The organism is Flavobacterium sp., assembly GCF_050696275.1.
Taxonomy (GTDB): Bacteria; Bacteroidota; Bacteroidia; order Flavobacteriales; family Flavobacteriaceae; genus Flavobacterium.
In genome coordinates, this window is record NZ_JBOGUT010000012.1 from 1 (window position 1) to 57,671 (window position 57,671).

Sequence of the window (57,671 nt, forward strand, 5' to 3'; positions counted from 1 at the left end):
ATGCAGGCCTGCAAGATTTGAACACTTGTAGGTCTGGACCAAAAACGATTTTTTCTAAATTAATATATAAACCATATAAAAAAAATAAACGCCATGGAGGAAAATTTAATAAGCAGAGGAACTGCAAATAATATAACTTTTATTACCAATACTCTTTTTGATATTTTAGGTATTGCCTTAATCATATTAATGATCATTATCTTAATTAAACTGTATAGTAAAATTGTTAAACTGATTAAGGAAAACAGTATAATCTAATTTATAAAGAATTATTCAGAAAATCTGGTAAATACAATCATCAGACAGATAATCGCTAGAAAAACAGCAATATTCTCAAGATGCATATTCTTTCGATAATACATTATGTAACAAATACTATATGACTTCAAATTTAACGATGAAAAGACAGTAGATAATTAAGACGAAAACACAAAGGAAGTCATTTGTGTATAATGTAATTAACGCCTGAAAGAAATATGTGAAACCTGATGTGCGTAAGGAAGTAGTTGTTGAGACAAAAGTTTCTGATTTTTTTAATCCGTCTTTTGTCTTGATCGCTTCCGAATTAAAATAATTAAAATATGAAAAAAATAATTTTTGCAGTAATAGCTGTTGTGATGTTTGGCTTTAAAGGATATCCACAGGATAATAATACGGCACTAGCTTTAAGAAGATCCGTTATGATAGCAGGTGTGGAGCTTTTCCAAAGAACCACGCCAACAAAGATCAGCAAAGAAGATCTCAATAATCTGATTGTTGAAATGAGAGCCAGCAAAGAAGGAATGATTTTTTTGAATAAAGCATTTGAGTTTTATAGGAAAGAAGTTTCTACTGAAGATATTCTAAATTCTTATGAAGGAAAGGAGGTCAATGAGCTGGTGAAGTTTCTCAAAAATGGAGGTAATGAAGCGTTCGGGAATTTAAGTGAAGTGGCTACGCCAAATGAAAAGGAATACCCCAAATGGCTAAAAGACATTTTAAAAGTTTTATTAGAAGTAACAACCATTGTTATAAATACGTGCAATGCCTTACCTTGGCCTTGTTAATAATTGAGAAAGAGAAGGAGGTGTGCAAAAAGATAGCGCTAAAAAGGTTTTAATTCTTTATTGTCGAATGTTAGCAGATGGTATCTGGACTACCTATTGCATTTTTTTAAAGTTTTTATCCAAAAATTCGAAAACCAAATCAAAATGTTTTAAAGGAGCTGTATGAGTACCTTCAATTTGGACATGTTTGTATTCAAATTTGAATTTTTTACTTTTTAATCTGGAAATTATCTTTTCAGACATCAAAGCAGAAGGGCATATTTCATCTTTTGTAGCCGAAATTAAAAGAATCGGGCCATTGCTGTTTTCAACTTTAATTACTGCTTTTTCTTCGGCAATGGTGTCTTTAAGCATAATTTCGAATGTATTCCGCAAATCACCTTTTATCAATACGGGAACAGCTTCGTCAGATAGTGGGACAAATGGGAGTTCCTTATTTTGATAAGTCCAGCAAGAGGTTGAAAAATGATTTGTATGCCCGGGAAATGAAACGTGGCTGGGTACAATAGCTACCACGCATTTTATGTCAGGATAATAACTTGCCAGAAGCAACGCCAAGTCACCACCACGAGAACCGCCGACAATCGCAATTTTCTTTTTATCGATTTTATTGTTTTTCGTCGCTTCAACTATGGCATTATGGACATTTTCAATCGAAATTTTATTTAAAGTATCTGGCGTGCCTTTGGCTCCAAAATAACCAATTGCCAAAAAAGCATATCCCTTCTCAATAAATGAATCTCTTGTCTTTTTCCAGTAATCTGATGACCAGGCGTTGCCTCCTTCCGAACCGCCAAGACCAACAATAAGCGGTTGGTTTTTTCCATTGCCAAGGTACAGCCGGCTTTCAATGTTTGGAGTGTTTAAAGTTATCTGGGAAAAAGAATGGGACGATATAAATATAAAAAATCCCAGAAATACCGTTTTTAAAAATTGAATAGTGTTCATCACGTTTTATTTAGTTGATGACAAAATTCAATAATTCAATTCTTAAAGTTTTTGACCTATATCAAAAACTATTTTTCGGCGCGGATTCTGCTTAATGTTTCCTGCGTAATGCCTAAATAAGAGGCGATCATGCCTAGAGGTATTCGATGGTAAATATCATGGTAAGCGTGGCAAAAATGCTCGTATTTTTCTTTTGCCGATGTAAAACGCATCGAAGTAATTCGCTCTAAATAATGACCAAACACTGTATTCATTGATAGTCTTGCGTAGCGTTCCATTTCCGGAAAATTATCGAAAAGAAAAACGAGGTCATGTACTTTTAATGTAAAAACTTCTGTGTTTTCAAGCGCTTCAATGTAATAAATGTCAAGTGTTCTTTGGCTAAAACTTCGGGGTGAATTGACCCATTCACCCTCGCTGCTAAAATATTCGGTTATCTCTTTACCGTCTTTAAGAAAGTATAATCTGGTCAGGCCCTGAAAAATAAAATGACTTTCCGTGCAGATTTTATCCGCATTATGAATTTCCTGGCCTTTTTTAAAAGTAGTAAAATTAATCCTGTCAGCCAATTCGCTTTTCAGGGAATCACTTAGTTTGATATAACGTTCAAAATGGCGGAATAATTTTTCTTTTGTTTCGATGGTTGAGAGAATAAAATTTTATTTGGCCATAAACTCTTCTGCTTTTTCAACCATGTTAAGGCTTCCGCAGAAAAAAGGAACACGCTGATGCAGTTCTGTCGGCTGAATTTCCATAATACGGCTGTATCCGTCCGACGCTTTTCCGCCAGCTTGTTCCGCAATAAATGCCATAGGGTTGCATTCGTAAAGCAAACGCAGTTTCCCTTTTGGTGCTTTTGAACTGGTTGGGTAGATGTAAACGCCGCCCTTAATCATATTTCTATGGAAATCAGAAACCAAACTTCCAATGTATCTTGAAGTATATGGTCGGTCTCCTTCTTCAGACTGACAGTACTTGATATAATCTTTTACTCCCTGTGGGAAATGAATATAATTTCCTTCGTTTACAGAATAGATATTTCCGTCTTTTGCATATTGCATGTTAGGATGAGAAAGGTAGAATGTTCCAATGGCAGGATTCAATGTAAATCCGTTTACGCCATGACCTGTTGTGTACACCAGCATGGTTGAAGTTCCGTAAATCACATAACCGGCAGCAACTTGATTAACGCCAGGCTGTAAAAAATCTTCTAATGTAACCGGAGTTCCCATAGGAGTTACTCTTCTGAAAACCGAAAAAATGGTTCCAACAGAAACATTGACATCAATATTTGATGAGCCGTCAAGCGGATCCATTAAAACTACGTATTTGTTATTGTGACTGTTGTCTGAACCGGCAACAGTAATAAAATCATCATTTTCTTCTGAGGCAATTCCGCAGACAATTTCACGGTTTATCAAAGTCTGAATAAAAACTTCATTGGCATACACATCCAGTTTCTGCTGATCTTCACCTTGAATGTTCTGATCGCCTGCTGCTCCAACAATATCTACTAAACCAGCTTTGTTTACTTTGTAATTTACAACTTTTGCTGCGAGCCTGATGGAGTTGATAATTCTTGATAATTCACCTGAAGAGTATTGAAAATCAGCTTGTTTCTCGATAATAAATTCCCCTAAGGTTTTGTTGCGCTCTTCCATTTTGTAGTCGTTGTAGTTATTTCTGCAAATATCATCATTTTATTTTGAATAATGAACACCCAGCACGGTGGTTATTTTATAAGGCGGGCAATGATTCAAATGCTTTTATTTAACAAAAAAATCTAAAATATTGATATTTTTTGCGGTGATGCATCAAGTAAATCAGATGAACTTATTTTATCTTTGTTCTTCACAAAAAAGTAAAAGTTATGAAAAGAAAATCTTTGTTGTTAGCTGTTTCGTTTGTTTCATTCGGTTTTTTAACAACCAATGCTCAAATTAATCTGGGAGAAAAGGCGATTGGCGCCTTGCAAAAGGGAGTAACAGGATTTACATTTAGTGATGAAGATGCAGCTGCTTTATCCAAAGAAGCTGTTGTTAAAATGGATGCTGAAAATAAAGTCGCTGGATCAAAAGACGCTTATACCATCAGACTGAACAAGATTTTTGGCAAGCACAGCAATGAGAATGGATTAAAATTAAATTATAAAGTATATCTCACAAAAGATGTAAATGCTTTTGCAACAGCAGATGGAAGCGTTCGTGTGTTCTCAGGATTGATGGATATTATGGATGATAATGAATTGTTAGCCGTTATCGGTCATGAAATTGGGCACGTTGCCAACCATGATTCAAGAGATGCTATTAAAGCTGCATATAAAAAAGAAGCAGTGCTAGATGCTGTTGCTTCACAATCGGATAAAGTGGCTAAATTATCTCAAAGTCAATTAGGGCAAATAGGTAATGCAATGATTGATAGTCGTCATAGTCGTCAGCAGGAAACGGAAGCAGACACTTATTCATATGATTTTATGAAAAGACACGGTTATAACGTAAACGCTGTGGAATCGGCATTTACAATTTTGGCAAAGATGAATGAAGGTGCTGAATCTTCTTTTTTTACCAGAATGCTAAGTTCTCACCCGGACCCGAAACAAAGAGCTGAAGATGCAAAAAATAAAGCAATAGCAGATAAGCTGTATAAACCGTATGTGAAGAAAGTTGCTGCTAAAACTACTAAAAAGAAGAAAAAATAACATGAATATACGAGTTGGAACAAAAGAAGATATGCCTTCCGTATTGGAACTAATTAAAGAATTGGCAATTTTCGAGAAAGAACCGGAAGCAGTAGTAGTAAAAGTTGACGATTTAATTCGTGACGGGTTTGGTGAAAAGCCGTTATTTCAAACTTTTATCGCTGAAGTGAATAATAAAATTGTAGGAATGGCATTGTATTACTATCGCTATTCTACCTGGAAAGGGAAAACCATTCATCTGGAAGATTTGATTGTAAAGGAAGAAATGCGCGGGACAGGAATTGGTTTTGATCTGTATTCTGAAATAATCAGACAGGGGAAAAAAGACAATGTCCGCCGTATCGAATGGAATGTGTTGGATTGGAATAAACCTGCAGTTGATTTTTATATCAAATCCGGAGCTAAAATACTGGAAGATTGGCAAGTGGTCCAAATGGACGAAAAAGGAATAAATAATTTTTTAGAGCAGTTATAGTAAAATGAGGATTTTCAAATTTGGTGGAGCATCTGTAAAAGACGCCGAGAGTGTAAAAAATGTATTTGACGTTTTGCAAAAAGTAGGTTATGAAGAAGTTTTGCTTGTAGTTTCGGCCATGGGTAAAACAACCAACGCTTTGGAAGTTGTGATTAAGGATTATTTTGAAAAATCGGCCAATCTGAATGCTTCTGTTCAGGAAGTAAAAAAATACCACAATCAGATTTTATTGGATTTGTTTGATGATGAGAAGCACGAAGTCTTCTGGACAGTAAATGAACATTTTGCTGATTTGGAGTATTTCCTCCGAAGCAATAAATCGCCAAATTACAATTTTGTGTACGATCAAATCGTGAGTTACGGAGAGATTATTTCGACCACTATCCTTTGTCACTACATGAATTATAGCGGAATCAATGCACAATGGTTAGATGTCCGAAACTATATAAAAACAGACAACACGTATCGTGATGCTGAAGTAAATTGGGACATAACTCAAAAAAATATTTCAAAAATAGCAAGGAAGAAAACATTATTCATCACTCAGGGTTTTGTTGGTTCCGACGAAAACGGATTTACAACAACGTTAGGGCGTGAAGGTTCCGATTATACAGCTGCTATTTTTGCTTATTGCTTAAATGCCGAAAGCGTTACCATCTGGAAAGATGTTCCTGGAGTAATGAATGCTGATCCGAGGTATTTTGAAAATGCAACATTATTAAACCAGATTTCGTACCGCGAAGCTATCGAGTTGGCTTTTTACGGAGCAAGTGTAATTCATCCGAAAACTTTACAGCCACTACAAAAAAAGGAAATTCCTTTGTATGTTAAATCCTTTGTAAATCCTTTGCTGCCGGGAACCAGTGTTTCAAAAGGACAAGATCTAGAACCAAAACAGCCTTGCTTTATCTTGAAAAAAAATCAATTATTGCTTTCCCTTTCTTCTATTGATTTCTCTTTCATTATGGAAGAAAATATCAGTGAGATTTTTAGTTTACTGCACCAGTTTAAAATAAGAGTCAGTCTGATTCAGAATTCAGCGATTAGTTTTTCGGTTTGTATTGAAGATAAATTCGGTAATTTCAATGATTTGAAAAAAGCGTTATCTAAAAAATTCAAAGTCTCTTATAACGAAAACGTCTCGCTTTACACCATTCGTCATTTTGATGCCAAAGCTTCGGAAATGGTCGAAAAAAATAAGGTTGTTTTACTTAAACAATTGAGCCGTGAAACAATGCAGATTGTGACCAAAGAATAGATTTATCGATAAAACACCTAAATCATCGGTAAAGAGCGCAAGTCATTCTGAAGTAAGTACATTATTAGTTGTAATTTTATGAAGTAAAATATTTAAAACCAAATAATTATGAAAAAAATACTTACATCAAAATGGCTTGTTGTTTTCTTCTTTCTTGTTCAGGTTGCAATATGTGCTCAAAACAACAAAATAAAAATTTACGAAAGTAATTCCGGTGACGGAGCTTGCGTTATTGTTTTTCCAAGCAGTCCCGAACCGTTAATGGTTTTGACTGGAAATGGTGCCTGTACGGTCATAAAAACAATGGCTATGGACGATTGGCATGAAATGTCCAGTACAACAGTAGTCACCACAAGTGTCGTTGAGCCATCAGCGCATACCATTACTTCACCCAGAGATGCCGCATCAGGGCAGGCCACTGGGAAAAGACAGCATAAGCCATATCTTTTGAGTGATCTTAGTCTCGATGTGTTAGGAAATGAAGCCACTCAGTCTTACTCCTTTTCTTGGAATATAAAATCGAATACAGGAGCCAGAACAGCATCTCCAAAAGGAGCTTCGCGCACGGTTTCTAATAGTTGTTGCTCCGATGGTGTTTGCACCGTTTTAGTCTCTGTAAGCGGAAAACATACAAAAACCGGCCACGTAACCTTGATGAAATGATTTAAGTTTTTAGAGATCAGTTTTTAACTCCAAAACATAAAATAGCTTTTTTTTATTTATTACAATATCTTTGGTGTTTTGGAGTTTTTTCTTTATGCTTAAAAAACAGCGTTTTTTACTATTATTTCTATTCTTTTCGCTAAGTATTTTAGCACAGGAAACCGATTCTCCATACCAATCAAAAAAAATCACCGTTTCCCGAGATTCTATTCAAATTGACAGTGTCAGCATCAACAACAGTTTTTTTAAGTTGCTGGACGCCAAAGGAGAGGTTGTAGATACAACTTTTTACAAAGTCAACTTTCAAAAAGGCATATTGGTTTTTAAAAAGGAGTTTCAATCGTCCGACACATTAACCGTCCGATATCTGAAGTTTCCGGATTACCTGACTAAAGAATATACGATCTACGATAAAAGCAGGATTGTAAGTAATAATAATGCTTTAGGGGACTTATACAAAATATCCCGAGACGGGACTAAAAAAATAATGCCTTTTGACGGCTTGACAACTTCGGGGAGTATTTCCAGAGGAATTTCAATTGGGAATAACCAGAATACTTCAGTAAACTCTAATTTAGACCTTCAGATAACAGGAAAATTATCTGACAAAGTCAGTTTGCGAGCCTCTCTTCAAGATAGTAATATTCCTTTGCAGGAAGGTGGTTATTCACAGAAATTAGATGAGTTTGATCAAATCTTCATCGAATTATTCAGTGATAAATGGAGTGTGAGAGCAGGTGATTTGTTTTTGGAAAACCGAAAATCCAAATTTCTGAATTTCAATAAAAAAGTACAGGGATTATCTACTCAATTTACATTTGGTACTCCTGAAAAGAAAACAGAAGTGTATGCTTCGGCAGCTTTAGTAAGAGGTCAATATGCAAAAAGCACTTTTGTAGGTCAGGAAGGCAACCAAGGGCCTTATAAATTACGGGGTCCAAAAGGAGAGTTATTTATCTTAGTCATTTCTGGCTCCGAACGGGTTTTTGTAAATGGAATTTTACTGAGCCGTGGTGAAAACAATCAATATGTTATTGACTACAATGCCGGGGAGGTTACTTTTACATCATTGTATCCTATTACTTCGGAAATGCGGATTACCATAGAATACCAATATTCAGATAGGAATTACACTCGTTTTGTTACATATGGAGGTGTTAATCATGAACAGGAAAAATGGAGTCTTGGAGGATATTTCTATTCTGAAAATGACGTAAAAAATCAACCTTTACAGCAAAATCTTTCTCAGGAACAAGTTCAGACATTAGTAGCTGCAGGTGATAATCCGGATTTAATGAATGCTCAATCAGCTGTGCCGGACACTTACTCGGACAACAAAATCTTATACAAGAAAATTATCGTAAGCGGAGTAGAAGCATTTGAATATTCAACCAGTCCTGCGGATGTCCTGTATAGCGTTAAATTTACTTTTATAGGCAATAATCTAGGTAATTATATTGTTTCAAACACAATTACTAATGGTCGTGTTTTTCAATATGTTGCGCCTGTAGCTGGGATTCCGCAAGGGAATTATGAGCCTATAATTAAATTAGTTGCGCCAACGAAAATCCAAATTGCTACAGTTCTTGGGAAGTACAATCCGAGCGAGAAAACCTTAGTTGATTTTGAGGTGGGAATCAGTAATAACGATAAGAATTTGTTTTCCGGCATTGACGACAACAACAATCAGGGCTTGGCTGGGAAATTGAATTTTAAGCAACGGTTATTTTCAAAAAAATGGAATGTTGCCGTTTTTGGAAACTATCAATTGGTGCAGAAAAACTTCAAAACGATAGAAAGATTATTCACTATTGAATTTGACAGGGATTGGAATTTAGTAAACCCGCTAGGAAATCAAAGTTTTATAACGAATGGTTTAGTATTTGATTTGCCGGGTAAATCAACATGGAAGTACCAGTTCGAAAAATTGGATTTTTCAGAAAGTTTCTCGGGAAATCGTCAAGTAATTTCTGGGTATTCTAAATTTAAGAATTGGACTTTTTCCAATGAAGGAAGTTTTTTAAGCAGCAACAGCAACCTGTCGACTTCGAAGTTTTTGAGAAACCAGTCTCAGACAAAATATCATTTTAAGAGGAATTGGATTGGAGGGAGTTTTCGTCATGAAAACAATCAGGAAAAAGACAAAATAACGAATCAGTTATCGTCGTTAAGTCAGCGTTTTTCGGAATTCGGAGCTTTTATAGGCCGCGGTGATTCTACCAAGGTTTTTGTTGAATTAGGGTATTTGAACCGAATAAATGATAGTTTGCAGTCAGGAGAACTTGAGCGGGTCAATACTTCACAATCGTATTATCTGAAATCAAAATTGATACAGACTGAAAAAAGCGACTTATCAGTTTTTATTAATTACAGGAGTTTGAAATTTAAGGATGCAACTCGTGGCAACGAGCCTTCCTTAAACTCCAGATTACTGTATAATGACCGGTTTTTTAACCAGTTGATTCAATCCACAACAGTTTATGAAACCACTTCCGGGACCATACCACAGCAGGAATTCAGTTTCCTTGAAGTAGAAGCCGGACAAGGTATCTATGCCTGGAATGATTATAATGGAAACGGAATTCAGGAATTGCAAGAGTTCGAAATTGCTCCTTTTCCTGATCAGGCCAAATATGTGAAAATATTTCTTCCGAACCAGATTTTTATTAAAACACATCAGAATAAATTCTCCCAGTCTTTGACATTAAGTCCTGCGCAATGGCAAAACGAAGCAGGTTTCAAAAAAATCCTGTCGCACTTTTACAATCAATCTTCGTATTTGATTGAACGAAAAATAAAAAGGGAGCAGGACAATTTCGATTTGAATCCGTTCTCAGTAAACGACAAAGATTTACTAGGATTGAATTCGAGTGTTAGGAATAGCTTGTTTTTTAACCGAGGTAAGCAAAATCATTCGGTTACTTATACTTTTATCACAAACAGACTGAAAAACTTGCAGTCTTCCGGATCACAGGAAATCAAAAACGGATCGCACCAACTGCAATATACGCATTTGTATAAGCAGTTTTGGTTGTTTTCATTGTCTGGAAAAGCATTTAATTCGAGTAGTAATTCTGAAAATTATGCCAGCAGGAATTTTGAGATTAACGGGCAGCAATTTCAACCTAAAATATCTTATCTGTTTACTAAAAATGCGAGTTTGGATGTTTTCTATGAAATGCAGAACAAAGAAAATAAGTTGGGAAATCTGGAATCATTGAAGCAAAACAGATTTGGAACTTCATTCACTTTTGCAAGTGAGAAAAAATTAACGCTAAACGGCGAATTTTCTTTTTATGACAATAAATTTAAAGGGAATGAATTTTCACCGGTAGCTTTCCAAATGCTTGAAGGCTTGCAGGCTGGGAAGAATATGACATGGCGATTATTGGTTCAAAAGAATTTAACGCAATATCTCGATATCAATATCAATTATCAGGGAAGAAAAAGTGAAACCAGTCAAACAGTTCATACCGGGAATGTACAGTTGAGGGCATATTTTTAATTGAAAATCAGTTTTTTATAAAAAAATGACTAAATTTAACATATATCAAAATCATTAAATTTATAAACTATGAAAAAATTGCTATTGTTATGTTTAGTGTTTGTTTTTTCAAATAGCTTTTATGCACAAGAAACAGAAACTAAAAAGCCTCGAGTAACCAAAGCAGCTACTGAAAAAGCGGCTGAAAAGAAAGCCAAGGAAAAAGAAGCTAAAGCTAAGCTTAAAGAAAAAGAGGCCAAGGTTAAGACAGATGCCAAAGAGAAAAAAGAAAAGACCGAAGCTAAAGCTAAAAAAGGAACAAAAACAACTGCCGAAAAAGCAAAAGCAGGAACAACTAAGGCTGAAGCCAAAGTAAAAGAAGAAACTGCAGCTGCTAAAGCAAAAACAAAAGCAGCTTCTAAAAACGAAAAAGTAAAAGCGGAAGAAACTGCGGCTAAAGCTAAAAAAGAAACCAAAGCAAAGGCAGCTGAAACTAAAGTAAAAGCAACAAAAACAGTTGCTAAAAAAGAAAGGGTTTCTAACGAAAAAGCAAATCTGAATACTACGGACAAAGTAACCGGAGAATACAAAGGAAGAAAAGTATATACAGGACCTCGCGGCGGTAAATACTACATCAATAAAAATGGGAATAAAACCTATATCGATGAAGATCAGGTAGAGTAATCCTATTGCTTATCACTATAAAAGGCTTTGCATTCGCAAGGCCTTTTTGCTATTTACAATGAGCGAATTTTAATAAATAGGTTTATTTATTTAATCGTATTTTTGAAAAAAAAATAAAACGATACTTTGTTTCAACAATAAGCATGAAAAAAACAGTTCTATCAGCATTACTATTGATTGCCCTTTTTGGCTGTAAAAAAGAAAACACCGTCAGTCAGCAGGATCAGATTAAAAATGACATTAATCCAATTACTTCTGAACTGGACGAAAGCGGAGTAATTTACGAAGCCAATATCCGCCAATATTCACCTGAAGGAACTTTCAATGCTTTTACAGCAGATATCCCAAAGCTAAAGAAACTGGGAGTAAAGATACTCTGGCTGATGCCTATTCATGAAATTGGTGTTAAAAACCGCAGGGTAAATGGGAATGCGTCTGTTGAACAAATTACTGATAGTACAGAAAATACAAAATGCTTAGGGAATCCGTACTCTGTTAAAGATTATAAAAGTCTGAATCCGGATTTCGGAACCAAAGAAGATTTTAAAAAATTAATTAAAACCGCACACGAAAACGGAATATATGTCATTCTGGATTGGGTTGCAAACCATACCGCTTGGGATCATGCCTGGATTACACAACACCCGGATTATTATACGCATGATAAGGAAGGCAAAATGATTTCTCCTTTTGATTGGACAGATGTTGCTGAATTGAATTATAACAACCAAAATCTTCGAAATGCGATGTTGCAGGAAATGAAATATTGGTTAAGGGAATTTAATGTTGATGGTTTCAGATGTGATGTTGCTGCTGAGGTACCAACTGATTTTTGGAATACTGCTACATCGGAATTAAACAAAATCAAGCCAGTATTTATGCTGGCCGAATCAGAGAAACAGGAATTATCCCAAAAAGCTTTCGACGCTCAATACGGTTGGGAAGCGCATTACATTTTTAATGGTATTGCGCAAGGTAAAAAAACAGTAAAAGACTGGGATAAATACGCACAGAAAAGAGATAGTTTGAATTGGGAAAACAGTATTCGGATGAATTTCACTTCCAATCACGCTGAGAATTTTTGGAATGGAACCGAATACGAACGTATGGGTGATGCTGTTGAGGTTTTTGCTGTAATGACTTATATGATTCCAGGAATGCCGCTAATTTATTCCGGACAGGAGTATGATTCAGACAAAAGACTGAATCTTTTTGAAAAAGACACTATTGTGCATTCGCTTGCAAAAATGAGTGGTGTTTATGAAAAACTGGGAAAGCTTAAAACTGAAAAGGGAGCTTTAAACGGAGGGAAGAATTCCGGATCTTATAATCGCTTGACAACTTCATCCGATGATAAGATTTTAGCTTTCGAAAGGGAAAAGAATGGGCAGAAAATTATTTTTGTCGGTAATCTTACCAAAGCAAACAGGTCATTCACAACTTCAATTGAAGGAACTTTTACAGATTATATGACAGGGCAACAAATCCTGTTAAGTAAAGATCAAAAATTAAATTTTAAACCTTGGGAATATAAAATACTGATAGCTGAATAACTTTCTGATGATACAAAAAATAGGACATCGCGGAGCAAAAGGTCATATGGCCGAAAATACGCTGGAATCTTTTCAAAGCGCATTGTATTTAGGTGTAGATGCTGTCGAACTTGATGTACACGTTTGTGCTTCGGGAGAATTGGTGGTTTTTCATGATTTTACCGTCGACAGAATAACGGGAGGTTCGGGAGAAGTACATAAATTAACCTTAACCGAATTAAAAGCATTAAAAATATCCAATCAATTTGATATTCCGACTTTAGCCGAAGTTTTTGATCTTATAGACAGGAAATGCTGGATAAATGTCGAATTAAAGGGACATGGAACTGCACAGCCGGCTGTCAAAATAATAGAGGAATATATTGATGAAAAAGGATGGGAGTATGACGATTTTATCGTGTCAAGCTTCCAGAAAGAAGAATTGGAAAAGGTAAGTGTTTTAAACCCAAAAATCAATATAGGAATTCTTACTCAAGCCAGTGTTGAACAAGCAATAGAATGGGGCCAGGAATTATCTGCAAAAGCCATTCACCCACATTTTTCGCTATTAACAGAAGAAAATTGCAAGGAAGCAAGTGCAAAAGGATTTAAAATTTTCACTTGGACAGTTAATCATGAAGAAGACATTCATAGGTTACAGCATTACACTATAAACGGAATTATTTCCGATTTTCCGGATAGATTATGAATTCAAAATATGATATAATCATTGTTGGCGGAGGAGCCGCAGGATTTTTTTCGGCAATAAATATTGTGGAGAATAATCCAAAACTCAAAGTCGCTATTTTAGAAAGAGGGAAAGAAGTACTAACTAAAGTACGTATTTCAGGCGGAGGCCGATGCAATGTCACGCATGCTTGCTTTGTACCCAATGATTTGGTTAAATTTTATCCTCGCGGAGAAAAGGAATTACGCGGTCCGTTTCATCAGTTTTGCTCTGGAGATACTATAGAATGGTTCGAAAAACATGGTGTAGAACTCAAAATTGAAGACGATGGAAGAATGTTTCCGGTTTCAAATTCGTCACAGACAATTATTGATTGCTTTTTATCTTCAGTAAAAAAACTTGGAATTGACGTACTGACGGGTCAAAGCGTGCAAAGCCTGTTTAAAAGCACGGAATACTGGAAAGTAGAAACCAATCACGAAGTATTTGCCTGCAAAAAGCTGATAATGACTACTGGAAGCAACCCGAAAGTTTGGGAAATGCTTCACGATTTAGGGCATTCCATCGTTGATCCGGTCCCATCATTATTTACTTTCAATATAAAAGACGTACGAATTAAAGACTTAATGGGTGTTTCTGCTCTGGCTTCTGTTAAAGTGAAAAACTCGAAATTAGAAGCGTCAGGGCCTTTGTTAATTACCCATTGGGGAATGAGTGGTCCTGGAATTTTGAGGCTTTCAGCTTGGGGCGCCAGAGAATTATTTAACAAAAATTATCAGTTTGCTATTCAGGTCAATTGGCTGCATGATCAGACTTTTGAGGAAACATATAACTTATTGAAAGAGTTAAAGTTAGAGCATTCAAAAAAGACTGTTTCTAAAAAATCCCCGTTTGAATTTCCTAACCGATTATGGGAAAGCATTGTTCTGGCTTCAGCCATTACTGCCGAAACAAAATGGGCGGATTTAACCAAAAATCAACTGGATAGTTTGACAAACCAACTTACGAATGCTGAATTTCAGGTGAATGGGAAAAGTACTTTTAAAGAAGAATTTGTAACTGCAGGAGGAATCGACTTAAAGGAAGTCAATTTTAAAACAATGGAGAGTAAAATTTTACCCACACTTTATTTAGCGGGTGAAATCGTAAATATAGATGCAATTACAGGCGGGTTTAATTTTCAAAACGCTTGGACAAGTGGGTTTATTGTAGCAAATTCTGTTTCAGGAATTAGTGATTAGCAGTTTAGCCACCAAATGCTGCCGTTTAAAAGTGTTGCGCAGCTAATCCAAACCAAATAGGGTAAAAGAAGTCTGCTTGCAAAAGCATCGATTCTGTTAAAAGCTTTGATGGTTTCAAAAATAAACAGCCATAACAATAAGATTTCAATTAGCGCTAAAAAAGGATTGCATAAACCAAAGAAAAGATACGTCCAGAATAAATTCAAACCTAATTGTACCCCGAAAAGTATCATCGCGTTTTTAATTACTTTTTTTCCTCTTACACTTCTGCTTTCCCTATTCCAGACAATGTAAAATGAATAACCCATTATGATGTATAAAAGAGTCCAGACAGTAATACATGCCCAACTTGGAGGGTTAAAGAACGGTTTTTCGATTTTTAAATACCAAGTACTTAAAGTAGAATGAGTAATACTACAGGATAAAATTCCGATAAGAACACAAGCGGCAATAGATAATGTTAATTTTAAATAGTTAGTTTTCTTCAAGATGTTGAATTTTAAGATTATACCTACAGCAAATAAATAATAAAGTAATTTAAAAAGCAATGAATTAGCAAAAAAAGTATCTTTGCTCAAATTTTTTAAGAATGATTTGTTTCACCAATTTGAATGCTCGTGTCTGAAAAGGAATTTATTGCTTCAAATTATACTGTTTCGGTAGAAAACGGAATTTTTGAATGGTCAGCACCAAGTAATATTGCTTTGGTGAAATACTGGGGAAAGAAAGAAAATCAAATTCCTGCTAATCCATCGATTAGTTTTACGCTTAATAATTGTAAAACGATTACTAAATTGGCTTTCGCCAAAAAAGAAAATGATGGCAGTTTTTCATTCGATTTATTGTTTGAAGGCAAGCCAAAAGAAGATTTTAAACCAAAAATCCAAAAATTTTTCGAACGTATTTTTGAATATTGTCCCTTTCTGAAAGATTTTCACTTCACGATTGATACCCAGAATACATTTCCTCACAGCTCCGGGATAGCTTCTTCAGCTTCAGGAATGGCTGCTTTGGCAATGAATGTGATGAGTTTGGAAAAAACTTTGAATCCTTTAATTTCAGAGGAATATTTTTATCAAAAGGCTTCGTTTTTAGCCCGATTGGGTTCCGGAAGTGCTTGTAGAAGCGTAAAAGGAAGGGTAGTAGTCTGGGGAGACAACGAAGCTATTTCGGGCAGTTCTGATTTATTTGGGGTAGAATTTTCATCTGTTCATGCCAATTTTAAAAAATACCAGGATACCATTTTACTGGTTGACAAAGGAGAAAAACAGGTTTCAAGTACGGTTGGGCATGATTTAATGTTTGGACACCCATTTGCAGAACAGCGTTTTTCACAGGCGCATCATAATTTATCTGCAATGAAGCGTATTTTAGAAAGTGGTGCTGTCGAAGATTTTATCAAAATCGTTGAAAGCGAAGCATTGACTTTGCACGCCATGATGATGACATCTATGCCCTACTTTATTTTGATGAAACCCAATACATTGGAAATTATCAATAAAATCTGGAAATTTAGAAATGAAACGGGAATTCCGGTTTGTTTTACCCTTGATGCAGGCGCTAACGTTCATGTTTTATACCCCGAAAATGTAAAGGAAAATGTTTTGCAATTTATTCAAAACGAATTAGTTGGCTATTGTCAAAATGGTCAGTACATTTGCGATGAAATTGGTATTGGTTCCCAATCAATATAATTTGTATATTTATCGTCTCAAATCTATAATAAACATGAAAGGACCTCTTTTTTACTCAAAAATATTACTCTTCGGAGAATACGGGATTATTCGTGATTCCAAAGGGCTGTCTATTCCTTATAATTTTTATAATGGTGCTTTGAAGGTAGATGAAAATCCATCTGAAGAAGCCATTAAATCCAATGCAAGTTTAAGGAGATTTGTGTCTTATCTGGAAGAACTGCAACAGCAGCAACCGGAGTTGGTCACTTTTAACAGTGAGGTTCTGAAGGCTGATGTGGAACGCGGCATGTATTTTGATTCGAGTATTCCTCAGGGATATGGAGTTGGAAGCAGCGGCGCTTTGGTTGCAGCAATCTATGATAAATATGCCAATAATAAAATTACGGTTTTAGAGAATTTAACACGTGAAAAATTATTACAGCTTAAAACTATTTTTTCTAACATGGAATCTTTTTTTCATGGTAAAAGTTCTGGTTTAGATCCGTTAAACAGTTATTTGAGCATTCCAATTTTGATTAATTCAAAAGATAATATTGAAGCCACTGGCATTCCAACACAAAGTGCAAATGGTAAAGGTGCCGTTTTCTTGCTGGATTCCGGAATTGTTGGTGAAACTGCTCCAATGGTGAGTATTTTCATGGAAAATCTAAAGGAAGAAGGATTTCGTAAAATGCTGAAATCTCAATTCATAAAATATACAGATGCCTGTGTCGAAAACTTCCTTCACGGTGATGTAAAATCTCTTTTTGCAAATACTAAGAAACTTTCCAAAGTTGTTTTAAATAACTTCAAACCGATGATTCCTGAAAAATTTCATCAGGTTTGGCAACGCGGAATCGATACAAATGATTATTACTTAAAACTTTGCGGATCTGGCGGCGGCGGTTATATTTTAGGCTTTACACAAGATTTGGAAAAAGCCAGAATCTCACTGAAAGAGTACAAGCTGGAAGTAGTTTATCAGTTTTAACACAATTTTATCGCATGATGATTTCGAGTTTATCTAAGAGTTACATACTTTTAAACATTATAACTTTTAGATATTCGGCTAAAAAATGCTAACACGCAAATCCAAATTATTTCTGATGAAGATCCTCAGTTTGTTTTCTGTGGTTCGAGGTTATAATATTCCTATTATTGTTTTAGCACAGTATTTATCTTCCATTTTTATATTGGCTCCTGAAAGAAGAGCTTTGGATGTAATTCTTGATTGGAGGCTATTTATTATCGTTTTTGTTTCCACATTGACCATCGCTTCGGGTTATATCATTAACAATTTTTACGATTCGGAAAAAGATTTAATTAACCGTCCGAACAAATCAATGCTCGATCGTCTGGTAAGTCAGAAAACCAAATTGCAGGTGTATTTCGGACTGAATTTTATGGCAACGGTCTTAGCTTATATTATTTCTTTTCGCGCAGCTTTGTTTTTCGCGGTTTATATTTTCCTGATTTGGTTTTATTCGCACAAACTCAAAAAATATCCAATCGTTGGGAATTTGACAGCTTCTTTGTTAGCTGTTTTGCCTTTTTTTGGGATTTTGCTGTATTTCAAAAATTTCTATAATGTGATTTTTGCTCACGCCTCTTTTCTTCTCTTATTAATCTTAATTCGTGAAATGATCAAGGATTTGGAAAATATTAAAGGTGACATAGCGAATAATTACCAGACAATTCCTGTTCGTTTTGGTGAAAAAACCTCAAAACAAATAATCACCTTTTTAACTGTTTCTACTGTAATTCCAATTTATATTTTAATTGAAAAGTATGATGTGGGTTATATGGACATCTATTTTTATGTCAGTCTGATTGTGCTGATTTTGTTTTTGATGAAACTCTGGAAATCAGAAACGCATGTAGAATATGTACAACTTCATAATATTCTTAAATCACTTATTGTAGCCGGTGTTTTCTGCATCGTGCTGATTGATCCTAATGTTTTGGTTCACGGAAGAGCCTTGCTAAAGATTTAAATTTTCATTTTTTTTTAAATTTAATGTAGAATTAAACAGAAATTTAAATTTTCCAAACTAAAATTTGAAATCACTATCTTTGCACACTTGAAGCCATGTAGGCGGAACAGACAAAGTAAATTACAGAAGTTATGAATAATTCAGGAGGCAATAAACGTGGTGGTTCAAGACCTAATAGCTCAAGACCAAGCTCTAATAAGCCTAAACCTGCTATGGCAAAGCGTGCGCAAGGGCCAAAAAAAGCAAAACCAACTACTAAAGTTGAAGAAAAGACAGTTGATAAAGTGGCTAAAAAGCCTAATCCAACAGCAAAAAGACCTAAAAATGACGGGGAAATCCGTTTAAATAAATATATCTCTAATTCAGGTGCCTGCTCTCGTCGTGACGCAGATATCTATATTCAGTCGGGTAATGTTAAGGTAAACGGGGTTCCGGTTACTGAAATGGGTTACATGGTTAAACCGGGAGACGTGGTTAATTTTGACGGAATGACACTAATTCCGGAACGTAAAGAATACCTGTTGCTGAATAAACCGAAAAACTTTACCACTTCGTTTGATGAAAACGATATGAACAGAAATGTTGCCGAACTGGTTAGAGGTGCTACCAATGCAAAAATCCAAGCTGTAGGCAGAATGGATAAAAATACTACCGGATTGTTGTTGTTTACCAATGATACGGACATGATTAGAAAATTCAGTTTGCCAAACCAAAAGTCATCTAAAATCTATCAGGTTTCTTTAGATAAGAATTTAAAATTTGAAGATTTAGAAAAAATAGCTAGCGGAGTAACCTTGGACGGGCATAGATTATTTGTTGAAGAAATCAGCTATATAGAAAATGAACCTAAAACGGAAATCGGCTTAAAATTACGTACTTCCAATGTAAAAGTGGTTCGTGCTATTTTTGAAAATTTCAAATACGATGTAATAAAAATTGACAGAGTTGCGTTTGCAGGTTTAACAAAGAAAAATTTACCTCGCGGAAATTGGCGTTTTCTTACAGAACAGGAAATAATTAATTTGAAAAACATCTAAGTTTTATAACATAAACCTTATTACTATTCAAATTCCTGCTGATTTAAGTGGGAATTTCTTTTTAGATACAATATGACACCAGAACAATTACAATCGATAGCTTTCCGTTGGTTTGAAGCTTTCAACAACAAAGAATTGGAAAAATTACTGTCGCTTTATGATGATGAAGCGCAACATTTTAGTCCGAAATTAAAAGTCAGACAACCGGAAACCAATGGTCTTGTGGTTGGAAAACAAGCAATGCGTACTTGGTGGCAGGATGCTTTCGACAGACTGCCAACTTTATATTACAAGGTAACATCGCTCACGGCTAATTCGGATCGTGTTTTTATGGAATACATTCGGCAGGTAAATGACGAAGAAGATATGCTTGTGGCTGAAGTCCTGGAAGTGAGAAATGGCAAGATTACTTTTTCACGGGTCTATCACGGATAATTTCCTGATCGGACTTTGTGTTCCAATAAAACCATTAAGCTTGACAAAAATGTTAAGTTTAATGGTTTTTTTATTTACAAATCATTCAATTTTATTAGATTTACTGTTCAAATTAGTCGAAACCATTTAAATTATGAAGAAAATAGTTGTTCTTTCACTGGCATTGTCATCATTGCTTTTTGTCAATTGTAAAAAGGAAAGTAGTATGCAGGATTTTAAATCATTAACCGAAAATTATTTCAAAGAGAAAAATGCGCTAAATCCGCTTGATGCCACTTTGAATGGTTTTAATGAGTATAACGATCAACTACAGTTGGAAATGACTGATGGTTACAGAAAAAAGCAAGGTGAGTTTTTTGATAAATACGAAAAACAACTTTCAGATATTGATGCGGAAAGCTTGTCTGCTGAAGAAAAAATCAGCTATGAAATCATAAAATGGGAAACGGCTATTGGAAAGGATCTGTTAAAAGAGGAAACGAATCTAATGCCTATTCAACAGTTTTGGGGGACACACCTTACGATGTCTCAATTCGCAAGTGGAACTGCTGCTCAGCCGTTTAAAACAGAAAAAGATTACCGTAATTTTCTAAAAAGATTAGATGCTTATGCTGTCTGGGTAGACTCGGCAGAGGTGTACATGAGAAAAGGAATCAAAAAAGGGATAGTCTTGCCAAGAGCCTTGACTGAAAAAGTAATTCCGCAATTCCAGGATCAAATCACACCAAAAGTAGAAGACAATCTGTTTTATTCTGCTATAAAAACGATGCCGGCTGATTTTTCAGCTGATGTTAAAAGTGCTTTGGCGAAAGAATATGCAACCGCCATCAATGAAAGACTAATGCCTCGTTACAAAAAAATGGCAGAATTCTTAAAGAACGAATATTTACCGGCTTCAAGAGCTACAAGTGGAATAGGTGGTTTGACTAATGGAGCGTCTTTGTATGCTGCCTATGTAAAACAATGGACTACAACCGAGATGAAACCGGAAGAGATTCACGAATTGGGATTGAAAGAAGTGGCCAGACTGAAAGCCGAAATGGAAAAGGTAAAAGAACAGGTTGGTTTTAAAGGAACAATTGTGGCCTTTTTTGACCATGTCCGTAATCGTAAAGAACTGATGCCGTTCAAAAAACCGGAAGAAGTAATCGCTAATTTTGAAGCCATTCATAAAAAAATTGAGCCGAGTGTAAATAAATTGTTTTCATTACAGCCTAAAACTCCTTTTGAAATCAGAAGAACAGAAGCATTTAGAGAAAATACAGCCAGTGCCGAATATGTTCAGGGAACAGCAGACGGAACTCGCCCTGGTATTTTCTACGTGCCAATTCCGGATGTGACTAAATACAACTATTATGGTGATGAAGATTTGTTTTTGCATGAAGCGATTCCTGGTCATCATTTCCAAATTTCTTTGCAGCAGGAAAATAAGGAATTGCCTGATTTCAGAAGATTCAACTGGTTTGGAGCTTACGGTGAAGGTTGGGCTTTATACACAGAAAGCTTAGGTAAGGAATTAGGATTGTATACGGATCCGTACCAGTATTTCGGAATGTTAGGAAATGAAATGCACAGAGCTGTTCGTTTGGTAGTTGATACAGGTTTGCACAGCAAAGGCTGGACACGTGAGCAGGCTATCAAATACTCGTTGGAAAACGAAGCGGAAAGCGAAGCCAGTATCACTTCTGAAATAGAAAGATACATGGCTATTCCGGGGCAGGCATTGTCTTATAAAATAGGACAAATGAAAATTCTGGAATTGCGTCAAAAAGCAAAAGATAAAATGCAGGATAAATTCGATATCAAAGTTTTTCATCAAAAAGTATTGGAATCAGGAGTGATGCCATTAGCATTATTGGAAAAGAAAATCAACGCCTGGATTGAAACCGGCAAATAATAATTTAAAAACGGGAAAGTAACTTCCCGTTTTTTTATGCTTTTTAATTTTAATTTTTTTAAGCCTGTCTTCCATCTTTGTGGGGCAAAATTTGTTAAAATTCATAAATGTGTTCTATTTTTGTACTATGAAAAGTCGTTTTAAAAATATAGCAATCAAGGTTTTAAAAGTTTTAGGGATCTCAATAGGGGCCATTTTATTGATTTTATTTCTCGTACCGATAATTTTTCCGGGACAAATTGCAGAGAAAGTAAAAGACTTTGCCAATAAAAAGCTGGATGGGGAGCTTAACTTTAAGGAAGCAAATCTGTCTTTCTTTAATCACTTTCCGTCGCTGACACTTACATTAAATGACTTTTCACTAAAAGGTTCAGCGCCTTATAAGGACAAAATGTTGATCAAATCGGATGAAGTCGCTTTTGGAATAAATGTGATAAGTCTGATCTTCGACAATGCCATAAAAATCGATAAAATCTTTGTTTCTAATGCCGAAATGAATGTTTTGGTCAACGAAAAAGGAGAAGCGAATTACAACGTTTATATTTCAGACAAAACTGCCAAGAGCGATTCTACAGGCACTTCGCTGCGTTTGGAAAAAATAGACATAGAAAACAGCCATTTGGTTTACAACGATAAATCGGCAAAAATTCTGATCGATGCCAAAGGGTTTAATTATGAAGGGAATGGTGATCTGAACAAAGCTATTTTCGATTTATATACCGAAGCCAAAATCGATTCTTTTGATTTTAGTTTCGGAGGAGAGGAATACCTCAAAAACAAAAAAGTGGATGCGGATTTAATAACACAAATCAACACGAATTCGCTTGCATTCGTTTTTAGACAGAATAATTTGGTTATCAATAAATTACCAGTGGAGTTTTTAGGGAAATTGAATTTTCTCAAAAATGGTTATGATATTGATTTCAGTGCAAAATCAACTGACAGTAACCTGAATGATTTATTTACAGCACTGCCTCCTCAATACGTTGAATGGCTTGAAAAGACCAAAGTTCAAGGGAAAACAGACCTGATGCTTACTCTGAAAGGGAAATACAGCGCGGCAACAAACGCTAAACCGGATCTGGCTTTTGCCATGAATATCAGAAAAGGGTATATTTCGTACAAGGAAAGCCCATTCCCGACATCCAATATCGAAATGAAATTCAAAACAAAATTACCATCTCTAAACACGGAAAACCTGACTGTCGATCTGGATACGCTTTTTTTTAATGTAGACAAGGATTTTCTGGGCGCCAAAATCCATTCGAAGGGGATGAAGAATATTGTTCTTTCAACGAGTTTAAAGTCAAAATTGGATTTATCAAAACTGGACCGTGCCTTGGGATTGGATAATATCGATTTGCAGGGCCTTTTTTCTGCAAATGTAAGTGCAAACGGCACCTATAGCCCAACTGGAAAATTGTTTCCCAAAGCGGATGGTTATGTTAATTTAGAAAATGGAAAATTAAAAACGGAGCATTATCCTAATCCAATCGAAAATATCCAGTTTAAAGGAAAAATAAAAAATACGACCGGACTGTATAAGGATTTGAGCATCTCATTAACACCTGCTTCCTTTTCGTTTGAAGGGAATCCTATTTATATCCATGCTGTTTTATCGGATTTTAATAACATAAATTATGATATTAAAGCCAAAGGAAATTTGGATGTAGGCAGAATCTATAAAGTTTTTGCGCAAAAAGGATTGAGTGTTAATGGTTTTATCAAAGCAGATGTTGCCTTCAAAGGAAAGCAAAGCGATGCGATTTCCGGGCAATACAATAAGTTGGACAACAAAGGAACGCTTGAGATAAAAAACATTGTGGCTGTCTCAAAGTATTTTCCAAAACCGTTTGTTATCAACGAAGGGAATTTTACGTTTGATCGTGATAAAATGTGGTTTAAAACGTTTACTGCAAATTACGGACAATCTGATTTTGTATTGAATGGTTATCTTCAAAATGCGATAAATTTTGTATTGGCCGAAAAAGGAACTTTAAAAGGAACTTTTTCCGTTCACTCTAATTTCATCAATGTAGATGAATTTATGGCCGGTGAAACTGGAGTCGAGAAGCCAAAATCTGCTTCAAAACCTGTTGGGAATACTACCAATGGAGTAGTTCTTTTGCCAATAAATACGGCGCTTTCACTTTCTGCTAATGCTAAAAAAGTAAGTTTTGAAGGGTTGAGTCTGGATAATTTAACGGGTAATATTGCAGTCGAAGAAGGGAAAATGAAATTGAGAAATACCTCTTTCGGACTTATCGGCAGTAAAATGATGATTGACGGTGTTTATGATGACGTGAACAGTAATAAAGCTAATTTTGATCTGCGTTTTGCAGCCAAAGATTTTAATGTTAAAAAGGCGTATAATGAAATCCAGCTTTTTAAAGAATTGGTTTCAGCTGCGGAAAAAGCGGAAGGAATAATTTCTGTCGATTATAAATTAAAAGGGGTTCTTGACGGAACAATGCAGCCAGTTATGCCTTCTTTACAGGGTGGCGGGGTTGTTTCTGTGAAAAAAGTAAAGATGAGAGGGTTCAAATTGTTGGGCGCTGTAGGTAAAAAAACAGGTTCTGAAGGAATCAATGATCCTGATTTGAGTGAATTTGATATTAAATCGTCAATTAAAAATAATGTAATCACTGTTGAAGAAACGAAAGTGAAAGTAGCCTTGTTCCGACTTAAATTCAGCGGAGAAACAAACTTCGGAGGACAATTGAATTTAAGAATGCGCCTCGGATTGCCTCCGTTAGGAATAATTGGGATTCCGGTTGTGATTACAGGAACCCATGAAAATCCGATAGTAAAAACGTTCAGTAAAACAGGTAAAGAGGTCGAAAAAACAGAATTTATTGAAGGAGAAAAGACTCCAGCTACTCCAACAGGAAAAGATTCAAAACCCGAAGACTCTAAGAAGCCATAAACAGGTTGTAGTTGCAGCCTTTTTTTCGTGTGCTTCCAGTTTTCGAATATTTATTTTATTTCAATCTTAGCTTGCTTATTATTTGTGGGATTGGATAAAATTGAATTAAGTCAAAATGTAGAGCAGTGCAGTGTTTATGAGCCGTTAAGACCGTTTAGGTATTTATGAAGTGATTTATAACACTTGAGAGTATAAAACAAAAAACCCACTCGTTTGAGTGGGTTTTTTAACAGTGGTGCCTCCAGGAATCGAACCAGGGACACATGGATTTTCAGTCCATTGCTCTACCAACTGAGCTAAGGCACCTTTGCTGTTGCGGGTGCAAATATAGAACCATTTTTCATTTATCCAAAACAAATTTTTAAAAAAATCTATTCGTAACTTTGGCTAATCAAAATTTACTCCATGATTTTAACTGTCGACGTAGGGAATACCAGAATTAAAAGCGCTGTATTTGAGAATGATACGCTTGTTGAGATGTCGGTTTTTCCAAATGAAAATTTTTCAGACACCATTGAAAATATTTTAAAAAAATTTCCAAAAATCACTGTTTTGGCAGTTGCATCTGTCGGAAAACAGGAAAAAGAGGCCTTTAAATTATTTTCAAATAGAGTAAAAATTTACTTTATAGACCGGGAAAAGCCTTTTCCTTTTATAAATAAGTATGCTACTCCTCATACTTTGGGTATCGATCGTATGGTTTTGGCGGCTGGTGCTGTTTTGCAATTCCCTGGGCAAAACAGATTGGTCATTGATGCAGGAACTTGTGTAACCTATGATTTTATCGACAAAAATAACACCTATCATGGCGGAGCTATTTCGCCGGGGACCCGATTGCGATATGAAGCTATGCATAATTTTACGGCAAAACTGCCACTATTAACTATAGAAAATCCTGAGAATATAATAGGAAACACAACAAATCAATCCATGCATTCGGGTGTGATTAACGGGTTGGCTTTTGAAATTGACGGCTATATTGATGCGTTAAAAAGTGAAAATGAAAACTTTATCATAATTTTAACTGGTGGTGACGCTAATTTTTTGGCTAAACGATTAAAAAATACCATATTTGCCAATTCAAATTTTCTTTTGGAGAGTTTGAACAATCTTTATCTATATCAAATCAAAAATGATTAAAAAAATCTTATTAGGCAGTTTGATGCTGCTTTCGCTACATAGTTTTGCACAGGAAAGTACCGCTTCGCCTTATTCGTTTTACGGAATAGGAGAAGTAAAATTCAAAGGGACAGTTGAAAATAAATCTATGGGAGGATTGGGTATTTTGCCAGATAGTATTCATGTGAATTTGCAAAACCCTGCAGCATTGTCAGCGCTAAAACTTACCTTATTTTCAGTTGCCGGAACTTATAATACAGTGTCCTTGAAGTCGGAATCCGCTTCTGAAAAGGCAAGAAGAACATCTCTTGATTATATTGTCATGGCATTTCCGGCAGGAAAATTAGGAATAAGTTTAGGAATGATGCCTTATTCTTCTGTGGGTTATAAAGTGAAGAATGAATCTGCTGTAGAAAATTCTACTCATAACGGAAAGGGAGGAGTAAACAGAGTGTTTGTCGGAGCCGGATATCAGTTAACGCCAAAATTGAGCGTAGGTCTTGATTTCGGATATAATTTCGGAAAAATAGAAACTAACTCGGCTGTATTTGCCGTTCCGGTGATTCAATATGGTTCAAGGGAATTAAATACCGCTGAACTAAACGGAATTAATGTCAATTCAGGAGCTATATACAAAACGAAAATAAAAAAATACGATTTTATTTCAAGTGTTACTTTTTCACCATCTACAACGTTGAAGTCTAATAATTCCAGAAATACGGCAAAAATCTCTTACAATGCTAATGGGGATGAAATTGTTTTTGATTCCCAGAATGTGACCGTTGCGGATTCGGAATTAAAAATCCCGTCAAAGTTCTCATTCGGTTCCGGTATAGGGGAGTTTAAAAAATGGTTTGTAGGTTTTGAATCCACTTTTCAAGGGAAAAGTAATTTTGGGAATGTTTATGAAAATGCCACTTTTGAAAATGCCACAAAGCTTTCATTAGGAGGTTATTATGTTCCGAATTACAGTTCGTTTTCAAATTATTTTAATAAAATAACGTACAGAGCCGGTCTTCGTCATGAAAATACAGGTTTGATAATTAATTCGGAATCGGTAAAAGACAGAGCGATTACGTTAGGCTTGGGATTGCCAATGAACGGAACGTTTTCAAATATTAATGTTGGTTTCGAATTTGGAAAAAAAGGAACAACAAGCGCGAATCTTATTCAGGAAAATTATGTAAATATTTCTGTTGGCCTGTCGTTTAATGATAGATGGTTTGTGAAGCGCAAATACGATTAATTCTTTTTTTTGATGAAAACAAAACTTCAATTAATAATCACATTTCAAAAAGTGCTGTTGCTTTGTGCAGCAACACTTTTTTTTGTTTCTTGTGAAGATAATATTAATGAGGTTAGAAAAATTAACAGCAAAGAGCTTAACCCTGTTGGAGAAGCAACGGATTTTGATCTGAAATACACAGAGTCAGGGAAAATAAAAGCGATTTTGGTTTCGCCGCAAATGCTCGATTTTTCTCATTTGGAATTTCCGTTTACCGAATTTCCAAAAGGAGTAAAAGTTACGATTTATGATGATCAGGAAAATAAAAGTTTAGTAACATCAAATTATGCTATTTCATATTCAGGATCAAATATTATTGATTTAAGCGGAAAAGTGAAAATTACAACCTATGATGGTAAAACCCTTGAAACGGAGCAATTGTATTACGATCAGAAAAACGAGTGGTTTTTTACGCAAAAAGCCTATAAGTTTACAGATAATGGAAACGTTATAGAAGGTTTAGGGATTGATTTCAGTAAAGATTTCAAAACATTGGACACACAACAAATCACTGGGGTTTACAGCCTTTAAAATAAAAACAAAATGAATTATTTAAAACACACACAATATATTTATCTGTTGGCAGGATTATTTTTTGTCTATGATGGATTTTCAAAACTGAATTCAGGAACTGATGCTCCTTATTTGAGTTTTTGTATTGCAGGCGCTGCGATTGTCATGTTTTTCTTTCGTAGAAAATTTGCAAAAAAATTTGACAATTACGACAAGAAACAATAAAAAAATAAACTTTCTATTAAAATAAAAGCGAACATCATTTTATTATTTCACAGATAATTGTATTTTCGCCCACTGAATAAAAAAAATAATATTTAAAAAATGGCAGTTTTATCAAAAATTAGACAACGCTCTTTTCTAGTTATCGCAATAGTAGGATTAGCATTATTTGCATTTATAATTGGAGCATTGATTGAAAACGGTGGTTTTGGCCAAACGTCAAGAAATGCCGGAACTATTAACGGAGTAGATGTTCCTTTTGAAGACTTTAGAGTTAAAGTTGACGAAGCGCAGAAAAGCCAGCAAGGTATGTCTGTGATGCAAGCGACTAACGGAGTTTGGGAGCAGGAAATTAAAAGAGTTTTGCTTGAAGGACAATATGAAAAATTAGGATTAAGAATTGGTAATGACCAATTGATTAATGTAATTAAAGAAGATCCGCAATTTGCTCAAAACCCGCAATTTCAAAATGCTGCCGGTAAATTTGATAAAGGTAAATTCAACGAATTTATTGCTTCAATAAAAAATACATCTCCTGAAAGATGGCAACAATGGTTGTCTTACGAAAAACAATTGTCTTCTTTTGCTACTGAGCAAATGTATAATACGATGATTAAATCAGGATTTTATGCTACTCAGGCTGATGGTAAATTTAACTATGAGTTAGAAAACAATAAAATTACTTTTGACGTGGTTTCAGTTCCATATTCAACTATTGATGATAAAAAAGTTGAACTTACAGATGCTGAAGTTTTAGCCTACATGGAAAAGGACAAAAAGAAATTCAAAGCTGACGAAACTCGTGAGATTGAATTCGTAGTGATTGAAGACAAGCCTTCTGCTCAAGACGAAAAAGAAGTTAAAGATAGAGTAATTGGGTTGTTAAATCCAGTTGCTGACGATCCTAAAACGCCAGAAGTAAACGAAAGTAAAATTGGTTTTACCAATGCGCCAAATGTTATTGATTTTGTAAATGCAAATTCAGATATCAAATACGATTCAACTTATATTGCTAAAAAAGATTTACCGTTAGAACATGCTGAAGCGTTGTTTAACGTTGCGCTAGGTCAGGTTTACGGTCCTTATATGTTTGGAGATTACTATTGTGTGTCTAAATCATTAGGCAAAAAATCAGGTATCAATGCAAAAGCAAGCCATATCTTGATTTCATACAAAGGTGCTGCAAGATCTCAGGCTACAAGAACTAAAGAAGAAGCTCAGGCAAAAGCAAATCAGCTTTTAGCACAGGTAACAGCAAATCCATCTTCATTCCCAATGGTTGCTTTTACAAATTCAGATGATTCTTCAAAACAACAAGGCGGAGATTTAGGATATTTTTCTAAAGGACAAATGACTAAAAATTTCGAAAACTTCGTTTTTGGAAACCCAGTTGGAAAAATCGGTCTGGTTGAAACAGAATTTGGTTACCACATAATTACTGTAACAGACAAACAAGACGGAATCCGTTTGGCTACTATTGCTCAGAAAATTGCTCCATCAGAAGCTACAAGCGATGCGGCTTTTGCACAAGCGACTAAATTTGAAATGGCAGCTAATGATAAAGCTTTTGATGTTGCTGCTAAAGAATTGAAATTAACTATTGCTCCGGTTGCTAAATTAGGAGCTCTGGACGAAAATATCCAAGGAATTGGAAATCAAAGAGAAATTGTTCGTTGGGCTTTTGGAGCTAAAGAAGGTAATGTTAAGCGTTTCAATATTCCTACAGGACATGTTGTAGCTCGTTTGAAAAAAATAAACGAAGCAGGTTTGTTGCCAATTGAAGATGCGAAATTAGCAATTGGTGCTAAATTGAGAAATGAGAAAAAAGCAGAATTAATAAAGGCCAAAATGGCTGGTGCAACTCTTGAAGCTGTTTCAAAAACAACAGGTTCTCCTATAAAAGAGGCTAAAGATATTGTTGCTACTAATCCTTATATTCAGACTATCGGTGCAGAATCGAAAGTTGTAGGAACTGCTTTTTCAATGAAACCAGGTGTAGTTTCTCAAGCTATTGATGGAAATTCAGGAGTATTCAAAATCAGAGTAAAATCATCTGTTAAAGCTCCGGCAGCTACAGATTATAAAGATCTTATTGCAAGATTGAATGGACAAGCTAAAGGTTCAGTTTCAGGAAGAATATACAATGTATTGAAAGATGATGCTGATATCAAAGATAACAGAGCTCAGTTTAATTAATCAGACAAACACAAGCATAAAAAAACCGCCTCATGAGGCGGTTTTTTTATGCTTGTGTTTTTTATAGAATCATTTCTCTGTAGGGAATCACAATCTCATAGCCGCGTTCTTTAAAATAAGATGTCGGATCTTGTTTTGAAATAACCAAAACAAAGTCGCCGCCCCAAGCCCCAAGGCTTTTGATTATCCCGTCAAAATCAGGAAATAAAGCTTCTTTGACCGTTTGCATTTCCAGAAGGTTGCTTAATTCGATTTCGTGCTTTTGAAGTTCCAGAGCAAATTCTTTTGGCTCAGTAGCTTCGATTACCGCTTCTGTAATTTGATTTATTTTCTGGATTATTTCAGATACATTTCCCTGTTTGTTGTAATAATTAGCAATCGCGGTTTTACTGCTTTGCTTTTTGTTCAGGTAAACGAAATGGATTTTATCTGAAAATGAAGGGTTGAAAACAACTGGTTTGACGATAGGTTTTTCATTTACCAGCTGGTATAAAACAGGAAAATCATTTTGCGCACAGGCAATGTCATAGCCGCTGCCTCCAAAACTGTTTTTAAGCAGTGTAAAAGCATCAATGTCTAACCACTGGGCAATATTGTTAATTAAGGTTGAAGAGGTGCCTAAGCCCCAAAATTTAGGAAAGGTTAATGCTGTCTGGATTATATAACCGTCGGATTTTTGTATAAAATTGGGAGCTATCAGATAAGCTTCATGCAGAATCTCAATTAAAGTATTTTTAATATCATCTGTGGCATCTGATTTTTCTTTTTTCACAATAGAGGAGAAAAGAATATCGGATTCGAACCAAACGCTTCCGTCAGCATCATAGCTTTTCCATCGAATGGTTTGTTCCGGACCTTCTTCTACAGTGAGATTCTGCCCGTATTTTGTTGGCAGAGCCAATGCTTTTGCACCGTCCAGAACAAGGTATTCGCCTGTAATGAGTAATTTTCCGTTGCTGTAAAATGTTTTTTTCATAGTTTATGCTGAAGTGGTTTCAACATCATTTCTCTAGCCCCGATAGCAGTGGAAATCCTGTTTTGAGAGAGGCGCTAGCCATCGAGCAAAACAGATTGCAACGGATAGCGGGAAATGGCTTCTTATTTTCTTAAATTTTCAATAAAATCTACCACTGCCGAATGTGAAGCAGTGTGTTTTTCAAAATGTTTGACAACTTGCTTGCGTTCTTCTTCGGTAGCTTGAAACTGATTCAATATATTCATTAAATGCATTTTCATGTGTCCTTGCTGAATTCCGGTTGTCGTTAGTGAACGCAAAGCGGCAAAATTTTGTGCCAAACCGGCTACGGCGACAATCTGCATTAGTTCATGAGAGGAAGGTTTTTCCAGCATTTCCAGTGCCATTTTAACCAACGGATGCAGCGAAGTCAATCCGCCAACAGTTCCTAAAGCCAATGGAATTTCCATCCAAAATGTAAAAATACCGTCTTCGACTTTTGCGTGTGAAAGACTGGAATATTGGCCGTTTCGGGAGGCATAAGCATGTACGCCGGCTTCAACAGCTCTGAAATCATTTCCAGTAGCTAAGACCACGGCGTCAATCCCGTTCATGATTCCTTTGTTGTGTGTAACGGCACGGTACGGTTCGATTTCGGCGATTTTTACAGCGCGGACAAATTTTTCAGCAAATTCTTCCTGCGAAATATGTTTTTCTTCTTTCAAATCTTCAACAGGACAGGAAACTTCAACACGGACAATGCAGTTGGGAACATAATTGGATAAAATGCTCATAATCACCTGAAGGTTTTTTTCTGACTCAGAAAAAGATTCGAATCGTTGTGCTTCTTCCTTTAGTGTTTTGGCAAATTGTTCCAAACAAGAATTGATAAAATTAGCACCCATGGAATCCTTGGTTTCAAAAGTGGCATGGAGCTGGTAATAATTTTCTAATTCTGAAGTTTTATCACGCAATTCGATGTCTAAAATACCACCGCCTCGTTTTTGCATGTTTTTAGTAATGCTTTCGGTTTCGGTAAATAGTTTTGATTTGACCTGACTGAAAAAAGCAATTAGTTTTTGTTTATCACCTTTGAAGATAAAATGCACCTGACCAATTTTTTCGGAATTTAAAACAGTGGCTTTAAATCCGCCTCTTGAAGCCCAGAATTTAGCAGCCTTACTTGCTGCAGCTACAACTGAACTTTCCTCGATTGCCATTGGGATGGTGTAGTTTTTTCCATTAATGACAAAATTTGGAGCAACACCTAGGGGTAAATAAAAATTGGTAATGGTATTTTCGATGAATTCGTCGTGCAATTTTTGTAAATCTGCATCAGAATTCCAGTATTTTTTGATGGTCTTTGAGGCTTCTTCAGCATTAGTAAAATGAGTTGAAGCAATCCAATCGATTTTTTCTTCTTTAGATAATTTTGAAAATCCTGCAATAGCTTTTGTCATATTGACTTGTATTAATTGAAATGCAAATATAAGATTAGAAGTTCGATTTTTGGTTTGAAATTAACGCGGAAAATTGATTTTTAAAGGGCTCCGTTTTGTATTTAACAAAATTTAATGAGGTTATGTGCTATTTTTTCACTAAAATTGGACGTTTTTTATCATAACATCACATGAAAATAGTACAAAAATTACTTTTATTTATCTTATTTGCTTCATTTTCAGCAGTAGGACAACAAAAAATTACGCTTGAAGAGATATGGGGCGGCGCTTTCAGAACGCAGGGAATGACTGAGTTGGAAGCTATGAAAGGCACAAACCAATACACTGTGCTAAATGCTGACAGAAGTTCAAATTCTTCCCAAATCGATTTGTATGATTTTGCTACTTTAGAGAAAGTTTCGACTTTAATCGATTCTAAAAATTTCACTGAATTAGATGGAATTGACAGTTATGCTTTCAGTAAAGATGAAAAGAAAATCCTTATTGCCAATAATTCGGACCAAATCTTCCGTCATTCGTTTGTAGCGGACTATTTTATTTATGATACTGCAACAAAAACATTGGTTAAGCTGGCAGATCACAAAATTCAGGAGCCTACTTTTTCTCCTGACGGAACTAAAATCGGATATGTATTCGAGAACAATTTATATGTATACGATTTAGCCACTAAAAAACACACTCAAATTACTGCTGACGGAAAGAAAAATTCAGTTATAAATGGTGTTACGGATTGGGTATATGAAGAAGAGTTTTCATTTGTCCGCGCTTTTGACTGGAATGCTGGAAATGATAAAATAGCGTTTATTCGTTTTGATGAAACTGATGTTCCGGAATTTTCAATGGATTTTTATAACAGAGGTTTGTATCCAACTCAGAATGTATTCAAATATCCTAAAGCAGGAGAGAAAAACGCCATTGTTTCATTACATATATACGATGTGAAATCAGGAGCCACAAAAAAAATCAATTTAGGAAACTATAATGATTTTTATATTGCAAGGATGGAATGGACGAATGAAGCCAATACTTTAAGTGCTCAGGTTTTGAATCGCCATCAGGATAACTTGGATTTATTGTTTATTGATGGAAATTCAGGCACGGCCAAAGTTGTCCTGAATGAAAAAGATAAAGCATATGTTGATGTTACCGATAATCTGACATTCTTAAAAGACAACAGTTTCATCTGGACTTCAGAAAAAGACGGTTTCAACCATATTTATCACTATGATAAAAGCGGAAAGTTGAAAAACCAAATTACCAAAGGAAACTGGGAAGTAACAAACTACTATGGTTTCGACGAAAAAACAGGGACAATTTACTATCAATCGGTAGAAAACGGTTCTATTAACAGAGATGTTTACAGTATTAAACTGAACGGAAGTGCCAAGACACGTTTAACTACGGCGACTGGAACGAATGCAGCTACTTTTAGCCCTAATTTTCAATATTTCATCAATTCGTTTTCAAGTGCCAAGAATGCGCCGAGATTTACTTTAAACGAATCGGCTACTGGGAAATTAATTAAAACTATTGTTTCTAACGATGCTTTGGAAACAAAATTAGCTAAATACTACGATTTGCCTTCAAAAGAATTTTTCGAATTGACTACCGAAAAAGGAAATAAATTAAATGCCTGGATGATTAAGCCGAAAGATTTTGATGCTGCCAAAAAATATCCGGTGTTTATGTATCAATATTCAGGACCAGGTTCACAACAGGTTAACAATGACTGGAACAATTCGGATGATTACTGGTTTATGATGCTGGCACAGCAAGGTTATATTGTGGCTTGTGTAGATGGTCGCGGAACTGGTTTTAAAGGAGCTGAATTTAAAAAATGCACACAAAAAGAGTTAGGTAAATTTGAAGTGGAAGACCAGATTGATGCTGCTAAAGTTTTTGGTAACTATGCTTTTATAGACAAATCAAGAATTGGAATTTTTGGTTGGTCATATGGAGGTTTTATGGCTTCAAATTGTATTTTCCAGGGAGCTGATGTTTTTAAAACTGCCATTGCGGTTGCTCCTGTAACAAGCTGGAGGTACTATGACAGTATTTATACCGAAAGATATATGCAAACACCTCAGGAAAACGCTAGTGGTTATGATAACAACTCGCCAATTAATCATGTGAGCAAACTAAAAGGGAATTTCCTTTTAATCCACGGAAGCGGTGATGACAATGTGCATGTGCAAAATACGATGAAAATGGTAGAAGCTTTAGTGCAAGCTAATAAGCAATTCGATATGGCCATCTATCCGGATAAAAACCATGGGATTTTTGGCGGGAAAACCCGTTTGCAATTGTATACGAAAATGACAAACTTTATTAAAGAGAAATTATAATTAACCAAAAACAAAAATAATTAATATGAATGAAAATACAGTAAAAACAGAACATCCGAAAGGACTTTGGGTGTTATTTGGAACCGAGATGTGGGAGCGTTTCAACTTCTACGGAATGCGAGCAATTTTGACATTGTTTATGGTGAATTCGTTAATGATGAAAGAAGCTGATGCTTCGTTAATCTATGGTGGATTCCTTGGATTATGTTATTTAACTCCAATGTTGGGTGGATTTATATCTGACCGCTTTTTCGGGAACAGAAACTGTATTATGCTTGGTGGTTTAATGATGGCCATCGGACAGTTATTATTGTTTTTTAGTGCTAGTGTTTTTGATAACAATCTGGATCTTGCTAATACATTATTGTGGTCTGCTTTAGGGATCATTATTTTTGGAAATGGATTTTTCAAGCCAAACATTTCTTCAATGGTGGGAAGCTTATATCCAAAGCAGGAAAAATCTAAATTGGATACTGCTTTCACGATTTTCTACATGGGAATTAACATAGGAGCATTTTTAGGTCAGTTTATTTGCCCATTTGTAGGAGATGTAAAGGATGCTGGTGGAATTAGAGATATTCATGCTTTTAAATGGGGATTCTTGGCAGCTTCATTGGCAATGATAATTGGAACCGCAGTTTTCTTTTTCTTGAAAAATAAATACGTAGTAACTCCAGAAGGGAAGCCTATCGGAGGATTACCATCAGGAAATGATCATGGTGATTATGAAGAGGGGGAATCTCAAAAAGCACATTTTACAGCTGGGTCAATTGCAACCGCAATTGGAGTATTTGTTGCTGTTTTCTTCGTGTTCAATTATTTTACTGGAGGTGATAATGTTGTAAAGTCTATTATTTATCCTATTATTTATGGTAGTGGTATTTCATTAGCGGTTTTAATTCTTTTAGACAAGACATTAACTAAAGTAGAAACACAGCGTATTTGGGTAATCTACATTATGTCGTTCTTTATTATTTTCTTCTGGGCTGCATTTGAACAAGCGGGTTCGTCACTAACATTTATTGCCGATAATCAGACTGACCGTAATTTTTTCGGATGGAACATGCCACCGTCAATGGTTCAAATCTTCAACGGATTGTTTGTAGTAATGTTTGCTTTCCCATTCAGTCTTTTATGGGATAAGTTGCGTGCTAGCGGTAAAGAGCCAATTTCCACAGTAAAACAATCTGTCGGGTTAGCCTTGATTGCTTTGAGTTATTTTATCATTGCACATAACGTAAAAGACTTAGGTAACTCTGGAATGTTAGCTATATATTGGTTAATCTTATTGTATTTAATCCAAACTTTCGGTGAGTTGTGTTTATCTCCAATTGGTTTGTCATTAGTTGGTAAATTATCTCCAAAACGTTTCGCTTCTTTAGCATATGGCGTATTCTTCATTTCTAATGCTGCAGGTTATGCATTGTCAGGAACTTTAGGCTCAATTTTGCCGGCTACGGGTGATAAATTCAAGAAAGCACAAGAATTAGGAATTAATTTAGAAGGAGTGTTAAATAAAACAGTAACACCTACGGCTGAGCAATTGAAGTTATTGGCTGATAATCAGATTAGTGCAGTGAATCCTGCTTTTGCAGGTTTTGAAATCCACAACTTATATGAATTCTTTATGGTATTCGTTGTATTGTGTGGTATTGCATCTGTTATTTTATTTGCATTGACTCCAAAATTGAAAAAAATGATGCACGGAGTGCGATAATCGCGATTAAAAAATATTTTTATATCTTTCAAGCCTGTAACATTGTTGCAGGCTTTTTTATTTAATACCAAAAATTATGTGGAAATCACACCCCAAGGCTTTGCCTTATTTGTTCTTGTCTGAAATGTGGGAGCGTTTCGGATATTATTTAATGATCGGAATTTTTACACTTTACTTAAAAGATGTTGAAGCAGGATTTGCGATGACCGAAAAGGAGGCTTCTGATTTATATGGAACTTTTATTGCCCTAGTTTTTTTAACTCCCTTTATAGGCGGGTTGGTAGCCGACCGATATTTAGGCTACAAAAAATCAATTGTACTTGGCGGATTGATGATGGGAGCAGGTTATCTGATGATCGGAATTCATAATTTAACGATGCTGTATGTCGCTATGACTTTGGTGATTGTGGGGAATGGTTTTTTCAAACCGAATATTTCTACACTTCTGGGGAATTTCTATAATGATGAACGGTTTAAAGACAAAAAAGACGAAGGTTATAACATTTTCTATATGGGAATTAATGTTGGTGCTTTTATCTGTAATTTCTTTGGAGCAGCTTTGAAGATTCTTTTCGGATGGCAGGAAGCTTTTATGGCGGCTGGAGTTGGAATGTTTATTGGTGTAATTGTTTTCCTTCTTGGCAGCAAACATTATGGAGATAAAACCGATAAAAAAGGAGTGCAGGAGGGAGATATGCCATTTTACAAAATTGTGTTGTTTATTCTTTTACCTTCAGTTGTGTTTGGAGTTATTGGCTGGTTTTTAAAAGGAGTTACTTCCGATGTAAACCCAGACAGCTATATCTTTGGCTCAGACAGTACCGATGCTTTTATCTTTGCCTGTATTCCAGTGGTTTTCTTCTATGGAAGTCTTTATTTTAAAGCTAAGATTGAAGATAAAAGACCGATTGGAGCGTTATTGGCTATTTTTGGAGTTGTAATTTTGTTTTGGGCAGTGTTCAAATTAAACGGTTCAGCGCTTAATAATTGGGGAGATAAATATACTGACAGAGAATTGGCTGGAACCTCACAAACCATAGCTTCAAAATTGGTTCTTGCAGATACGTTAACTTATAAAAAGGATTCCGTAGCCTTGTATGATGAGGCTTTTCGAATTCAAAAAAAGGAAGGAAAAGTAATTAAGGTGGTTGATTATCCTTTGTATTTCAGAAATGTCTCTAAAGAAAAACTGCCAAAGGAAGGAAGTCAAATAGTCACATGGTCGCCTAATTTGAGTCAGTCCATCAATCCGGGCTGGGTAATTATTTTGACACCACTAGTCGTGGCGTTTTTTACCTTTTTGCGCAACAGAAAGAAAGAACCAAGTACACCTACTAAAATTGCTTTCGGATTATTAATCTCAGCTTTGTCTGTATTAGTAATGGTAGCAGCAGTTCATATTGGTAACAACGGTACCGAGAAAGTGTCTGTTTGGTGGTTGGTTGCTAATTATGGTGTTATTACTATTGGAGAACTGTTTCTGAGTCCGATGGGATTGTCAGTGGTTTCTAAATTGAGCCCTAAAAATATCACTTCATTAATGATGGGCGGTTGGTTTTTGTCGACTTCAATCGGAAATAAATTAAGCGGCGTTTTGGCCAGCATGTGGGATACGTATGAAGATAAAACAGATTTTTTCTGGATCAACTTCGGATTATTAATGTTTGCAACTTTGCTGATGTTTGCTTTGCTGAAGCAATTAAATAAAGTAATGAAAGAAAAAGGAATAAATTAAAAAGATGGAAAATAAACTAACAATCGAGCAAATTCAGAATTTTGAAGGAAAGTATCCAAAACAACTTTGGTATCTGTTTACGGTAGAAATGTGGGAGCGTTTCTGCTTCTATGGAATGCGAGGCGTACTTACTTTTTTTATGGTAGATCAATTACTCTTGAAAGACGATGCTGCAAATTTACAGTATGGTGCTATTCAGGCTTTTGTATATGCTTTTACTTTTATAGGAGGAATATTCGCGGATAAAATTTTAGGATTTAGAAAATCTTTGTTTTTTGGAGGAATCGTAATGATTTTAGGGAATTTATTAATTGCCTTTGCGCCACAGCAAATGTTTTATTTTGGAATTGCCTTCTCAATCATTGGAACCGGTTTTTTTAAGCCAAATATATCTTCAATGGTCGGCGAATTGTATCATGAAGGTGACGGAAGAAGAGACGCCGGATACGGAATGTTTTACGCGGGAATAAATATCGGAGGATTGCTTGGCGGTGCTTTGTGTATTTATTTAGGAAAATATTATTCTTGGTCATTGTGTTTTCTTGCGGCAGCAATAGTGATGATTTTAGGTTTGCTGACATTTTTGTTTACCAAAAAGCACTTGGGCCCAATTGGGGATTCTCCTTTATTAAAACTGACTGATTCAAAAAGAAAAATCAGGGAAATTTCAGTATATGTCGGATCATTATTGAGCATTCCTTTAATTTTTATTATGGTGAAAAACACAGATTATACGGATTACTTTATGTACTCCATTGGTATAATTGCTGTTGCTTATTTTATTTATGAGGTTGTTAAAATCGGTGAAATCAGTTCGCAGAAGAAACTTATGGCAGCGTTCTTGTTTATCTTTTTTTATCTTTTATTTAATGCGATTTATGAACAGAGTGGAGGGTCACTTTCATTGTTTGCAAAAGATAATTTAAGTCATAATTTGTTATTTTTCAATATTGATCCCAATGTGGTCAATAATAGCTCTAATACTTTGTTCGTAGTAATTTTAAGCCCAATAATCGGATTGCTGTGGCTGTGGCTTGCTAAAAAAAAATTAGAGCCAAATACGTTGATAAAATTTGGAATCGGGTTTTTATTTCTTTCTGCTTCATTTTATATTTTTTATTACACTAAGTTTTTTGCTAATGCAGAAGGGATAACTTCTCTAAATGTATTTACATTTGCCTATTTTGTTACTACCATTGGTGAATTGTGCCTGGGTCCTATTGGAATGTCAATTATCACAAAATTAGCCCCAAAAAGATTATTTGGTATGATGATGGGATTGTGGTTCTTGGCGAGTGCTTTCGGGCAATTAGCTGCAGGAAAACTGGGAGCAGAAATATCAAGATCTAACGAAGGTGCTACGTTGTTAACTAAATTGCAGTCGTATACTGAAGGATATTACCAATTGGCAATATACTCATTAGTAGCAGGGATTATTTTGATTTTGGCAAGCCCACAGATAAAAAAACTCATGCAGGGAGTTAAATAAATTTGTAACTTCGGCATTGTTTTTGATATTTATATAAAAAAGTTACTCATGAAAAAAATACTTTTAGCAATTCTTTTATTGCTAGGAACCTTATCAATACAAGCGCAGGAGATTAGATGGATGTCACTCGATGAAGCATTGGCGAAACAAAAAAAGAACCCAAAGCCTATTCTTATGAATGTGTATACTGATTGGTACGGACCATGTAAAATGATGGATGCCAATACTTTTCATGATGGAGCCGTAGCGGATTTTATCAATAAGAATTATTATGCCGTACGATTTAATGCCGAAGGGAATTCCACTGTAAATTATCAAGGGTCAACCTATACCAATCCAGGATACGATCCGAACAGAAAAGGAAGGAACAGCGCCCACGATTTAACGAAATTCTTAAAAGTGCAGCAATATCCCTCTATTTTTGTTATTGGTAAAAGTGGAAGTGTCCAAACTTCAATCGTAGGTTACAGGACTCCGGAGCAATTATTAAATGATTTAAGATAGCTGATTAGCAAAATAGTTTAACCCTAAATTTTTGAATGTATGAATAGTTTAAAATATGCCTTATTTTCAGTCCCATTAATTATAGCTTTATGGTTAACGCCATTTCATGCTGCCAAAGTCAAAAAAACGGACGGAACAGAATTAGTTTGGCTGACCAGTGTGGAAGAAGCTCAGAAAATTTCTGAAAAAACAGGGAAACCAATTTTTGCTAATTTCACAGGAAGTGATTGGTGCGGATGGTGTCATAAATTGGCTAGAGAAGTTTTTAATACGCCGGAATTTAAGACATGGTCTGATAAAAACGTTGTTTTGCTGGAACTGGATTTTCCAAGAAATAAAGTAATGGATGAAAAATTGAAAGCTCAAAACAATTCATTAATGCAGTTTTTCCAGGTGCAGGGTTTTCCAACCATTTGGTTGTTTACTATGGAAATGGATAAAACCAATAAGAAATACACAATAAATCCAATTGCTAAAACAGGTTATTTAAGCGGGGGTCCAAAAGTTTATACTGAATCTGTCGATGGCATGATTAAGCAGTATAAAGAAAAGGTAAAAGAGGCGAAAGCTTCAAAACCATAGTAATTCTCAATCCAATTTATAAAATCCTTTTTCGTAAGTACTATGAAAAAGGATTTTTTTATTGGAACAGGTCCGTTTCCATGCGGCTACATAACTTTTATAGTTTGAAGCATCTGCAATAACTACTTTCGGTTTTATTGTTAAAAACAACCTTTCCAGATTTATTTTAGGTGATTCTCTTAAAATTAGAATGTCAGCAGGAATAGATGTGTTATAGATTCCGGATTTATCAACAATCAGAATTTTAGAATTGTTAAAAAAATAATTATTTTTTAGCTTCTTTAGTGCTTTTAAGGTACAAAAATGTGCCGTAACATAGGATTGAATCATTTTCTTCTCAAAACCGTTTTCAGACAAGTGTTCATTGGTAAAAAGTGTAATGTCCTTTCCGATGCGTTCTGCAATAACTGATTTTTTGGAAATATTAAACACAATGTATTCTGTCTTATTTTCTTCAGTCCAATGGGTTGTAATAAATAGCCCCTGGAAAAGAATTACACTGGATAAAGCAAATGCGGCTTTGCCAAAAGTTGGTTTTTCAGCCCAAATAATCCAACTGAACAAAATCAGGTAACATACAATCAGTAAAGAAAAAGAGAGCGGGATATCTTTGATGACAAAGCTTTCAATTGAGGCTATCCATTTAATAAAGCTATTCATTACCGTAATGAAAAATTCAACGACTTGAGATAAGAATTGCGGAGCGCTGTCAAAATAAGCCAAAATCATTAATAAAACACCAAGTGCCATGATGATTGACAAACAAGGAATGAGCACTAAATTAGTTACAAAAAACAATCCGGGAAATTGATGAAAATAATAAATACTCAATGGGAATGCCCCAATTTGAGCAGCAAACGAAACTGTAAGTATGTCCCAAAAGTATATGATAATCTTGTTTTTGGGTTGCCAAAGTGTTTTGAGTTTCGGCTGAAGCCAAAGAATGAAAAACAAAGCAATATAACTCAACTGAAAGCCTATATCAAATAAAAACAACGGCTCTGCAAGTAATATCAGGAATAAGGAGGCCAAAGTTGTGTGGTACATATTTGTTTCCCGATTCAGGAGCATTCCTATGGCAAGAAAACTAAACATTGTGGCTGAGCGAACAACCGATGGCGCCAAACCTGCTATTAAAGCAAAAACCCATAGTGAAAGTAGTATAATTACAAACCGGATTAAGTTGCCGAATCTGTTTTTAGGCAACGGTTTTAGTAAAAAGGTGATTAACAAAAGGATGAATCCTACGTGTAATCCGGAAACAGACAATATATGAACGGCTCCGGCATACTGATAATCACGTAAAACTTCAGGTGAAATATCCTGCTGCTGTCCCAAAATTAATGCAACCACAACAGCAAGTTCTTCTTTTTTGAAGCCGCTTTTGGTTAAATTGGTAATTATGGTATTTCGGAACGCTGAAGTGTAATGCCAAATGTTTTTTTTGATCTCAGTATTGATTTTCAATTGTGAGGTTTCGGCGAAGATTTGGGCATAAATTCCTTTGCTTTCCAAATAGTTCCCGTAATCAAACTGATCAGGATTGTTAGGTTTAAAATTTAAAACTAACTGTTCTTTTATCTCAAGTTGTGTGCCTGGAATAAATTCTTTTAAAAGAGGCTCTTTTTTCAGGTTGAGAAGAATTTTACCCGATGTTTCTTTATGGTCAATTTGTTTTATTTCGGCAATATAACGGATGTTATTTGCTGTGTTTTTTAATTTTTCACGCAGTAAAATCTGAATTGTATGAACGCTTTCAAATAAAGCTGAGTTATTTTTGTAATGATTTTTCTGAAAAGTATCATTGTGAACGATTGTAGTTGTCATTCCAATGCAAAAAAATAAGCTGTAAAGCCCAATTGCAAATAATGGTTTTGTCTGATATTCTTTATTGGCTTTTAAAAAGAGAATTGCAAAAACACTACATGATAAGCCAAGCAGGACAAAGCCAAGTGTGCCATTGATTTTAGAATAATAAGCAGTAATTATACCCGCGATAAACCAGATTGTTATTCGTACAACTGGAAATTTTAATACCTTCATGAAGGCAAGATACTAAAAACGTAAGAAAAATAGTAATTAATTTACAACCCGATTGATTTGCGCAAAGGTTTTCGAATAATAACCTTCTTTAGTTGAAGAAATAATAACGCCTTTTTGGGTGGAAGAATGGATGAATTTTATCTCTTCTTCGCTAACTTCAGTAATCATGCCAACATGGTTTATAACGCTTTTCCCATTAGTTTTGAAAAAGATCAGATCTCCTTTTTGAGCCTCTGATTTTTTAATTTCCTGGCCCACTTTTGACATTTCGTTTGATGTTCTTGGTAATTTAATATTGAAATCATTAAAAGTTGCAATCATTAATCCGGAACAGTCCATGCCGCTTTCTGTCGTTCCTGCTGTTTTGTATTTTACGCCCAAAAAGTGGGTTGCTTTTTTAAGTAATTGCTCGGAAGAGATGTAATCACGGTTTCCAATATTGTTTTTTCCAGTATTTCCTGCGGTTATTTTTTCTTTCGGATTTCTATAAGTGCCTCTTTTCTGTGCTTCGCTTTTTGACGTTACTATAGATGAACTGGTTTTGCAGCTGCTTAAAAATAAGGTGATGGCGAGAAATGTGAAAAGCGTTTTGTAAGTCATTCCGAAAGATTAAATTCAGGGTTTGGATAATAAGTCCTTAACGATTAATTGGGCTGTTTTATTGCTGGCTCCGGCACCGCCTAACTTAGTTTCCAGTAAATCATACTGCTCCAAAAGTTGGCTTCTGTAACTTGAATCCAGGATTTTTCCGAGTTCAAGTTTGATTTTTTCAGGATTACAATCTTCCTGAATTAATTCGGTTACCACTTCTCGATCCATGATTAAATTGACTAACGAAATGTATTTTAAAGTTATAATCCGTTTTGCAATTTGATATGAAAACCAATTCCCTTTGTATAAAACGACTTCAGGGACTTTAAACAAAGCGGTTTCAAGTGTGGCAGTTCCGGAAGTTACAAGTGCAGCATAAGAAACACTTAGTAAATCATACGTTTTATTTGAAATGAAATGGACCTGATCGTTGGTTAGGAATTGCTCGTAAAATGAAAATTCCTGACTGGGTGCTCCAGCAATAACAAATTGATAATCTGGAAAATGTTTTACAACCGATAGCATCTCGGAAAGCATTTTTGAGATTTCCTGCTTTCTGCTTCCTGGCAAAAGTGCAATAATGGGCTTCTCATCCAGATTATTTTCTTTCTTAAATTGGATTGGATCTGTTTTAGGAGTATTACTTATGGCATCAATGAGCGGATGACCTACAAATTCTACCGGGAAATGATGTTTTTTCTCGTAAAAATCTTTCTCAAACGGAAGAATTACGTACATTTTATCAACATCGCGTTTGATGTCTTTGATTCTGTTTTCTTTCCAAGCCCAAATTTGAGGAGAAATATAATAATGGGTCTTCATTCCTAAATTTTTAGCCCATTTTGCAATGCGCATATTGAAACCGGGATAATCTATAAAAATGAGTACGTCCGGCTGAAATTTAAGTATGTCCGCTTTGCAGATTTTGATATTGTTTAGTATCGTTTTTAAATTCATGACTACTTCAGCAAAACCCATGAAGGCTAGATCACGATAGTGTTTTACTAAAGTTCCGCCTGTTTTTTGCATCAAATCTCCGCCCCAAAAATGAATTTCAGCTTGTGGATCTTCTTTAAAAATGCCTTTCATAAGGTTGGAGCCGTGTAAATCGCCTGAAGCTTCGCCGGCAATGATATAATATTTCATTCTTCTGCTGTTTAAACAAATAATGTAACTATAGTTAATAGAATTGTAGCTAAAACGACACCGCGAGCCATCAGTTCTTTATCTATTCTCAATAAAATAAAAAAAGCAATAATATTGAGTATGGCACCCAAAGTGATTACTTTTCCTAAATGACCTTCGCTCTTCATTCCTTTGATTCCTTCGATAAAGTCAATTTTGACAAAAAAAGTGAGGTAAGCATAAACACCTATTAGAGTTGTAGCCAATCCGATTAATGTGCCTATAAGTAAATCTGTTTTTTTCATTTGTTAAAGATTCCAGTTGTTTAATTGTTGAATGGCATGGTGTGCAGTCATGTCAAACTGAACGGGTACAATTGAAATATATCCGTTTTCCAAAGCCCATTCGTCAGTGTCCTGTCCTTTGTCTAAATTAATAAATTCGCCAGTAAGCCAATAGTAATCTTTGCCTTGAGGTGTTTTTCGCTTGTCGAATTTTTCTGCCCAGATAGCTTTTGCCTGACGGCAGATTTTTATGCCTTTCAAATCGTCTCTTTTTCTTTTTGGGAAGTTAACATTTAAAACGACATTATCAGGCAATCCGTTCTGTAAAACTTCTAAAGCAATTTGTTTGATATAGGGTTTGAAAGTTTCAAAATCAGCATTCCAATCGTAATCCAATAAAGAAAATCCTATGGCAGGAATTCCTTCAATTCCCGCTTCCACAGCAGCACTCATTGTTCCGGAATAAATTACATTTATAGAAGAATTAGAACCGTGATTTACTCCCGAAACACATAAATCGGGCTTTTGTTTTAAAATTTCGTTTACCGCCAGTTTTACACAGTCAACAGGAGTGCCGGAGCAGCTATATTCGGTAACAGCTGCATCTTCCGCTGAAACTTTGTTTAAATGGAGTGTGCTGTTTATGGTAATGGCATGCCCCATAGCGCTTTGAGGACTATCCGGAGCAACTACAAGGACAGTTCCTATTTCGTTCATTACTTCAATAAGTGCACGGATTCCAGGAGCCGAAATACTGTCGTCGTTGGTGACTAAAATTAGTGGCTTTTTCATTGTTTAAAAAATAATGTATGAAATTTAATGTGAAAAAATAACGCTAAAATAAGCATTTTTACGAGGAAGAAGTTAATTTTACATGTTTAACAAAAAATTATACAGACAAGACGTTTTTGGCATGGTTTTTTATGTACATTAGTTGAATATTATGAATGCAATCTGGATTTTTATGAAAAAGAATTATAAAATAATTTTGTTGATAGTTGCTATCTCAGCAACGCTGTGGAGTTTTGTTCCGAAAAGTAAAGGTGATCCTGAAAAGGACAAAATGCTTTTGGATTTAATTTCGTTTGTGATTGAAAAAGGCCATTATGATCCGATTGCTATGGACGATAAGTTTTCGCAAGGAGTTTATAAAGATTACCTTGATGCACTTGATCCGTCAAAAAGATTTTTTGTAGAATCGGATATCGAAGAATTTAAAGTATATGAAAATCAAATAGATGATTTAATCAAAAGCAAGGATTTGACATTTTTTGAACTTACTTACCAGCGTTTGCAAAAAAGAATGCAGGAAGCGAAGGTGGTTTATAAAGCATTAAATGACAAGCCATATGATTTTACTGCTGACGAAACGATTAATCTTGATTCTGATAAAAATGCTTTTGCTAAAAACTATGCTGAGCTTAAAACAAGATGGCGTCTTCAAATGAAATTATCTGTTTTAGCGACTGTTGTAGATAAGCAGAAATTGGAAGAGGATAAAAAAATAAAAGATCCTAAGTATACTCCAAAATCGTTTACACAATTGGAAAAAGAGGCCAGAGAATCTACTTCAAAATCATTGAATGACTATTTTGATTTCATTGAAGATTTAGATAGAGAAAATTGGTTTGAAGTATTCGTTAACGCTATTGTGACGCAATATGACCCGCATACTTTTTATTTTGCACCTGAGGAAAAAGAAAAATTTGACATCAGTATCAGTGGTAAATTAGAAGGAATTGGAGCGAGACTGCAAAAGAAAAACGATTTTACTGAAATCTCAGAATTAATTTCAGGAGGACCTGCGTGGAGAGGTAAAGAATTAGAGCAGGGAGATGTTATTTTGAAAGTAGCTCAAGGTAATGGAGAGCCTGTCGAAGTTGTCGGAATGAGATTGGATGACGTCGTTAAGAAAATCAAAGGACCAAAAGGAACTGAAGTAAGATTGACAGTTAAAAAAGTGGATGGCTCTATCAAGATTATTTCAATAATAAGAGATATTGTTGAAATTGAAGAGACTTATGTAAAATCAAGTGTTGTTGAAAAGAATGGAGTTAAGTACGGGGTAATTTACCTGCCGAAATTCTACATTGATTTTGAAAATAACGACAATCGTGATGCCGGTAAAGACGTTGCATTAGAAGTAGAAAAGCTTAAAAATGCAGGTGTAAAAGGAATCGTGATGGATTTACGTGATAATGGAGGAGGTTCACTTAAAACAGTTGTTGATATTACAGGTTTGTTTATTGAAGAAGGGCCTGTTGTACAGATAAAATCTTCCGGTAAAAAGAAAGAAGTATTGTATGATCACGATCCAAAAGTTCAATGGGACGGGCCATTAGTAGTTTTGATTAATAATTTTTCTGCTTCGGCATCAGAAATTTTTGCTGCGGCAATTCAGGATTACAAACGTGGGGTTATTATCGGAAGTAAACAATCTTATGGTAAAGGTACTGTTCAGAATGTAATCGATTTGAATCAATTCGTACGTAACAGTTCTTATGGTGATTTTGGAGCATTGAAAACAACGACTCAGAAATTCTACAGAATTAATGGTGGATCAACTCAGCTTGAAGGTGTTGCCAGCGATATTGCTATTCCAGACCGTTATTCTTATATTAAAATTGGGGAGCGTGATGTTGAAAATGCTATGCCTTGGGATAAAATTGATGAAGCACCATTTGAGCCTTTAAAATCTATTACAAACTTTGAATCGGTTGTTGCTAACAGTCAAAAAAGATTAGTAGACAACAATCAATTTAAGTTAATTGATGAAAATGCGAAATGGATTAACGACAGAAAAGAAGATAATGTTGTTAGTTTAAATATCAATAAATTTAAAGCGGAACAAGCAAGCATTGAAGAAATAACCAAAAAATATAAAGCGATTACAAGTTATAAGAATCAGCTTATATTTAATTCTTTGCCTGATGAATTAGAGCAAATTAAAAAGGATGAGGTATTAGGTCAAAAGAGACAAGATTGGCATGAAACCTTAGCTAAAGATGCTTATGTGGAAGAAGCTCTTAATGTTCTTGGTGATATTAAAAATAAGAAATCTACTGTTGCCAGCAAAAGTTTGAATATTAAAAACAGAAAAGATAAGTTAGTTAAGTCATAATTTAGATATTTCAAACAGATTAGTTATAAAAAAATGCTCCTGAACTTCGCGTCAGGAGCATTTTTAATTTAATTGATTATCTTCTAATAACTATTAAAAAGCGTAGTTTTATTTTGAAAATTTCTGAGCCTCTTTAGCAGCTCTTTCAATTTTTCTGCGTTGCTCTGCTGCTTTTCGTTTTAATTTTTCCTGTTTTTCATTCCATTTTTTGATGTCATTTGGAGAGAGATTGCCTTTCTTGTTTTGTTTTTCAAACTTCTCAGAATCCTTTGTGATATCTTTTTCAATGTCAGCTAATTTTTCCTTGGCATCTATATAGCGTTCTTGGGCTTTAGCTGCTTTTTCACGGTTTTTCTCCATTTTTTCGCGCTCTTTTTCCAAGTTCTTTTGCGCTTTTTCCATCCTGTCGGCCGCTTTTTCTGAAGCTGCTATTCTTTTCTCTTCTTCTCTGATTTTTTTCTCTTCCTCTTTTTTTATTTTTTCTGCTGCCTTTTCCGCTTCTTTGGCTGTTTTCTCTGCTTCTTTTTGGGCTAAAAGTACAGTGGACAGAGAATCTTTCTTATGGGCTAATTGTTGTTGCTCTCTAGTAGGAGCTGCTGTTGTTGTTTCTTGAGCTATAGCTGTTAAATGGGCTAGAAATGCTAGGCCTGCAATAATAAATTTTCCTTTCATAGAATGTATCATTAATTGATTTCACCGGTTTTGAATCGGTAAGTTTTATATATATTTACAACATAAATTTACAATAATTTGATTGCTCTATGAAAATATATTTCAAAATTTTGATTGTTTTTATGTGTATGTTAAGTTGCTCTAAACAAAAAAATAACCAGAAAGAAGAAAGTACAGATAAAAATGCCCTGGTCGATAGTCAGCCTGAGAAAAATGACAAAAATTTCTATTTGCCTGTTTCAACGACTCATGAAATTATCAGGCATGAATATTATATTTTATCGTATAGTGAAAAACATGAACAGGCCGAATGGGTTGCTTACGAACTCAAAAAAAATGAATTGAGCCACGCTAATTTTCAACGGCCTTTTTTTATTGACGACCCAAAAGTTGAAACTGGTTCTGCCAGCTGGAAAAACTACAAGCGTTCGGGTTATGATAAAGGGCATTTGTGCCCGGCAGGTGACAGGCGATTTTCCAGAGAAGCTTTTGACGAGACTTTTTATACGTCTAATATTGCACCTCAATTGAATGATTTTAACGCTGGTGTTTGGAATAGGCTGGAGCAAAAGACAAGATATTGGGCATCTAAATACGATGGCGTTTACGTAGTAACGGGTGGTGTTTTGACCGATGGACTGAAAACTATTGGTAAAGAATCGGTTTCTGTGCCGAAGTATTTTTATAAAATATTGCTTGATAATTCCAGAGGCGAATATAAAACAATTGCTTTTTTGGTCCCGCATGAAGATTCTGAAAAACCATTGAACAAATTTGTAACCTCAATTGATCAGATTGAAAAAATGACCGGAATCGATTTTTTTCCAAATCTTCCGGATTCAATTGAAAATAAATTGGAAAAGGGAAGCGATTACAAAAACTGGAGTTTTTAGTCCAGATGGAAATGGCATCCTTTTTCTTGTTTCTTTAACAAGGAAAAGATAGAATGAACAGCTGGGAATAACTCCTGATTATTACCATTCGTTAACTTTATTGGCATCCATTTTTACAAAAATAAACAGCAAAATGGTGAAACCCCATAAACTGGAACCTCCGTATGACAGGAAGGGAAGGGGTACTCCAATGGTTGGGAATATGCCTATAACCATTGAGATGTTGACAAAAAAGTGGGTAAATAAAACCGCCGCAACGCCATAGCCATACACACGGCTAAATTTTGTTTTCTGGTTTTCAGCGAGATAAATGACACGAAGGATTAATGAGACAAATAATAGTATTAATACTGAAGAGCCGGCAAATCCCCATTCTTCACCTACGGTAGTGAAAATATAGTCTGTATGTTGTTCCGGTACAAAGTTTCCTTTGGTTTGGGTTCCTTCCAGATAGCCTTTCCCTAACCATCCGCCTGAACCAATAGCTATTTCAGACTGATTTGTGTTGTAGCCTACGCCGGACATATCTACTTCTTTCCCTAAAAGGATATTAAATCTGTCCCGATGGTGCTGTTGGAATACGTTTTCGAATACATAGTCTACAGATAGCGTAAATCCAGCGATTACCAAGAATACCAGCGTGCTGGCGATGATGTTTCGATTTATCCTGCGTGATTTTATATAATGGATTGCTACCAATATAAAACTGATGAGAATTACATATTGCGGTTTGAGTAACAAGGACATGACAAATAAAACAACTGCGCCGAAACCTGTCCAAAGATACCATGTTGGAAGTCCTTCACGGTTAAGAACCAATATAAACATCATAAAAATCAGGGCGCTTCCGGGATCTGGCTGCGGAAGGATTAATAAAATGGGCAGTCCCATAATTAAAAGCGCGAGAATTTGATGATTTAAATTTTTGAGATTTATTTGCGGATCACTTAAATATTTGGCTAAGGCCAATGCGGTTGCGGCTTTGGCAAATTCCGAGGGCTGAAGTGTAAAACCTCCAATAGCGTACCAGCATCGCTGTCCTGCAATGGTTTTTCCGAAAATAAAAAGACCGGCCAGCAGAACGAGAGAAGAACCGAATAAAACACTGGCAAAACGTTCATAGAATTTAGCATCAATAGTCAAAATGACAATGATAAGTAAAACTGTAAAAGAAATAAAAATCAGCTGCTTTCCGTAATTCTGATTAAAATCAAAGTAATAGGCAGAGCTTGGAGTCATATCTGCAGAGTAGATATTCATCCAACCCAGAGTCACTAGGGCAACATAGAGAGCTATTGTAATCCAATCGATGTTGTTGGAAACACTTTGATTTTTCATTTATGCTGTTTTGTTTGCTTTTTTTATAGAATCTGCTTTCTTTATACTTTGAACTCTTGCTACAGAATCTTTTTTTATTTTGACTTTATACATGGAATCGATAAATTTTCGGGTAAATTTATTGTATTCACTTTGTAAACTTTTTTCCAATACTCTTTTCTCCCTGTCTTTTTGGGTGATTTTCCTCTTAATGTATTTTTCAATCATTAAAGTTGTAATCGGGCCTGCTGTTGTAGATCCGAATCCGCCATTTTCAACCAATACTGCAATGGCAATTTTTGGGTTCTCTTTTGGCGCAAAGGCAACAAAAATGGAATGATCCGCAAGCTGTACTTTTTTCCCGTTTATTTTGGCGAAATTTTCAGCTGTACCGGTTTTACCGCAAATTTCGATTCCTTCAACATTAAGGAAATAAGCAGTTCCTGTTTTGAATACTTCTGCCAGTCCTTCTATGACAGGTTTGAAGTGTTTTTTGTCAATGGAAGTTACATGCTTCGTTTTGAATTTTTTATCGATTTCCTGACCTTTAATTTTTTTAATAATATGAGGCGTGTAATAATAGCCCTGATTGGCAACGGTAGCCATCATGTTGGCTAATTGTATCGGTGTCATTAAAACTTCTCCCTGGCCTATTGAATTTGAAACAATGGCAGTAGCGCGCCATCCGCCATTCGGATATGCTTTTTGATATGTTTTTGATGTTGGGATATTACCTCTTCGGCCTGTAGGCAAATCATAACCCATAAACTGCCCTAACCCAAAACTTTTTACATGACCGCTCCAGACATCAACCCCTTCTGATGGTGTTGGGAATTTATTAATAGTTCTCAGGTAAGTATTACCAAAATAGGCATTACAGGATTTTGCAATTCCCATATGCAATTTACGTACACCACCACCGCAATGGCAACGCATAAATCGGCCACGACCATAACTAAAACCATGATTACAAACAAAAGAACTCGATGTGTCTATGGCCTGAACCTGTAATCCTGAAAGAGCTGTCAGGATTTTAAAAGGAGATCCCGGAGGATATTCTGCTAATAAACTTCTGTCATATAATGGTTTTGCTAATGAATCATTATATAATCTAGTGTAATTTCGTGAACGTTGACGTCCTACTAAAATGGCCGGATCATAAGATGGAGCAGTTACAAGAGCAAGGATTTCACCTGTGCTGGGCTCAATAGCTATAATTCCTCCTCGTTTGTTTTTCATTAAGGCTTCACCATACTTTTGAAGTTCAGCGTCAATTGTCAGGGTGATATCTTTTCCTTGTACGGCGATAGTATCGAAACGACCTTCTTTGTAAGGACCGATTTCTCTATTGAAACGATCTCTTTGAATGTGTTTTACGCCTTTAACTCCTCGAAGTTCGGATTCGTACATTTCTTCAACACCTTGTTTTCCAAGTAAATCACCGCTTTTGTAATAAGGATTCCTTTTGATGATTGCCTCATTGACTTGCGTGATAAATCCGAATACGTTAGCACCGGCATTTATCTGATAGTCCCGAAGTGAACGTTTCTGAATATAAAATCCTTCAAATTTTCTTTCTTTCTCTTGAAAAGCAGCATATTCCAATTTGTTAAGCTGACCTAAAAATACGGAAGGAAGCATTGGGCTGTATACCACTGCTTTTTCAATCTTTTTTATAAAATCCTCTTTGGTAATATGCAAAAGATTGCAAAATTCGATGGTGTCCAATGTTTTTATTTCCCTTGGAACTACCATGATATCATAAGATGGCTGATTGGCTACCAATAATTCTCCGTTTCGGTCATAAATATATCCCCGCTCCGGATAGTCGTATTTAATCTTGATGGATATATTCTCAGATTTTAATTTAAAAGTGTCATCAATAATTTGTAAATAAAAAAGCCTTGCTATGATTAATATAGCAGAAACTATAATCATACCGGGTAATAATAGCTTTCTCATTTTTTTCTTGGCTTAAATAAATAGATGATTAGAATACTAACTAATAACGTAAAAAGTGTGGTAACAATTGTTCTTAAAAGTGCATCAAGTATAAATGTGAATTTGAATAGTTCTAATAAGAACAATACAAGATGGTGTGTCAGTATTGATATTAATATAAAAGTAAATCTTTCCGGTGAAAGACGATCGTTAATTTTAATTGTCTGGTACTCATAGCTTAATCCAAATGAGAATTTGAAGAAAGAGGGTCTGACATAAGCTAATATTAAACAGGCTGCCGCATGCACTCCTCCTGAGTTCGAAAATAAATCGACCGTTAGTCCGAGTAAAAAACTAGCTATCAGTAATCTCGCACGATTCGTATTTACCGGATATAATAAGATAAACAGAATATAAGGATAGGGATTGATATAGCCGAATAAATCGATATTATTAAAAATAACGATTTGCGCAGCCAGGAGTAAAATAAACCTAACGAGATTAAGTATCAATGCACTATTCATGTGGCTTGGTTTCTGCTTCTAATTTATTGATTTCGTCACTTTCCTTATTCGTAATGATATAAACATGATTCAAATTTGTCATATCATTGAATAAACGAATATCTAACGTAAAATAATTTGTTTCCGTATCGGTATAAATTTTATCGATTATTCCAATTGGAATATTTTCAGGGAAAATTGTTGATCGTCCTCCGGTTACAATTGTGTCTCCTTTTTTAACTGTAGCTAAACGGGGAATCTCTGTCAATTGCACGTATCCTGCATTTTTTGCATTCCAAGTTAAAGAACCAAAATGATTAGATCTTTTTACTTTGGCATTAATTTTCGATTTAATATTCAGAACACTTAAAATTGTGGAATATTTTGGCGAAGTTTTTTCAATTATTCCTACGATTCCCTGGCTGTTTACAACCCCCATGTCTGGTTTTACTCCTTGAAGAGAACCACTGTTTATTGTTAGGTAATTTTCGGAAGTATTGTATGTGTTATTGATTACTTTCGTCTGAATAACATTTATCTTGTCATAGCCTTTTAGACTGTCTTTTTCAAGCATGGATGTACTGTCTTTCTTATTGAAAAGAATTTTTCTCAAACGGGCATTCTCTTGTGCTAATTTGTCGTTTTGTTCCTTTAAACTAAAATAGGTTTTTACTTCATTAACCTTTTCGTACACTGATCCTGTTACTACGTTAGCCGAATTTACTACCTGGCTTCTATGGTAAGAATGGGACTGGATTGTCAGTACTAATGAGGTTGTCAAAAGCAGCAAAAACAGTAAACGAGTACTGTTTTTAAATATAAAATTAAATATTTGCTGCATTTATTTACTTATTATTTGATAAGGATACTTCTGTATTTTGTAAGGTTTTTTAATGCCATTCCTGTTCCGCGAACGACAGCTCTTAGTGGATCTTCTGCAATAAAAACAGGTAAATCTGTTTTTAAGGAAATACGCTTGTCTAAGCCGCGCAGCATGGAACCTCCGCCTGCAAGATAAATTCCTGTATTGTAAATATCGGCTGCTAATTCCGGTGGTGTTTGAGATAGGGTTTCCATAATTGCATCTTCGATACGCTGAATAGATTTGTCCAATGCTTTGGCAATCTCTCTTGAGGAAACTTCAACCTGTTTCGGTTTACCCGTAAGCAAGTCACGTCCCTGAACAGACATGTCTTCCGGAGGTGAATCCAGATCTTCTATGGCTGCACCAATTTCGATTTTTATTTTTTCAGCGGTTGTTTCACCCACAAATAAATTGTGTTGTGTTCGCATGTAATAAATGATATCGTTCGTAAAAACGTCTCCTGCAATTTTAACTGATTTGTCACAAACAATTCCGCCTAAGGCAATTACTGCAATTTCAGTAGTTCCACCACCAATATCTACAATCATGTTTCCTTTAGGTTGCATGATGTCAATGCCGATACCTATTGATGCAGCCATTGGCTCATGAATAAGATAAACTTCTTTACCGTTTACACGCTCTGCAGATTCTTTTACCGCACGCATCTCTACTTCAGTAATACCGGAAGGGATGCAGATAACCATTCTTAATGCAGGTGTGAATAAACGTTTTTGTAAAGCAGGAATGCTTCTGATAAGCATTTTTATCATTTGCTCAGAAGCGTCGAAATCTGCAATTACTCCGTCTTTTAGCGGGCGTATGGTCTTTATGTTTTCATGCGTCTTCCCTTGCATCAGATTGGCTTCTTTACCAACAGCGATAATTTTGCCTGTTATTCGGTCTCGAGCGACAATAGATGGACTGTCAATCACAACTTTATCATTGTGAATAATCAGAGTGTTTGCGGTACCAAGGTCAATTGCTATGTCCTCAGTCATGAAATCAAAAAATCCCATACTCAATCGGGGTTATGTTCGTTTATACTAAATTTTCTACAAAAGTAATAAAATTAATGTTTGAAATGACGAATTCCTGTAAATACCATTGCAACATTATTTTCATTGCAATAATTAATACTCAACTCGTCTTTTATTGATCCGCCAGGTTGAATTACAGCCGTAATTCCAGCCTTCTTCGCGATTTCAACACAGTCCGGAAAAGGGAAAAACGCATCGCTTGCCATTACAGCTCCGGTTAGATCAAATTCAAAAGAAACCGCTTTGTGGATTGCTTGGTTTAAAGCGTCCACTCTTGAGGTTTGTCCGGTTCCTGAAGCACACAATTGTCTGTTTTTTGCCAAAACGATTGTGTTCGATTTTGTATGCTTGCAAATTTTAGACGCAAACAGCAAATCTTCAATTTCTTCTTGTGTTGGAGAAGTTTTAGTTGCCGTTTTTAAATCTGATTTGCTGTCAGTAATTAAATCTTTATCCTGTACTAAAATACCGTTTAGACATGTTCTAACGGAAGTTTTCGGCAGAACCGCTTCTTTTTGAACCAATATGATTCTATTCTTTTTTTCTTCTAATAAATCTACAGCGTGATCATCAAAGCTTGGTGCAATGACCACTTCGCAGAACAGTTTGTTAATTTCTTCGGCCGTAGCCAAATCTATATTTCCATTTGCAATTAAAACACCACCAAATGCTGATGTCGGATCTCCTGCTAAAGCATCAAGATACGCTTCTTTCATCGTTTTTCTTGTGGCAATACCGCAAGCATTGTTGTGTTTTAGAATAGCAAATGTTGGTTTGTCATTTTTAAATTCACCCATCAGATTTACAGCGGCATCTACATCAAGCAGGTTGTTGTAAGATAATTCTTTTCCGTGTAATTTGGTAAACATTGTATCAAATTCTCCAAAGAAGAACCCTTTCTGATGAGGGTTCTCTCCATAACGCAAAACAGCACCTTTTATTTCACTGATTTTCAAAACAGTTTCTTCGTGATTTTTGTTGAAGTAATTGAAAATCGCCGAATCATAGTGAGATGAAACGTTGAAAGCCTTGGCAGCAAATGTTTTTCTTTCTTCTAAAGTAGTTGCTCCGTTGTTATTTGTAATGCAGTCTAAAAACAAAGCATACTCATTTACCGAAGGAATAATTACGGTATCCTTGAAGTTTTTTGCAGCTGCGCGTATTAATGAAATACCGCCAATGTCAATTTTTTCGATAATATCTGAATCGCTTGCGCCAGAGGCTACTGTTTTTTCAAACGGATACAAATCCACAATGACTACATCAATTTGAGGGATGTCGAACTCCTTCATCTGTTGTACGTCGGTTTCATTGTCCTGACGGTTTAGAATTCCTCCAAAAACTTTTGGATGCAATGTTTTTACTCTTCCACCAAGAATCGACGGATAAGAAGTTACATCTTCTACAGGGACAACAGGAATTCCTAGATTCTTAATAAAATCCTCAGTTCCGCCAGTAGAATAAATAGTGACTTTTTGCTCGTGTAGTTTCTGTACAATTGGTTCAAGACCCGTTTTATCAAACACTGAAATTAGTGCCGACTTAATAGTTTTTGTAGTATTCATTGTGTTGTTGAAGTTTGTACTGCAAAAGTAGTTTTTTTGTAATTAATTTTGAGGTTGGATTGTAACAAAAATTTCATTTTTACTACTAATTTTTAAATCAATATCCTGTTGGCTTTTTTTAGCCTGAAAAAGGGCTATTTTATTCAACAAACTTCCTCTTTATGATTGTATATGTCCGATTACTGAAAGAAAGCTTCAGTTTTGCTATGAATGCATTGCGAAACAATAAGTTACGTACATTGCTGTCTCTTTTAGGAGTTACAATTGGTATCTTCTCAATTATTGCTGTGTTGGCTGCTGTTGATTCTTTGGACAGAAAAATAAAAAAGGACATTGGCAGCTTAGATAACAGCTCCGTTTTTGTGTTTAAATATTGTTTTGGGCCTACAGATATTCCGGATTGGAAAATAGAACAGTTTCCGGATGTTACTTACGACGAATATAAATTGCTTAAAAACGAATTGACTGACGTGCAAAGTGTTTGTTTTCAGTTTTTTGCCGGAAGGGAAAATGTGAAATACGAAGCCAAAACGATAAGTTCGATAGTGGTTATTCCGTGTACCTATGAATTTTCAGATATTGAAAAATTAAATTTTAAGGAAGGTCGTTTCTTTAGCGAACAGGAATCCAATTCTGGTGCCAATACTGTTGTCATCGGGTATGAAATTGCTAAATCTTTGTTTGATGGGCTTTCTCCTATAGGAAAAGACGTAAGGTTATATGGTCAAAAATTCAGAGTAGTGGGAGTTTTGAAGAAAGTAGGGGACAGGATGGTTAGTTTTGGTTCTAACCCGGATACTACAATTTATCCTACGGCAAATAGAATTCGTAGCCTGTTTGGTGATAACGCGTCAAAATTTACGCCCATCGTTATAATTAAGCCGGATAAAAGTATTGATGACGAAACGCT

49 protein-coding genes and 1 tRNA gene (1 of these 50 running past the window's edge) are annotated in these 57,671 nt (G+C 35.4%); 31 read left to right on the forward strand and 19 right to left on the reverse strand.

Annotated elements, in window-relative coordinates; genetic code table 11:
* Positions 1-581: 581 nt before the first annotated feature.
* Entirely contained in the window at positions 582-1,046 is a 465-nt protein-coding gene (locus ACRDEC_RS07920) for a hypothetical protein (protein ID WP_431497795.1), read from the forward strand.
* A 93-nt stretch (positions 1,047-1,139) separates the two neighbouring features.
* Here the strand turns inward: ACRDEC_RS07920 and ACRDEC_RS07925 are convergent, their stop codons facing one another.
* The 3 genes from ACRDEC_RS07925 to fbp form a co-directional block, all read right to left on the reverse strand.
* Positions 1,140-1,994 carry an alpha/beta fold hydrolase gene (locus tag ACRDEC_RS07925; protein ID WP_431497796.1) on the reverse strand — a complete coding sequence of 285 codons (855 nt, stop codon included), beginning with the start codon at positions 1,992-1,994 and terminating at the stop codon, positions 1,140-1,142.
* A 68-nt stretch (positions 1,995-2,062) separates the two neighbouring features.
* The gene (locus ACRDEC_RS07930; protein ID WP_431497797.1) at positions 2,063-2,563 is read right to left on the reverse strand and encodes a Crp/Fnr family transcriptional regulator; all 501 of its coding nucleotides are present in this window, start codon (positions 2,561-2,563) and stop codon (positions 2,063-2,065) included.
* Positions 2,564-2,653: 90 nt separating this feature from the next.
* A complete protein-coding gene (gene fbp / locus ACRDEC_RS07935) occupies positions 2,654-3,655 on the reverse strand; it encodes a class 1 fructose-bisphosphatase (RefSeq protein WP_431497798.1) in 1,002 nt (333 codons plus the stop codon).
* A 209-nt stretch (positions 3,656-3,864) separates the two neighbouring features.
* Between fbp and ACRDEC_RS07940 the strand changes: the two genes are divergently transcribed.
* The 9 genes from ACRDEC_RS07940 to ACRDEC_RS07980 all read left to right on the forward strand — a co-directional run bounded on the left by ACRDEC_RS07940 (position 3,865) and on the right by ACRDEC_RS07980 (position 14,717).
* Positions 3,865-4,692 carry a M48 family metallopeptidase gene (locus ACRDEC_RS07940; RefSeq protein ID WP_431497799.1) on the forward strand — a complete coding sequence of 276 codons (828 nt, stop codon included), beginning with the start codon at positions 3,865-3,867 and terminating at the stop codon, positions 4,690-4,692.
* A 1-nt stretch (position 4,693) separates the two neighbouring features.
* Positions 4,694-5,167, forward strand: a complete 474-nt coding sequence (locus ACRDEC_RS07945; RefSeq protein ID WP_431497800.1) for an N-acetyltransferase family protein — start codon at positions 4,694-4,696, stop codon at positions 5,165-5,167.
* 4 nt (positions 5,168-5,171) lie between these two features.
* Positions 5,172-6,425, forward strand: a complete 1,254-nt coding sequence (locus tag ACRDEC_RS07950; protein ID WP_431497801.1) for an aspartate kinase — start codon at positions 5,172-5,174, stop codon at positions 6,423-6,425.
* 108 nt (positions 6,426-6,533) lie between these two features.
* The gene (locus ACRDEC_RS07955) at positions 6,534-7,088 is read left to right on the forward strand and encodes a hypothetical protein (protein WP_431497802.1); all 555 of its coding nucleotides are present in this window, start codon (positions 6,534-6,536) and stop codon (positions 7,086-7,088) included.
* Between the two features lie 94 nt (positions 7,089-7,182).
* Entirely contained in the window at positions 7,183-10,593 is a 3,411-nt protein-coding gene (locus ACRDEC_RS07960) for a hypothetical protein (protein ID WP_431497803.1), read from the forward strand.
* Positions 10,594-10,662: 69 nt separating this feature from the next.
* Positions 10,663-11,256, forward strand: a complete 594-nt coding sequence (locus tag ACRDEC_RS07965) for a hypothetical protein (protein WP_431497804.1) — start codon at positions 10,663-10,665, stop codon at positions 11,254-11,256.
* Positions 11,257-11,399: 143 nt separating this feature from the next.
* Positions 11,400-12,809 (forward strand): alpha-amylase family glycosyl hydrolase, encoded by a 1,410-nt coding sequence (locus tag ACRDEC_RS07970; RefSeq protein WP_431497805.1) that lies wholly within the window; start codon positions 11,400-11,402, stop codon positions 12,807-12,809.
* A 7-nt stretch (positions 12,810-12,816) separates the two neighbouring features.
* Positions 12,817-13,497 (forward strand): glycerophosphodiester phosphodiesterase, encoded by a 681-nt coding sequence (locus ACRDEC_RS07975; protein WP_431497806.1) that lies wholly within the window; start codon positions 12,817-12,819, stop codon positions 13,495-13,497.
* On the forward strand, positions 13,494-14,717 hold the full coding sequence (locus ACRDEC_RS07980; RefSeq protein WP_431497807.1) for an NAD(P)/FAD-dependent oxidoreductase: 1,224 nt from the start codon (positions 13,494-13,496) through the stop codon (positions 14,715-14,717). Before ACRDEC_RS07975 ends, ACRDEC_RS07980 begins: the two co-directional genes overlap by 4 nt.
* Here ACRDEC_RS07980 and ACRDEC_RS07985 read toward each other — a convergent pair.
* Positions 14,714-15,205 (reverse strand): TspO/MBR family protein, encoded by a 492-nt coding sequence (locus ACRDEC_RS07985; protein ID WP_431497808.1) that lies wholly within the window; start codon positions 15,203-15,205, stop codon positions 14,714-14,716. The two genes, ACRDEC_RS07980 and ACRDEC_RS07985, sit on opposite strands and share 4 nt — an antisense overlap.
* Positions 15,206-15,328: 123 nt before the next feature.
* Between ACRDEC_RS07985 and ACRDEC_RS07990 the strand changes: the two genes are divergently transcribed.
* The 7 genes from ACRDEC_RS07990 to ACRDEC_RS08020 all read left to right on the forward strand — a co-directional run bounded on the left by ACRDEC_RS07990 (position 15,329) and on the right by ACRDEC_RS08020 (position 24,682).
* A complete protein-coding gene (locus ACRDEC_RS07990; protein ID WP_431497809.1) occupies positions 15,329-16,411 on the forward strand; it encodes a diphosphomevalonate/mevalonate 3,5-bisphosphate decarboxylase family protein in 1,083 nt (360 codons plus the stop codon).
* A gap of 34 nt (positions 16,412-16,445) precedes the next feature.
* Positions 16,446-17,384: a mevalonate kinase family protein gene (locus ACRDEC_RS07995; protein WP_431497810.1), complete on the forward strand. Its 939-nt coding sequence runs from the start codon at positions 16,446-16,448 to the stop codon at positions 17,382-17,384.
* A gap of 85 nt (positions 17,385-17,469) precedes the next feature.
* Positions 17,470-18,387, forward strand: a complete 918-nt coding sequence (locus tag ACRDEC_RS08000) for a geranylgeranylglycerol-phosphate geranylgeranyltransferase (RefSeq protein WP_431497811.1) — start codon at positions 17,470-17,472, stop codon at positions 18,385-18,387.
* Positions 18,388-18,518: 131 nt separating this feature from the next.
* Positions 18,519-19,424, forward strand: coding sequence for a pseudouridine synthase (locus ACRDEC_RS08005; RefSeq protein WP_431497812.1), 906 nt, complete (start codon positions 18,519-18,521; stop codon positions 19,422-19,424).
* Positions 19,425-19,496: 72 nt separating this feature from the next.
* Positions 19,497-19,859, forward strand: coding sequence for a nuclear transport factor 2 family protein (locus tag ACRDEC_RS08010; protein WP_431497813.1), 363 nt, complete (start codon positions 19,497-19,499; stop codon positions 19,857-19,859).
* Between the two features lie 133 nt (positions 19,860-19,992).
* A complete protein-coding gene (locus ACRDEC_RS08015) occupies positions 19,993-21,756 on the forward strand; it encodes a DUF885 domain-containing protein (protein WP_431497814.1) in 1,764 nt (587 codons plus the stop codon).
* Between the two features lie 127 nt (positions 21,757-21,883).
* Complete coding sequence (locus ACRDEC_RS08020) at positions 21,884-24,682, forward strand: AsmA family protein (RefSeq protein WP_431497815.1); 2,799 nt, start codon at positions 21,884-21,886, stop codon at positions 24,680-24,682.
* A 233-nt stretch (positions 24,683-24,915) separates the two neighbouring features.
* Here the strand turns inward: ACRDEC_RS08020 and ACRDEC_RS08025 are convergent.
* Positions 24,916-24,988: transfer RNA gene (locus ACRDEC_RS08025), tRNA-Phe, on the reverse strand.
* A gap of 99 nt (positions 24,989-25,087) precedes the next feature.
* On the opposite strand from ACRDEC_RS08025, the gene ACRDEC_RS08030 reads away from it, so the two are divergent.
* The 5 genes from ACRDEC_RS08030 (at position 25,088) to ACRDEC_RS08050 (ending at position 30,017) form a co-directional block, all read left to right on the forward strand.
* Positions 25,088-25,822: a type III pantothenate kinase gene (locus ACRDEC_RS08030; RefSeq protein WP_431497816.1), complete on the forward strand. Its 735-nt coding sequence runs from the start codon at positions 25,088-25,090 to the stop codon at positions 25,820-25,822.
* The gene (locus tag ACRDEC_RS08035) at positions 25,815-27,047 is read left to right on the forward strand and encodes a hypothetical protein (protein WP_431497817.1); all 1,233 of its coding nucleotides are present in this window, start codon (positions 25,815-25,817) and stop codon (positions 27,045-27,047) included. The genes ACRDEC_RS08030 and ACRDEC_RS08035 overlap by 8 nt, the downstream gene beginning before the upstream one ends.
* Positions 27,048-27,059: 12 nt before the next feature.
* Positions 27,060-27,617 carry an LPS export ABC transporter periplasmic protein LptC gene (gene lptC / locus ACRDEC_RS08040; protein ID WP_431497818.1) on the forward strand — a complete coding sequence of 186 codons (558 nt, stop codon included), beginning with the start codon at positions 27,060-27,062 and terminating at the stop codon, positions 27,615-27,617.
* Positions 27,618-27,629: 12 nt separating this feature from the next.
* Positions 27,630-27,824 (forward strand): hypothetical protein, encoded by a 195-nt coding sequence (locus ACRDEC_RS08045; RefSeq protein ID WP_431497819.1) that lies wholly within the window; start codon positions 27,630-27,632, stop codon positions 27,822-27,824.
* 99 nt (positions 27,825-27,923) lie between these two features.
* Complete coding sequence (locus ACRDEC_RS08050; RefSeq protein WP_431497820.1) at positions 27,924-30,017, forward strand: peptidylprolyl isomerase; 2,094 nt, start codon at positions 27,924-27,926, stop codon at positions 30,015-30,017.
* 61 nt (positions 30,018-30,078) lie between these two features.
* On the opposite strand, the gene ACRDEC_RS08055 is transcribed toward ACRDEC_RS08050, so the two are convergent.
* Positions 30,079-30,993 (reverse strand): GYDIA family GHMP kinase, encoded by a 915-nt coding sequence (locus ACRDEC_RS08055; protein ID WP_431497821.1) that lies wholly within the window; start codon positions 30,991-30,993, stop codon positions 30,079-30,081.
* Between the two features lie 122 nt (positions 30,994-31,115).
* A complete protein-coding gene (locus ACRDEC_RS08060) occupies positions 31,116-32,444 on the reverse strand; it encodes a hydroxymethylglutaryl-CoA reductase, degradative (RefSeq protein WP_431497864.1) in 1,329 nt (442 codons plus the stop codon).
* Between the two features lie 158 nt (positions 32,445-32,602).
* Between ACRDEC_RS08060 and ACRDEC_RS08065 the strand changes: the two genes are divergently transcribed.
* The 6 genes from ACRDEC_RS08065 (at position 32,603) to ACRDEC_RS08090 (ending at position 40,804) form a co-directional block, all read left to right on the forward strand.
* Complete coding sequence (locus ACRDEC_RS08065; protein ID WP_431497822.1) at positions 32,603-34,777, forward strand: S9 family peptidase; 2,175 nt, start codon at positions 32,603-32,605, stop codon at positions 34,775-34,777.
* A 25-nt stretch (positions 34,778-34,802) separates the two neighbouring features.
* A complete protein-coding gene (locus ACRDEC_RS08070; RefSeq protein WP_431497823.1) occupies positions 34,803-36,494 on the forward strand; it encodes a peptide MFS transporter in 1,692 nt (563 codons plus the stop codon).
* A gap of 76 nt (positions 36,495-36,570) precedes the next feature.
* Positions 36,571-38,229 (forward strand): peptide MFS transporter, encoded by a 1,659-nt coding sequence (locus ACRDEC_RS08075; protein WP_431497824.1) that lies wholly within the window; start codon positions 36,571-36,573, stop codon positions 38,227-38,229.
* Positions 38,230-38,233: 4 nt separating this feature from the next.
* The gene (locus ACRDEC_RS08080; RefSeq protein WP_431497825.1) at positions 38,234-39,718 is read left to right on the forward strand and encodes a peptide MFS transporter; all 1,485 of its coding nucleotides are present in this window, start codon (positions 38,234-38,236) and stop codon (positions 39,716-39,718) included.
* 48 nt (positions 39,719-39,766) lie between these two features.
* Positions 39,767-40,222, forward strand: a complete 456-nt coding sequence (locus tag ACRDEC_RS08085; RefSeq protein WP_431497826.1) for a thioredoxin family protein — start codon at positions 39,767-39,769, stop codon at positions 40,220-40,222.
* Between the two features lie 39 nt (positions 40,223-40,261).
* Positions 40,262-40,804 carry a thioredoxin family protein gene (locus ACRDEC_RS08090; RefSeq protein ID WP_431497827.1) on the forward strand — a complete coding sequence of 181 codons (543 nt, stop codon included), beginning with the start codon at positions 40,262-40,264 and terminating at the stop codon, positions 40,802-40,804.
* A gap of 6 nt (positions 40,805-40,810) precedes the next feature.
* On the opposite strand, the gene ACRDEC_RS08095 is transcribed toward ACRDEC_RS08090, so the two are convergent.
* Genes ACRDEC_RS08095 through surE form a run of 5 tightly spaced genes read right to left on the reverse strand, consistent with a single transcriptional unit; the run spans position 40,811 to position 45,639 of the window.
* On the reverse strand, positions 40,811-42,847 hold the full coding sequence (locus ACRDEC_RS08095; protein ID WP_431497828.1) for a ComEC/Rec2 family competence protein: 2,037 nt from the start codon (positions 42,845-42,847) through the stop codon (positions 40,811-40,813).
* A gap of 36 nt (positions 42,848-42,883) precedes the next feature.
* The gene (locus tag ACRDEC_RS08100; RefSeq protein WP_431497829.1) at positions 42,884-43,447 is read right to left on the reverse strand and encodes a C40 family peptidase; all 564 of its coding nucleotides are present in this window, start codon (positions 43,445-43,447) and stop codon (positions 42,884-42,886) included.
* A 15-nt stretch (positions 43,448-43,462) separates the two neighbouring features.
* Positions 43,463-44,584 carry a lipid-A-disaccharide synthase gene (gene lpxB / locus ACRDEC_RS08105; protein ID WP_431497830.1) on the reverse strand — a complete coding sequence of 374 codons (1,122 nt, stop codon included), beginning with the start codon at positions 44,582-44,584 and terminating at the stop codon, positions 43,463-43,465.
* Between the two features lie 11 nt (positions 44,585-44,595).
* Entirely contained in the window at positions 44,596-44,868 is a 273-nt protein-coding gene (locus ACRDEC_RS08110; protein ID WP_431497831.1) for a hypothetical protein, read from the reverse strand.
* 3 nt (positions 44,869-44,871) lie between these two features.
* Entirely contained in the window at positions 44,872-45,639 is a 768-nt protein-coding gene (surE, locus tag ACRDEC_RS08115; protein WP_431497832.1) for a 5'/3'-nucleotidase SurE, read from the reverse strand.
* A 151-nt stretch (positions 45,640-45,790) separates the two neighbouring features.
* On the opposite strand from surE, the gene ACRDEC_RS08120 reads away from it, so the two are divergent.
* A complete protein-coding gene (locus ACRDEC_RS08120; protein WP_431497833.1) occupies positions 45,791-47,968 on the forward strand; it encodes a carboxy terminal-processing peptidase in 2,178 nt (725 codons plus the stop codon).
* A 108-nt stretch (positions 47,969-48,076) separates the two neighbouring features.
* Here the strand turns inward: ACRDEC_RS08120 and ACRDEC_RS08125 are convergent, their stop codons facing one another.
* The gene (locus ACRDEC_RS08125) at positions 48,077-48,640 is read right to left on the reverse strand and encodes a hypothetical protein (RefSeq protein WP_431497834.1); all 564 of its coding nucleotides are present in this window, start codon (positions 48,638-48,640) and stop codon (positions 48,077-48,079) included.
* A gap of 122 nt (positions 48,641-48,762) precedes the next feature.
* Here ACRDEC_RS08125 and ACRDEC_RS08130 point away from each other — a divergent pair, with 122 nt between their 5' ends.
* Positions 48,763-49,533 carry a DNA/RNA non-specific endonuclease gene (locus tag ACRDEC_RS08130; RefSeq protein ID WP_431497835.1) on the forward strand — a complete coding sequence of 257 codons (771 nt, stop codon included), beginning with the start codon at positions 48,763-48,765 and terminating at the stop codon, positions 49,531-49,533.
* 81 nt (positions 49,534-49,614) lie between these two features.
* On the opposite strand, the gene rodA is transcribed toward ACRDEC_RS08130, so the two are convergent.
* The 6 genes from rodA to purH are packed head-to-tail and all read right to left on the reverse strand — an operon-like array spanning position 49,615 to position 56,761.
* The gene (gene rodA / locus ACRDEC_RS08135) at positions 49,615-50,871 is read right to left on the reverse strand and encodes a rod shape-determining protein RodA (RefSeq protein ID WP_431497836.1); all 1,257 of its coding nucleotides are present in this window, start codon (positions 50,869-50,871) and stop codon (positions 49,615-49,617) included.
* Positions 50,872-52,812 (reverse strand): penicillin-binding protein 2, encoded by a 1,941-nt coding sequence (gene mrdA, locus ACRDEC_RS08140; protein ID WP_431497837.1) that lies wholly within the window; start codon positions 52,810-52,812, stop codon positions 50,872-50,874.
* Positions 52,809-53,315: a rod shape-determining protein MreD gene (locus ACRDEC_RS08145; RefSeq protein ID WP_431497838.1), complete on the reverse strand. Its 507-nt coding sequence runs from the start codon at positions 53,313-53,315 to the stop codon at positions 52,809-52,811. Before ACRDEC_RS08145 ends, mrdA begins: the two co-directional genes overlap by 4 nt.
* Positions 53,308-54,135, reverse strand: a complete 828-nt coding sequence (gene mreC / locus ACRDEC_RS08150; protein ID WP_431497839.1) for a rod shape-determining protein MreC — start codon at positions 54,133-54,135, stop codon at positions 53,308-53,310. Before mreC ends, ACRDEC_RS08145 begins: the two co-directional genes overlap by 8 nt.
* An 11-nt stretch (positions 54,136-54,146) precedes the next feature.
* Positions 54,147-55,175 carry a rod shape-determining protein gene (locus tag ACRDEC_RS08155; protein ID WP_431497840.1) on the reverse strand — a complete coding sequence of 343 codons (1,029 nt, stop codon included), beginning with the start codon at positions 55,173-55,175 and terminating at the stop codon, positions 54,147-54,149.
* A 53-nt stretch (positions 55,176-55,228) separates the two neighbouring features.
* Positions 55,229-56,761, reverse strand: coding sequence for a bifunctional phosphoribosylaminoimidazolecarboxamide formyltransferase/IMP cyclohydrolase (purH, locus tag ACRDEC_RS08160; protein ID WP_431497841.1), 1,533 nt, complete (start codon positions 56,759-56,761; stop codon positions 55,229-55,231).
* Positions 56,762-56,922: 161 nt separating this feature from the next.
* Here purH and ACRDEC_RS08165 point away from each other — a divergent pair, with 161 nt between their 5' ends.
* A protein-coding gene (locus ACRDEC_RS08165; protein ID WP_431497842.1) for an ABC transporter permease crosses the window boundary here: on the forward strand, positions 56,923-57,671 show its 5' portion. Its footprint extends 508 nt past the window's final position; 749 of the gene's 1,257 nt are visible here — the first part of the coding sequence; it begins with the start codon at positions 56,923-56,925; its stop codon lies beyond the right edge, outside the window.

Excerpts from the sequence above, each read along its gene's own strand:
- ACRDEC_RS08095 (WP_431497828.1), bottom strand. The coding sequence starts at position 42,847 with ATGAAGGTATTAAAATTTCCAGTTGTACGAATAACAATCTGGTTTATC.
- ACRDEC_RS08050 (WP_431497820.1), top strand. The coding sequence starts at position 27,924 with ATGGCAGTTTTATCAAAAATTAGACAACGCTCTTTTCTAGTTATCGCA.
- mrdA (WP_431497837.1), bottom strand. The coding sequence starts at position 52,812 with ATGAGAAAGCTATTATTACCCGGTATGATTATAGTTTCTGCTATATTA.
- ACRDEC_RS08010 (WP_431497813.1), top strand. The coding sequence starts at position 19,497 with ATGACACCAGAACAATTACAATCGATAGCTTTCCGTTGGTTTGAAGCT.
- ACRDEC_RS08155 (WP_431497840.1), bottom strand. The coding sequence starts at position 55,175 with ATGGGATTTTTTGATTTCATGACTGAGGACATAGCAATTGACCTTGGT.
- ACRDEC_RS07955 (WP_431497802.1), top strand. The coding sequence starts at position 6,534 with ATGAAAAAAATACTTACATCAAAATGGCTTGTTGTTTTCTTCTTTCTT.
- ACRDEC_RS08085 (WP_431497826.1), top strand. The coding sequence starts at position 39,767 with ATGAAAAAAATACTTTTAGCAATTCTTTTATTGCTAGGAACCTTATCA.
- ACRDEC_RS08045 (WP_431497819.1), top strand. The coding sequence starts at position 27,630 with ATGAATTATTTAAAACACACACAATATATTTATCTGTTGGCAGGATTA.
- ACRDEC_RS07965 (WP_431497804.1), top strand. The coding sequence starts at position 10,663 with ATGAAAAAATTGCTATTGTTATGTTTAGTGTTTGTTTTTTCAAATAGC.
- ACRDEC_RS07970 (WP_431497805.1), top strand. The coding sequence starts at position 11,400 with ATGAAAAAAACAGTTCTATCAGCATTACTATTGATTGCCCTTTTTGGC.
- rodA (WP_431497836.1), bottom strand. The coding sequence starts at position 50,871 with ATGAAAAATCAAAGTGTTTCCAACAACATCGATTGGATTACAATAGCT.
- ACRDEC_RS08020 (WP_431497815.1), top strand. The coding sequence starts at position 21,884 with ATGAAAAGTCGTTTTAAAAATATAGCAATCAAGGTTTTAAAAGTTTTA.
- ACRDEC_RS08030 (WP_431497816.1), top strand. The coding sequence starts at position 25,088 with ATGATTTTAACTGTCGACGTAGGGAATACCAGAATTAAAAGCGCTGTA.
- ACRDEC_RS08125 (WP_431497834.1), bottom strand. The coding sequence starts at position 48,640 with ATGAAAGGAAAATTTATTATTGCAGGCCTAGCATTTCTAGCCCATTTA.
- ACRDEC_RS08035 (WP_431497817.1), top strand. The coding sequence starts at position 25,815 with ATGATTAAAAAAATCTTATTAGGCAGTTTGATGCTGCTTTCGCTACAT.
- ACRDEC_RS07975 (WP_431497806.1), top strand. The coding sequence starts at position 12,817 with ATGATACAAAAAATAGGACATCGCGGAGCAAAAGGTCATATGGCCGAA.
- mreC (WP_431497839.1), bottom strand. The coding sequence starts at position 54,135 with ATGCAGCAAATATTTAATTTTATATTTAAAAACAGTACTCGTTTACTG.
- ACRDEC_RS07940 (WP_431497799.1), top strand. The coding sequence starts at position 3,865 with ATGAAAAGAAAATCTTTGTTGTTAGCTGTTTCGTTTGTTTCATTCGGT.
- ACRDEC_RS07925 (WP_431497796.1), bottom strand. The coding sequence starts at position 1,994 with ATGAACACTATTCAATTTTTAAAAACGGTATTTCTGGGATTTTTTATA.
- ACRDEC_RS07980 (WP_431497807.1), top strand. The coding sequence starts at position 13,494 with ATGAATTCAAAATATGATATAATCATTGTTGGCGGAGGAGCCGCAGGA.
- ACRDEC_RS08080 (WP_431497825.1), top strand. The coding sequence starts at position 38,234 with ATGGAAAATAAACTAACAATCGAGCAAATTCAGAATTTTGAAGGAAAG.
- ACRDEC_RS07960 (WP_431497803.1), top strand. The coding sequence starts at position 7,183 with ATGCTTAAAAAACAGCGTTTTTTACTATTATTTCTATTCTTTTCGCTA.
- ACRDEC_RS07995 (WP_431497810.1), top strand. The coding sequence starts at position 16,446 with ATGAAAGGACCTCTTTTTTACTCAAAAATATTACTCTTCGGAGAATAC.
- purH (WP_431497841.1), bottom strand. The coding sequence starts at position 56,761 with ATGAATACTACAAAAACTATTAAGTCGGCACTAATTTCAGTGTTTGAT.
- ACRDEC_RS07920 (WP_431497795.1), top strand. The coding sequence starts at position 582 with ATGAAAAAAATAATTTTTGCAGTAATAGCTGTTGTGATGTTTGGCTTT.
- ACRDEC_RS07950 (WP_431497801.1), top strand. The coding sequence starts at position 5,172 with ATGAGGATTTTCAAATTTGGTGGAGCATCTGTAAAAGACGCCGAGAGT.
- ACRDEC_RS08075 (WP_431497824.1), top strand. The coding sequence starts at position 36,571 with ATGTGGAAATCACACCCCAAGGCTTTGCCTTATTTGTTCTTGTCTGAA.
- ACRDEC_RS07945 (WP_431497800.1), top strand. The coding sequence starts at position 4,694 with ATGAATATACGAGTTGGAACAAAAGAAGATATGCCTTCCGTATTGGAA.
- ACRDEC_RS08065 (WP_431497822.1), top strand. The coding sequence starts at position 32,603 with ATGAAAATAGTACAAAAATTACTTTTATTTATCTTATTTGCTTCATTT.
- ACRDEC_RS08005 (WP_431497812.1), top strand. The coding sequence starts at position 18,519 with ATGAATAATTCAGGAGGCAATAAACGTGGTGGTTCAAGACCTAATAGC.
- ACRDEC_RS07990 (WP_431497809.1), top strand. The coding sequence starts at position 15,329 with ATGCTCGTGTCTGAAAAGGAATTTATTGCTTCAAATTATACTGTTTCG.
- ACRDEC_RS08100 (WP_431497829.1), bottom strand. The coding sequence starts at position 43,447 with ATGACTTACAAAACGCTTTTCACATTTCTCGCCATCACCTTATTTTTA.
- ACRDEC_RS08015 (WP_431497814.1), top strand. The coding sequence starts at position 19,993 with ATGAAGAAAATAGTTGTTCTTTCACTGGCATTGTCATCATTGCTTTTT.
- ACRDEC_RS08110 (WP_431497831.1), bottom strand. The coding sequence starts at position 44,868 with ATGAAAAAAACAGATTTACTTATAGGCACATTAATCGGATTGGCTACA.
- ACRDEC_RS08120 (WP_431497833.1), top strand. The coding sequence starts at position 45,791 with ATGAATGCAATCTGGATTTTTATGAAAAAGAATTATAAAATAATTTTG.
- surE (WP_431497832.1), bottom strand. The coding sequence starts at position 45,639 with ATGAAAAAGCCACTAATTTTAGTCACCAACGACGACAGTATTTCGGCT.
- ACRDEC_RS08070 (WP_431497823.1), top strand. The coding sequence starts at position 34,803 with ATGAATGAAAATACAGTAAAAACAGAACATCCGAAAGGACTTTGGGTG.
- ACRDEC_RS08000 (WP_431497811.1), top strand. The coding sequence starts at position 17,470 with ATGCTAACACGCAAATCCAAATTATTTCTGATGAAGATCCTCAGTTTG.
- ACRDEC_RS08090 (WP_431497827.1), top strand. The coding sequence starts at position 40,262 with ATGAATAGTTTAAAATATGCCTTATTTTCAGTCCCATTAATTATAGCT.
- ACRDEC_RS08145 (WP_431497838.1), bottom strand. The coding sequence starts at position 53,315 with ATGAATAGTGCATTGATACTTAATCTCGTTAGGTTTATTTTACTCCTG.
- ACRDEC_RS08130 (WP_431497835.1), top strand. The coding sequence starts at position 48,763 with ATGTGTATGTTAAGTTGCTCTAAACAAAAAAATAACCAGAAAGAAGAA.
- lptC (WP_431497818.1), top strand. The coding sequence starts at position 27,060 with ATGAAAACAAAACTTCAATTAATAATCACATTTCAAAAAGTGCTGTTG.
- ACRDEC_RS08055 (WP_431497821.1), bottom strand. The coding sequence starts at position 30,993 with ATGAAAAAAACATTTTACAGCAACGGAAAATTACTCATTACAGGCGAA.
- lpxB (WP_431497830.1), bottom strand. The coding sequence starts at position 44,584 with ATGAAATATTATATCATTGCCGGCGAAGCTTCAGGCGATTTACACGGC.
- fbp (WP_431497798.1), bottom strand. The coding sequence starts at position 3,655 with ATGGAAGAGCGCAACAAAACCTTAGGGGAATTTATTATCGAGAAACAA.